Below are 56,661 nucleotides of genomic sequence, written 5' to 3'. Positions count from 1 at the left end.
GCTCGGTGGGCGAGAACACTTCGTTGACCGCTGAAGAAAAAATCGCCGTGACCGAAGTCGCGGTCGATGCCTCGCGCGGCCGTGTGCCCGTGATTTGCGGCGTGGCCGAATTCACCAGTGTGCAAGCGGCCAAGGTCGCCAACGCCGTGCGCAAGGTCGGTGTCGATGGCGTGATGCTGATGCCGGCGCTGGTCTACGGTTCCAAGCCGTTCGAAACCGCCGAGCATTACCGCTACGTGGCGAAAAACGCCGACGTGCCGTTGATGGTCTACAACAACCCGCCGATCTACAAAAACGACGTGACCCCGGACATCCTGATTGCCCTGGCCGACTGCGACAACGTGGTGTGCTTCAAGGATTCCTCTGGCGACACCCGCCGCTTCATCGACATTCGCAACGAAGTGGGTGACCGTTTTGTGCTGTTCGCCGGCCTCGACGATGTGGTGCTGGAAAGCCTCGCCGTGGGCGCTGAAGGCTGGGTGTCGGGCATGTCCAACGTGTTCCCGAAAGAAGGCGAAACCATCTTCCGCCTGGCCAAGGCCGGACGTTATGCCGAAGCCATGCCGATCTACGAATGGCTGATGCCGATCCTGCACCTCGACGCCCGTGCCGACCTGGTGCAGTGCATCAAGCTGTGCGAAGCCATCGCCGGTCGCGGCAGTGCGCTGACCCGTCCGCCACGCCTGGCCCTGCCGGAAGAAGATCGGGTCTTCGTCGAGCAGATCATGGCCAAGGCCCTGGCCAACCGTCCGCACTTGCCGGACGTCGGTCTCTGAGTGATTGCCGGGCGGGGCTTTGCGGTCCCGGCCCGGCTACCTGTTTTTGCGCCCCTACAGGAAACGCCAGCATGCCCAACGCTCAACACGCTCACCGCGCAACCACACCCTCGGGACTCAAGCGCGTCGTGGCCGCCGCCATGGCCGGCACAGTCGCCGAATGGTATGAATTCTTCCTTTATGGCACCGCGTCGGCACTGGTCTTCGGCCAGTTGTTCTTCCGCCAGACCGACAGTCCCATCGACGGCATCATCGCCGCTTTCGCCCTGTACGCGGTGGGCTTTCTCGCCCGCCCGTTGGGTGGCCTGGTGTTCGGTCACTACGGCGACAAGTACGGCCGCAAGCGCCTGCTACAACTGAGCCTGGTGGTGGTCGGCATCACCACCTTCTTGATGGGTTGCCTGCCCGGTTTCAACCAGATCGGCTATGCCGCACCGGTGTTGCTGGTGCTGCTGCGGCTGATCCAGGGTTTCGCGTTTGGCGGCGAATGGGGCGGTGCAATTCTCCTGGTGTCCGAGCATTGCCCGGACAATCGCCGAGGTTTCTGGGCCAGTTGGCCGCAAGCCGGTGTGCCCGCCGGTAACCTGGTGGCGACGGTTGCGCTGTTGCTGTTGTCGTCAAACCTGTCGGAGGAGCAATTCCTCGCCTGGGGCTGGCGCGTGGCGTTCTGGTTCTCGGCCATCGTGGTACTGATCGGCTACTGGATTCGCACCAGCGTCGATGACGCGCCGATTTTCAAGGAAGCCCAGGCCCGTCAGGCGCAGACCAAGCAACAGCAACTGGGCGTGGTCGAAGTGCTGCGTCACCACTGGCGCTCGGTGCTGGTCGGTATTGGCGCGCGGTTTGCCGAAAACATCCTCTACTACACCGTCGTGACGTTCTCGATTACTTATCTGAAACTGGTGGTGCACAAGGACACGTCCGAGATTCTGCTGCTGATGTTCGGCGCGCACCTGCTGCATTTCTTCATGATTCCGTTGATGGGTTATCTGTCTGACCTGGTGGGGCGCAAACCGGTGTACCTGACCGGCGCGATCCTCACGGCGTTCTGGGGTTTCATCGGCTTCCCGATGATGGACACCGGCAACAACTGGCTGATCATGGCGGCCATCACCCTGGGCCTGGCCATCGAGTCGATGACCTACGCGCCCTACTCGGCGCTGATGGCGGAAATGTTCCCGACCCACGTGCGCTACACCGCGTTGTCCCTGTGCTACCAGGTGGCGCCGATCTTTGCCGGCTCCCTCGCTCCTCTGATTGCGATCACCTTGCTCAACAAGTACCACAGCTCGACACCGATCGCGTTTTACCTGGTCGGCGCGTCGCTGATCTCCATCATCGCGGTCGGCCTGACCCGTGAGACGCGTGGCAAGTCGTTGCACCTGGTGGACAGCGAATCTGCCGCGCGCATCGCCGCCCTCCACGATGCCGAACCAGTGACCGCACGCCGCAGCGATTCCTTGGCCTGACACGGCCCCCTGTAGGAGCCGGCTTGCTGGCGATGGCGCCCATGAAATCGCCATCGCCAGCAAGCCGGCTCCTACAGGTCCTCTACATACCAAACGGAGCTTTTCATGCCCCAGATCATCGGCCACAACTACATCGGCGGTACGCGCAGTGCCGCTGGCAAGATCACCGTACGCAGCCACGACGCCACTACCGGTGAAGCGCTGACCTACGCGTTCATGCAGGCCACCAACGAAGAAGTCGACGCCGCCGCCCAGGCCGCCGCAGCCGCCTACCCGACCTTTCGCACGTTGTCGGCTATTCGCCGCGCGGAGTTTCTCGAAGCCATCGCCACGCAACTGGAGGCACTGGACGATGATTTCATCGCTCTGGTGACCCGCGAGACGGCGCTGCCGAACGGACGCATTCTGGGTGAGCGCACGCGCACCAGCAGCCAGATGCGCCTGTTTGCGCAAGTCCTGCGCCGTGGCGATTTTTATGCGGCACGCATCGACCGGCCCCTGCCCGAGCGTCAGCCACTACCACGAGCTGATTTGCGCCAATACCGGATCGGCGTCGGCCCGGTCGCGGTGTTCGGTGCGAGCAATTTCCCGCTGGCATTCTCAACCGCCGGCGGTGATACCGCTGCCGCCCTGGCCGCCGGTTGCCCGGTGGTGTTCAAGGCCCACAGCGGGCATATGGCGACGGCCGAACTCGTGGCCGACGCGATCATCCGTGCCGCCGAGCAGACTGACATGCCCAAGGGTGTGTTCAACATGATCTACGGTTCTGGCGTGGGCGAAACCCTGGTCAAACATCCGGCGATTCAGGCTGTCGGTTTCACGGGGTCACTCAAGGGTGGGCGCGCGTTGTGCGACATGGCCGCGGCACGAGCGCAGCCGATTCCCGTGTTCGCCGAAATGAGCAGCATCAATCCAGTGCTGGTATTGCCCGAAGCACTGCAAGTGCGGGGCGAGAAAATTGCCAACGAACTCGCCGCCTCCGTGGTGCTCGGCTGTGGCCAGTTCTGCACAAACCCGGGACTGGTGATCGGTATTCGCTCGCCAGCGTTCAGCGCCTTCACCCAATCGCTGAGCACCGTGATGGCGGGGCAACCGGGGCAGACCATGCTCAACGTCGGCACGCTCGACAGCTACGCCAACGGTGTGCAGGCGCTGCACGCGCACCCGAACATCACTCACCTGGCCGGTCGCGATCAACAGGGCACACAGGCGCAGCCGCAACTGTTCAAAGCTGACGTGAGTCTGTTGTTCGATGGCGACCCGCTGTTGCAAGAAGAAGTGTTCGGTCCGGCGACAGTGTTGGTGGAAGTGGCCGACAAAGCCGAACTGCACCGGGCAATTCAGCACTTGCACGGACAACTCACGGCCACGCTGATTGCTGAAGCCGGCGACCTGCAAAATCACCCTGAGCTGTTACCGCTGCTGGAGCAAAAAGTCGGCCGGGTGTTGTTCAACGGTTACCCGACCGGCGTCGAAGTCTGCGATGCGATGGTGCATGGCGGGCCTTATCCGGCCACCTCAGATGCGCGCGGCACCTCGGTCGGCAGCCTGGCCATCGAGCGTTTCCTGCGCCCGGTGTGCTACCAGAATTGTCCCGACGCGCTTCTGCCCGACCCGCTGAAAAATGCCAACCCGCTGGGCATCGCTCGCCTGGTCGATGGCAGCAGTCAACGCACGCCCCTGTAAAAAAAACGCCACCGGTTTACCGGTGGCGCACCCTCTCACTCATCCCAGCAGCGCTTTCAGATCGTTGTACAACGCCTCGGGAATCTCGACGCCCTCCACCAGGCTACGCGCTCGCGCCTCATAGCGCCGTTGCGAGGGCAACCGTGCGCCCTGCCCTTCAATACTCTCGAACAAGACCTCGGCACGGGCCAGATGCTGCTCGGTGGCTTCACCGAGAAAACGTCGTGGATCAAGGGCAATGATCAACTCGCCGTGGTACGGCGACGACTTGCTGCCGGCATCGTAAGCCAGTGACTCGGCGCTGGTCAGGTCGCCGATCAACGGCCCGGCGATCAGCTCCACCATGGCGGCCAGCGCCGAGCCTTTGTGCCCACCGAACGTCAACATCGCGCCCGCATCGAGCACCACGTTGGCATCGGTGCTTGGCTGGCCCTGCGCGTCCACACCCCAGCCCTCGGGAAGCGCTTTGCCGGCGCGCCGGTGCAACTCGATATCGCCACGGGCAATCGCGCTGGTGGCGAAGTCGAACACAAACGGATCCTTGCCCGAGCGTGGCCAGCCGAATGCAATGGGATTGGTGCCAAACACTGGCTGGCTGCCGCCCGCTGGCGCCACCCAGGCATGACTGGGATTGCAGGCCAATGCCACGAGGCCGGCCGCCGTCAGTTGCTCGATCTCAACCCACAGCGCAGAGAAATGCACGCAGCGATTGATTGCCAGCGCAGCGATACCGTTTGCCCGGGCTTTCTGCGCCAACAACGGCAGCCCCGCCTGGAACGCCAATTGTGAAAAACCACCCGCCGCGTCCACGCGCACGATCGAAGGCGCTTGATCAATGACCTGCGGCTCGGCATCGGCCGCCACTTTGCCTGCCCTGAGTGAGTTGACGCAGCCCAGGATCCGATACAAACCATGGGAGGCGCAGCCATCGCGCTCGCCGGCAATCACTGTGGCCGTCACCGCCTGAGCGTGGGCAAGGTTGAAACCGTTGTGCAGCAAGATCGATTCGGCCAGCTCGCGAGCTTCGGCCAGGGACAGACGGGTCATAATCACCTCCTTGAACAGACCGTCCAGCCTGACCCGTTCCAGCCATCACGGCTTGATCGCTTTAGGCCGACGCCATGACGAATTCGGCACATATGGATTATTGCGATGCGTCTTTGCATTGGTTCGCCATCGTCGGCCATCATTCGCTGCAAAACCGTAAAAAAATCAAAAAAACCGCCCCTCAACGCGTTGTTTTACCGTAGCCTCGTCCCCCATCCTGAACGCCAATCATGAACCCTGCACACGGCCACTAACTGTTTTCCCATGCGCAAACTTCTGTACCTGACTTTCTCCGTGGCATTGATTGCCGCCCTGACGACCTACGCCATGTGGGCCGCGGATCGTCCGGCGGGTCATTACCTGTCGGACTTGCGCATCGATCTCGCCATCGATCAGGGAACGCCTGCCGATCGTGGCAACCTGCTGGGTATCCAGCCCGAACTGTTTCCTACCGACTACCAAAGCACCGAACGCTTGCACCGCAAACTCGCGGCCTATTTGCAGAAAGCCCAGGAACAGGGGCTGCTGAATGAAAAAACCATCGTGGTGCTGCCCGAACATGTCGGCACCTGGCTGATGGTCAGCGGCGAGAAAGACGAGTTGTATCAAGCCACCACGCTCAAGGAAGCCATGAACTGGCTGGCGGTGAGCAACCCGCTGAAGTTCATCCGCGCGCTGATCGGCGCCGAGGGTGACAACCGCCTCGACGATGCGCATCTGCGCATGAAAGCCAAGAGCATGGCCAAGGATTACCAGGCCCTGTTTGGTGGGCTGGCGAAGGAGTTTCACGTGACGCTCGTGGCGGGCTCCATCGTGCTGCCCGAACCGAGCATCATCGACGGCACGCTGAAAATCGGTCGCGGTGCGCTGTACAACAGCAGCGTGGTGTTCGGCCGCGACGGGCTGCCGATTGGCCAGCCACAGCGCCAGATGCACCCGATCGTCGATGAAAGCGATGTGATCCAGGCCAATGGTGAACACACGCTCAACGTCGTCGACACCCCGGCCGGACGCCTGGGCGTGTTGATCGGCAGCGACAGCTGGTACCCGGACAATTACCGCCAACTCGACGATCAGGGCGCGCAGCTGGTCGCGGTCCCGGCGTTCGTCATCGGTCGCGGCGCGTGGGACAAGCCATGGCGCGGCTTCAAGGGTTTATCGACGCCCGATTCCGTCAGCCTCAACGCTGGCGAACTGAGCGAGGGTCAAGCCTGGCATCGCTTGACGCTGACCGCTCAACCGCCCGCCAGCCAGGCTATCGCCGGCATGAGCGTGTTCCTGCGCGGGCAGTTCTGGGATCAGGGCAGCGCCGGGCAAAGTTTTCTCAGCAGCAACGGACAGCATTTCGCCGGTGGAAACTTCCGTGGCGCACGCTTGCTGAACCTTTGGTTGTAAACCATGAAACCGTTGCCGATGCGTCTGGGCGATCTGTCGGTGGGCTTTGTTCACAGCCTGGCCGACGCGGTGCGCAGTCACGGCATTGATCCTCAGCCCCTGCTCGACCAGTATGGCCTGGACCCCGCCCGGCTTGGCGAAGCCTGCGCCCGGCTGTCGATCCCGCGCTACATGCGCCTGGGCCACAGCGCCATCCAACTGACCGCCGACCCGGCACTGGGTTTACGCATGGGCCAGCTCAGCCGTCTGAGCCAGGCCGGCCTCGCCGGGGTTACCGCCGCGCAGGCACCGACAGTACGCGAAGCGGCACGTTGCCTGATTCGCTTCGAAGCCTTGTACGGCTCCAACTATCGCGGTCAATCGAGTTTCCACGAAGATGCCCAAGGCGCGTGGCTGCGGTTCTATTCCATCAGCCCTTACAACGCCTATAACCGCTTCGTGGTGGATTCGATCATCGCCGGCTGGTTGCAACAATTGTCCAGCGTCAGCCCTGTTCCCCTGAGCGCTGAGCGCATCGAGATCGAGTTCGACGAGCCGGATTACCGGGACGCTTATGCGGTGCTGGGTGATTGCCCGATCCAGTTTGGCGCCGAGCAGAACCAACTGCGACTGAGTCTGGCCAGCCTCGCTCAGCGCAACCCGCTGCACTGCCCAAGTACGTGGCGACACCTGCTGCAATTGTGTGAACGGGAACTGGAACAACTGACACGCACCCGCAGCCTGCGTGAACGCATCACTCAGTTGCTGGGGCCGTTGCTCAATGGTGGCCGGGAACCCGACCTGGAAGAAGTGGCGGCACGCCTGAAGCTGCCTACCTGGACCTTGCGCCGCAAACTCACCGAGGAAGGCACGCAGTTTCGTGCAATTCTCAACGACACGCGTCGCGACCTGGCCATGACCTACATTCGTGACACCGAACTGGCGTTCGGTGAAATCGCCTACCTGCTGGGCTTTGCCTCAGCCGAAGCGTTTCAACGTGCTTTCAAACGCTGGAGCGGTCAGACACCCGGCGAGTTTCGCCGCAGTCACCGCCAGTCGGCCTGACGCTTACAGCTCGGTAGCGTCTTCGGCCGGTTCCAGCGGGTCCAGTTCAAAGGCCTGGAACTCGAGCAGCTCTTCTTGATAATCGTCCATTTTGAATCCCCCATCGCTCGTTGAAAAAACGCTTGAATAAATGACCTGCACCTTGAGCATAAAGTGCCCGCGTGAAAGAAAAATGACGCAGGCACGACGCTTCGTCGCTACTGAATAAAACGTAGCAGGTGGTCAGGAATTTATCACAGGATTTTTCGATACAGGCCATCGGAATGTGGCCTGGGTTGACGCGGATCAAACTTGAACACGATTCCGGGATCGACAGGCTGCGAGCCGATCCCGGAACGTCAGTCACCGATTATTGGCTGGTCACAGGCATGGCAGGAATCGGTTCGCTCGGAGGAGGCAAATTCGACTGCGCCGGTGGCGTGACGTTTTCCGTCGACGGTGCCGCCGATTCAGCGTTCTCGGCCGGTGCAACCGGTGCAGGCTCAGGTGGCGGTGCAACCGGTTCTGCAACAGGTACTGGCGCAGGCTCGGCTGCCGGAGCTGGAGCTGGAGCTGGAGCTGATTGGGCGGCAGAGGCCGGCTCAGGCGCTGGTGCGGCCTTGGCTTCAGGCACGCCCAGATCGGTTTTCGGCTTTTCGACGATGTGCGCGGCTTTTTTCGCTTCCGGCGGCAGGAACAATTCGACCAGGGTGAAGAAGCGCTCGTAGAATTTCGCCGACGAGACGGTTTCGCTGGCGACCTTGACCATCGAGTCGTCGGACGAGCCGATCGGCATCGATACCGAACCCAACACGCCGACACCGAGGCTCGCGGAGTTGTTGGTCTTCTTCAGCGCGTAGCGATCCTGCAAGGCGTTGGCGAACATGGTCGCGTGATGGCCTTCGCTGCCATCATCGGCACAGACCACACTGAAGCTGATCTCCATGTGGGTCTCGCCAGTCTGCTGGAAGCTCTTGTGACCACTGATCAGCTTCGGGTCGCTGCTGGTGATGATGTAACCCTGGCTGAGCAACGCGCGACGGGCGGCTTCGCAGGATTGCGCATCGGTGACCGGGTAATTGCGCGAAAAGGTTCCGGAGTCATCGAAGTTCTCATGCTCATAGATCGGGGCTTTTTTCGAAGAGCAACCGGCCGCGACGGCCAGCACCAACGCCAGCCCGACAACCCGCACGGGAAATGATTTAAACATTGAACATCCTGAGAAAAACGGTCCGGGGCGTATTGTGCAACAGATCGATGCTTAGCGTCGCATCGATTAGTGTCTTGAAACAGTTACAAGTGTAATGACTGCCATTTACAGGAAAAAGTCGCCCGGAAAAACCTCAGCCGACGGACAGCCCCTGCCCGCTTTTTCTGCGCCCACAAAAAACCCCGGCGGTTTGGCCGGGGTCTTTGTGTCGCGGGAAACTCAGTCAGGCATCAGAAACGCTTGATGTCCGCTTCGGCTTCCAGCTGCTTGCGGTAGGCCGCAAAGTCTTGCTGGCCAATGCGCGAGGCGAGGAAGCGACGGTATTGAGCCTTCTCTTCTTCGGTCGGCGCAGCGGCTTCGTTGACGCCGTTCAGACGCACGATCACCAGGCTACCATCGGCCAGGGTCACACTGCTGAAGGTCGGCTTGTCTTTGGCAGCCGGCTTCGGCATGCGGAACAACGCTTGCAGCACAGTCGGGTCAATCCCTTCCTGAGCGCGATTCGCCGCGGCGGTGACTTTCCAGCTCTGACCGTCAATCGCCTTGTCCAGCGGCGTCTTGCCTTCGCGCAGGCTGGCAATCAGCTCATCAGCCTTGGTCTTGGCGGCAGCACTGGCGTGCTCCTTGGTCAATTGCCCACGGATGGCGGCAGAGACGCTTTCCAGCGGCAGTTGCGCAGGCTTCAGGTGTTCCTTGGCACGCAACACGATCACGGTTTCCGGATCGAGTTCGATGGCGGTGCTGTTGGCACCCTCATCCAGCACTTCAGGACTGAACGCGGCAGCGATCACCGCACGGTTGGCTGCAACGCCGTCGCCACCTTCCCGGCCGAACGGCTTGGAGGTGTGAACGGTCAGTTTCAGGTCCTGTGCCGGCTGGGCCAGATCGGAAGATTCAAACGACGAGTCCTCCAGTTGCTTGGTCGCCTCGACGAAACGCTGCTCGACCTGCTGGGTTTTCAGCTCTTTGGTCAGCTTGTCTTTCAGGCTGGCCAGGGTTGGAACTTCCGGCGCCTCGACACCCAACAGCTTGATCAGGTGGAAGCCGAAATCAGTACGAACCGGGGCCGAAACCTGGTCCTTGGCCAACGCATACAGCGCGGTTTCGAACGCTGGATCGTAGACGCCAGGGCCTGCGTAACCGAGGTCACCACCGTTGTTCGCCGAACCTGGATCCTGGGAGAATTCCTTGGCCAGGGCCTCGAACTTCTCGCCTTTGGCCAGACGGGCCTGAACTTCTTCGATCTTGGCCTTGGCTTGCGCCTCGGTCACCTTGCCGTTCACTTCGATCAGAATGTGCGCCGCCCGACGTTGCTCGGACAGGTTGGCGATTTCTTTCTGATACGCCGCTTGCAGGTCTTCGTCTTTCACCGCGACCTGATCAAAGAAGGAAGACTTCTTCAACTCGAGGTAATCGATGATCACCTGATCCGGCGTCATGAATTCCTTGGCGTGTTCGTCGTAGTAGGCCTTGACCTCATCGTCGGTCAGCTTCACAGCCGCCGGGTCAGCCTTGACGTTCAGGGTAGCGAAATCGCGGGTCTGTTTTTCCAGACGGGCGAAGGCCAGCACCTGTGCGTCGGTAACGAAACCGCTGCCAGCCAGGCCTGCGCGCAGTTGGCCGATCAGCATTTCCTGAGCCAGCATCTGGCGGAATTGCATGCGGCTGTAGCCGAGCTGACGAATAACCTGATCGAAACGCTCGGAGCTGAACTTGCCGTCCACCTGGAACTCAGGGGTTTGCAGGATCACTTGGTCCAAAGCCGCTTCGGAAAAAGCGAATTTCGAGTTTTCTGCGCCTTGCAGCAGCAGTTTGCGGTCGATCAAGCCTTTGAGGGCCGATTCGCGCAGCATTTTTTCGTCGAGCAAGGAAGCATCGAAATCCTTGCCCAGCTGTTGCATGAGTTGACGGCGTTGCATATCGACCGCCTGGCTCAGCTCGTTCTGGCTGATTTCTTCGCCGTTGACCTTGGCCGCATCGTTACGATGGGTGGTGGCCTGAAAAATGGCGTCGAAACCGGTCAAAGCCATCAGTGCAACGATGACCCCGATAATGGTCTTGGCAATCCAGCCTTGTGAATTGTCCCTGATATTCTGCAGCATGCGTCCCCCAGAAACGGTTGAACTTCAAAATTAGGCAACCGTGGAGCGTGGGTAGAATCCGGATAGAAGAAAGGCGCATCCGAGGATGCGCCTTCTCGTAACTGGCGGAGCGGACCAAGGGTTCGAACTTGCGACCCTCGGTGTCTCGGACCGGCAACTTGCCGACTGGACTACCGCTCCGCTGCCAGGTCAGGCATGACCCCGACCCGGATAGGCAAAAACCTGAATCGAACTTAGTTGACAGCTTCTTTCAGTGCTTTACCGGCTTTGAAACCTGGTTTTTTGGCTGCTGCGATTTCCAGTGTCTTACCGGTCTGTGGGTTACGACCAATGCGAGCTGGACGATCAGTCACGGAGAAAGTACCGAAACCAACCAGAACAACAGAGTCGCCAGCCTTGAGAGCGCCAGTGACGGATTCGATTACAGCGTCCAGCGCACGGCCAGCAGCAGCTTTCGGGATATCAGCGGATGCAGCGATAGCATCAATCAGTTCCGACTTGTTCACTCTAAGTCCCCTTATATCTATTTGAGTATGATTCTAAGTTTTTTGGTGAAAGCAAAAACGAGTGCTGAATGGCCTACAGACACTTAAGAGCCGCTTTATAACAAGGGCTCTAAAAAGCTGTCAACAAGCCCTCCAGGCAAATGCGTACTAATGCGTGCTAATTCTTTCCTTAGAGTCAGACTCGCGTTTTTCATCCTTTGCAACTATCTCCGGAGCTACATCGGGCAAGGGCTCCGGCGCGTATTGCAGCGCAATTTGCAGGACCTCGTCAATCCATTTAACCGGTTTAATCTGCAGATCTTGCTTGATATTGTCAGGAATTTCCTTCAGATCGCGTACGTTCTCTTCAGGAATGATCACCGTCTTGATCCCGCCACGGTGGGCAGCAAGCAGTTTTTCTTTCAGACCGCCAATCGCCAGCACTTGACCGCGCAAGGTGATTTCACCCGTCATGGCCACGTCAGCGCGCACCGGGATCCCGGTCAACGCCGACACCAGGGCCGTGCACATGCCTACACCGGCGCTAGGGCCGTCCTTCGGGGTCGCCCCTTCCGGCATGTGGATGTGCGTGTCGCGCTTCTCGTGGAAGTCCAGGGGAATGCCTAGGCTCTTCGCGCGGCTGCGGACAACGGTCAAGGCAGCGGTGATCGATTCGACCATCACGTCACCCAGCGAACCGGTCTTGATCAACTGGCCTTTGCCCGGTACGACAGCGGCTTCGATGGTCAGCAATTCGCCGCCCACCTGAGTCCATGCCAGGCCGGTCACCTGACCGATCTGATCCTGCGATTCAGCCAGGCCGTAGCGGAATTTACGCACGCCCAGGAAGTGCTCCAGCATGTCGGCAGTGACCTTCACCGAGAAGCGTTTTTCCAGTGCATGCTCTTTGACCGCCTTGCGGCAAACCTTGGCAATCTGGCGCTCCAGCCCACGTACACCGGCTTCGCGGGTGTAGTAGCGGATGATGTCGCGGATCGCTTCGGCGTCGAATTCCAGCTCGCCTTTCTTCAAACCGTTGGCCGTGATCTGCTTCGGCGAAAGGTATTTGACGGCGATATTGATCTTCTCGTCTTCGGTGTAACCCGGCAGACGAATCACTTCCATCCGGTCGAGCAGCGCCGGCGGAATATTCATCGAGTTCGAGGTGCACAGGAACATCACATCGGACAGGTCGTAATCGACTTCCAGATAGTGATCGTTGAAGTTGTGGTTCTGCTCCGGATCGAGCACTTCCAGCAACGCCGACGCTGGATCGCCACGCATGTCGCTGCCCATTTTGTCGATTTCATCGAGCAGGAACAGCGGGTTGCGGACGCCCACTTTTGTCATCTTTTGAATCAATCTACCTGGCATCGAACCGATATAAGTCCGGCGATGACCACGAATTTCCGCTTCATCGCGTACACCGCCGAGGGCCATGCGCACGAATTTACGGTTGGTGGCGTGAGCAATCGACTCCGCCAGCGAAGTTTTACCCACGCCAGGAGGACCGACCAGGCACAACACCGGGCCACGAATCTTCTTCACGCGCTTTTGCACGGCGAGGTATTCGAGGATGCGTTCTTTGACCTCTTCCAGACCGTAGTGGTCGGCGTCGAGGATGTCTTCGGCACGCGCCAGGTCCAGACGCACTTTGCTCTGAGCCTTCCACGGCACCTGAACCAGCCAGTCGATGTACGAACGAACCACGGTCGCTTCCGCGGACATTGGCGACATTTGTTTCAGCTTGTTCAGTTCGCCCTGGGCCTTGGCCAAGGCGTCTTTCGGCAGGCCGGCGGCATCGATGCGCTTTTTCAGCTCTTCGATTTCGTTGTGGCCTTCATCGCTGTCGCCGAGTTCTTTCTGAATGGCCTTCATCTGCTCATTCAGGTAGTACTCGCGCTGGCTGCGCTCCATTTGTTTTTTGACGCGACCGCGAATGCGTTTTTCGACTTGCAGCAGGTCGATCTCGGCATCCAGCAACGCCAGGACGTGCTCGACCCGGGCCGACAAATCGATGATTTCGAGAATTTCCTGCTTCTGCTCGATCTTCAGGGCCATGTGCGCGGCCATGGTATCGACCAGGCGGCCTGGCTCGTCGATGCTGTTGAGCGACGACAGGACTTCAGCGGGGACTTTCTTGCCCAGCTGCACATATTGTTCGAACTGAGCCAGCAGGCTGCGGACAAACACTTCCGACTCGCGCTCAGGCGCATCGACTTCATCGATCAAGGAGACTTCGGCACGGCAATGGCCGTCCACTTCGCTGAAACGCTCCACGGCGCCGCGCTGCTCACCTTCGACCAGAACCTTGACCGTGCCGTCAGGCAGCTTGAGTAACTGCAGAACGGTAGCGATCGTACCTACGCGATAAAGTGCTTCTTCACCGGGATCGTCGTCAGCAGGGTTTCTCTGGGCCAGCAGAAGGATCTGCTTGTCGCCCGTCATCGCTGCCTCGAGGGCTTCGATGGATTTCTCGCGCCCCACGAACAGCGGGATAACCATGTGCGGATAAACCACAACATCACGCAATGGCAGGAGAGGCAATTCGATGGTTGTCTTCATGATTTCGCCTCTACGGCGGCCATAAGGCCGTAAACAGATGGAAGTAAGCTTGAAACCAAGATGGGGGCTGCCTTGAAAAAAAACAAGCGCAAAGAGGACGTTAAAAATGGTTTAAAAGAAAAGGGGCCCGAAGGCCCCTTCTTTATTCCAGCTGCGTGACGCTTAAGCGTCTGGCGCGGCCTTGGCAGCCGGCTCACTGTTTTCGTAGATATACAGTGGCTTGGACTTGCCTTCTATAACGCTTTCATCGATCACTACTTTACTCACCTCGGACTGCGAGGGGATTTCATACATAGTGTCGAGCAATACACCTTCGAGAATCGAGCGCAGTCCACGGGCACCGGTCTTGCGTTCCAGGGCACGTTTGGCGACCGACTTGAGTGCGTCGGCCCGGAATTCCAGGTCCACGCCTTCCATCTCGAACAGCTTGGCATACTGTTTGGTCAGAGCATTTTTCGGCTCGGTGAGGATCTGCATCAATGCAGCCTCATCAAGCTCGTCCAGCGTGGCAAGAACCGGCAGACGACCGACGAATTCCGGGATCAGACCGAACTTGACCAGATCGTCAGGCTCGACTTCACGCAGGGATTCACCGACTTTCTTGCCTTCTTCCTTGCTGCGAACTTCTGCGTTGAAACCGATGCCGCCCTTGGTGGAACGGTTTTGAATAACCTTTTCCAGACCAGAGAATGCGCCGCCGCAGATGAACAGGATGTTACGGGTGTCAACCTGAAGGAATTCCTGCTGCGGATGCTTGCGACCACCTTGAGGCGGAACGGAAGCGACCGTACCTTCGATCAGCTTGAGCAGGGCCTGCTGCACGCCTTCACCGGAAACGTCCCGGGTGATCGACGGGTTGTCAGACTTGCGCGAGATCTTGTCGATCTCATCGATGTAGACAATGCCCATCTGGGCTTTTTCTACGTCGTAATCGCACTTCTGCAACAGCTTCTGAATGATGTTCTCGACATCTTCACCCACATAACCCGCCTCGGTGAGGGTGGTTGCGTCGGCGATGGTGAACGGAACGTTCAACAAGCGGGCCAGTGTTTCGGCAAGCAGGGTTTTACCCGAGCCTGTCGGGCCGATCAGCAAGATGTTGCTCTTGCCAAGTTCGACATCGTCATTCTTTTTGTCACGCTGGTTCAGGCGCTTGTAGTGGTTGTACACCGCTACAGCCAGAACCTTTTTTGCACGCTCCTGACCAATCACGTACTGATCAAGGATGCCGCTGATTTCTTTAGGCGAAGGCAATTTATGCGCGCTGCTTTCCGCCTGGGCTTCCTGCACCTCCTCTCGGATGATGTCATTGCACAGGTCGACGCACTCGTCGCAGATAAAGACCGAGGGGCCGGCAATCAATTTGCGCACTTCATGCTGGCTTTTGCCACAGAAGGAGCAATAGAGCAGCTTGCCGTTGTCCTCGCCGTTGCGGGTGTCAGTCATTCGTTCGATCCAAATCCGATAGGCTTGCAACACAAGATGAAGGCTATTGCGGGCTTTTTCAAGCCCGCTGGTGATCGGACCAGCCGACCTGCCTTATTTTGAGCTGCTTATATTAAGCGGGGCGCTGGGTGATCACTTCATCGATCAACCCGTATTCACGCGCGGCTTCTGCACTCATGAAATTGTCGCGGTTGGTGTCGCGCTCGATCTCTTCAAGCGTGCGCCCGCTATGCTTGGCCATCAGCGTGTTGAGACGCTCACGAATGAAGAGGATTTCCTTGGCATGGATTTCGATATCCGAAGCCTGCCCCTGGAAACCGCCCAGTGGCTGGTGAATCATCACGCGTGAGTTCGGCAGGCAGTAACGCTTGCCAGGAGCACCGGCGGTCAGCAGGAATGCGCCCATGCTGCAAGCCTGACCGATACAGGTGGTCGACACGTTTGGCTTGATGAACTGCATGGTGTCGTAGATCGACATGCCCGCCGTCACCGAACCGCCCGGGGAGTTGATATAGAGATGGATGTCCTTGTCCGGGTTTTCCGCTTCAAGGAACAGCAGCTGCGCACAAATCAGGTTGGCCATGTAGTCCTCTACCGGACCCACCAGAAAGATCACCCGCTCCTTGAGAAGACGCGAGTAAATGTCGTAGGCGCGCTCGCCACGAGCAGACTGCTCGACAACCATCGGGACCAGGCCGCCTGCGGCCTGGATATCAGAGTTCTGCTGAATATACGAATTACGGAACATGCTCTGCAGTCACTCCCAAATAGTTATGTCTTGAATACGCATAAGCCAGCACGAAGGCTGGCTTATGGTGTGTGCTTCTTACCGCAGAAAAGATCAGTCGGCTTGTGGAGCTTCTACCGGCTTGACCGCTTCTTCGTAAGAGACCGATTTGTCGGTCACGCTAGCTTTCTGCAGAACAGTATCCACAACTTGCTCTTCCAGCACAACCGAACGGACTTCGTTCAGTTGCTGCTCGTTCTTGTAGTACCAGGACACAACCTGCTCAGGCTCTTGGTAGGCCGAAGCCATTTCCTGGATCATTTCGCGAACGCGGGCTTCGTCAGGCTTGAGGTCGAATTGCTTGACCACTTCAGCCACGATCAGACCCAGAACAACGCGACGCTTGGCTTGCTCTTCGAACAGCTCGGCCGGCAGTTGGTCAGGCTTGATGTTGCCGCCGAACTGCTGAACAGCCTGCACGCGCAGACGGTCAACTTCGTTGGACAGCAGAGCCTTTGGCACTTCGATCGGGTTGGTGGCCAGCAGACCGTCCATTACCTGATTCTTGACCTTGGATTTGATTGCCTGACGCAGTTCACGCTCCATGTTCTTGCGAACTTCGGCGCGGAAGCCTTCCAGACCGGTTTCCTTGATGCCGAATTGAGCGAAGAATTCTTCGTTCAGCTCAGGCAGTTTTGGCTCGGAAACAGTGTTCACAGTCACGGTGAACTCAGCGGTTTTGCCCGCCAGGTCCAGGTTCTGATAGTCAGCTGGGAAGGTCAGGTTCAGAACGCGCTCTTCGCCGGCTTTAGCGCCAACCAGACCGTCTTCGAAACCCGGGATCATGCGGCCGGAACCCAGAACCAGCTGAGTGCCTTTGGCGGAACCGCCAGCGAACACTTCACCGTCAACCTTGCCGACGAAATCGATGTTCAGCTGGTCGTCGTTCTGAGCGGCGCGATCGGCCACTTCGAAACGGGTGTTCTGCTTGCGCAGCACGTCCAGCATTTTGTCCAGATCGGCGTCAGCCACGTCAGCGCTCAGGCGCTCAACGGTGATGCCTTCGAAACCGGCAACGGTGAACTCTGGGAACACTTCGAAAATCGCGACGTATTCCAGGTCTTTGCCAGCTTCCAGGGATTTCGGCTCGATCGAAGGAGCGCCAGCCGGGTTCAGCTTTTGCTCAACTACGGCTTCGTAGAAAGAGGACTGGATGACGTCGCCGACAGCTTCCTGACGTGCATCAGCACCAAAACGGCGCTTGATTTCGCTCATCGGCACTTTGCCTGGACGGAAACCAGCGATCTTGGCCTTTTGGGCGGTCTGCTGCAGACGCTTGTTGACCTGAGTCTCGATGCGCTCAGCCGGCACGGTGATGCTCATGCGGCGCTCAAGAGCAGAAGTATTTTCAACAGAAACTTGCATGGATATTCCTCGTTGCACAGACGTTGGCCGGCCGTTTCCGACCCCAGAATCAAGGGCATGCATTCTAGTAGGTCAAACTCAAGAAGTCACCCTACTGAAAACGGGTAACAACGCAGCAGGCAATTTATAGGTGCGAATGCATAAATGCATCTCGCCCCGGTGGCAAATACAGCCAATCATGCCAGGGCTCTGCGCCAACCCTTCTATATATAGAAGCGATTGCCAGGCATCTCCCTGACAGCCGATCTCGCGAGCAAGACCGGCGAGCAGCACGGCATCATCGAGAAACAAAAATACGACGAAACGCCCTGCGCCCGCGACCCAGAACCTGCAGCCGCGAAACACTCAAACCACTAAAACAAAAAAGGCGCCAGACTGTTAAATCTGGCGCCTTTCGGAATATGGGGTGGACGATGGGGATCGAACCCACGACAACGGGAGTCACAATCCCGTGCTCTACCAACTGAGCTACGCCCACCATATTGCGTAACAAAGAAGCCAAACAACTTCTTCGTTGAGCCCCAGCCAAGCCAGCGGCCTGAATGAAGCTTTATTTGGTGCGGATGAAGAGACTCGAACTCTTACGCCTCGCGGCGCTGGAACCTAAATCCAGTGTGTCTACCAATTCCACCACATCCGCATGTAGCCGTTAAAGCAAAGGCGCCAGACTGTTAATCTGGCGCCTTTCGAAATATGGGGTGGACGATGGGGATCGAACCCACGACAACGGGAGTCACAATCCCGTGCTCTACCAACTGAGCTACGCCCACCATATCGCGTTACTTGTGCCAAAGCTGCCTAATGGCGCACCCGGCAGGACTCGAACCTGCGACCATCCGCTTAGAAGGCGGATGCTCTATCCAGCTGAGCTACGGGCGCCTTTTTAATCTGTACCCTTGAAGGACTACAAACTAAGTGCTTTCCAGCCTTGCAGAACCGTAATTCCACTCGACCTTCTTAACCAGTGCTAGGCTGTGCCCGACAAGTGCGACGAATAGTATAGAGCCCCCCGTAGGGCGTCAAATCCTTTTTAAAAAAAATTCATTTAATTAAAGGGGTTAGAGGAATTTGCAGACCAAGCGCCTTTGCCCTCACCTCATGACATGCGAGAATGCGTTCTCTTTTTTTCCCCTCTCGATGGTTAATCACGCGCAATGACTGCACAACTAATCGACGGCAAATCGATCGCCGCCAGCCTGCGCCAGCAGATCGCCAAACGCGTCACCGAGCGTCGCCAGCAAGGCCTGCGCACTCCCGGTCTCGCGGTGATCCTGGTCGGCAGCGATCCTGCCTCTCAGGTTTATGTCTCGCACAAGCGTAAAGACTGTGAAGAGGTCGGCTTCATTTCCCAAGCCTACGACCTGCCTTCCGAAACCACTCAAGAAGCGCTGACCGCCCTGATCGATCGCCTGAACGACGACCCGGCAATCGACGGCGTTCTGCTTCAGCTTCCGTTGCCTGAACACCTGGACGCGTCCAAATTGCTGGAACGCATTCGTCCGGACAAAGACGTCGACGGCTTCCATCCTTATAACGTCGGTCGTCTGGCCCAGCGCATTCCGCTGCTGCGCCCTTGCACGCCCAAAGGGATCATGACCCTGCTGGAAAGCACCGGGGCCGATCTTTACGGGATGGATGCAGTGGTCGTCGGCGCCTCCAACATTGTCGGGCGACCGATGGCGATGGAATTGCTGCTGGCCGGTTGCACCGTGACCGTCACCCACCGCTTCACCAAGGATCTGGCAGGCCACGTCGGTCGTGCCGATCTGGTGGTGGTCGCCGCCGGCAAGCCGGGCCTGGTCAAGGGTGAATGGATCAAGGAAGGCGCGATCGTGATCGACGTCGGCATCAACCGTCAGGAAGACGGCAAACTGGTCGGCGACGTGATCTACGAAACCGCCCTGCCCCGCGCTGGCTGGATCACTCCAGTACCGGGCGGCGTCGGCCCGATGACCCGCGCCTGCCTGCTGGAAAACACGCTGTACGCAGCGGAAACACTGCACAGCTGAGTTCACGCCTCGATCCAGGCAACGAACAAAAGAACCCCGCCAATGGCGGGGTTCTTTTTGCCCGCTGAACAGCCCCTACCACTCGCCGGAAACCTGCTGTTTTGTAGGGCTTTTCAAGGACTTTGACTTGTTGATTGAACAACCATCGACAGTTCTTCAGCCATACTCCTAAAATGCGTCGTTTTTAAAGAAACAACCCGTTACAAAACGGCTAATCCACACCTTATGAGTCTGCCAGCGTGAAAATCCGTCTTTCCATCCTGAGCCTATTTTTTGCATTTACAGGGACGTTCATCACGCCAGCGGTCAATGCTGCTGAAACCACCGCGGCACCTCGAGATACGAAACAACTCAAGCTGGCTTCCGGCAGCTCTTTGCTGCTGGATTTGCAGACCAACAAAGTCATCTATGCCAGTAACCCCGATGTGGTTGTCCCTATCGCCTCCGTCAGCAAATTGATGACCGGTCTTGTCGTGGTCGAAGCCAGGCAGAACATGGACGAGTACATCAATATCAACATCAGCGATACGCCAGAAATGAAAGGCGTGTTTTCCCGGGTGAAACTCAAAAGCGAATTGCCGCGCAGGGAAATGCTGCTGATCGCCCTGATGTCCTCGGAAAACCGCGCAGCCGCGAGCCTGGCCCACCACTATCCGGGCGGCTATGTCGCATTCATTGCCGCGATGAACGCCAAGGCCAAGGCGTTGGGCATGACCAGCACCCACTTCGTCGAACCGACCGGCCTCTCCCCTCGCAACGTCTCTACCGCACGCGACCTGAGCAAATTGCTGATCGCGGCGCACAAGTACCCGTTATTGACCGAGTTGAGCACCACCAAGGAAAAAACCGTCTCGTTTCGCAAACCCAATTACAGCTTGGGTTTTCGCAACACCGACCATCTGGTCGGCAAGCCGAACTGGGATATCAAGTTGACCAAAACCGGCTTTACCAATGAAGCCGGCCACTGCCTGGTACTGGTGACCAGCATGGGTAATCGTCCGGTGGCGCTGGTGATTCTCGATGCGTACGGCAAGTACACACACTTCGCCGATGCCAGTCGTATTCGCAACTGGGTCGAGACCGGCAAGGGCGCCAACGTTCCGTCTGAGGCCTTGCAGTACAAGTCGGAGAAGAACCTCAAGCACCGTCAGAGTGGTGTGGTTGAGGCTTCGAAGTAGTTGGGTGTATATCCGTTTCTTCGGTAACGGCGGCTGGCGGTTTCGCCCTTACGGCGAGTCACTTGGAAGAGCCCCAAGTAACCAAGGGCTCTTGCCCCTTTCGTTCGGTGGCTCGCTCCGGTCCTGCTCCGTGGGCCCGCCGCCATCGGCCATCCATGGCCGGGGGCGGCTAACCCGGCATCCATGCCGGGTTGCCCACTGCGCAGAACCTCCACTCGGCCTCTCGAGGGGGCGCTCAGATCAAAAGCTGAAGGCGAGCTAACGCTCGGCCTGATGAGTGGTGGGAATCAAAAGCGTATGGGATTCCCTGTAGGAGCCGGCTTGCCGGCGAAAAACGTCTAGGCGACGCGTTCATTCAGACAGCCCGCGTCATCGTTGACGTCCATCCAGTTAGTAAATATGTTGGATGACCCACCGCTATCGCCAGCAAGCCGGCTCCTACAGGGGGGTGGTGTACATGTCGGGAATGAGTGAACGCATCAGAGAAGGACAACGCGGACAACTAAAGAGCCAGGTCGGCTTTCAGGCCGCCTCGGCGGCTGTGGCGGTAGTCGCCCCCTCGAGAGGCCGAGTGGAGGTTCTGCGCAGTGGGCAACCCGGCATGGATGCCGGGTTAGCCGCGCACGGCCAAGGATGGCCGATCGCGGCGGGCCCACGGAGCAGGACCGGAGCGAGGGCATGCCGAGCCTTAGCGAGGGCACCGAACGAAAGGGGCAAAAGCGCTTTGGTTACTTTCGCGCTTTTCGAAAGTGACTCGCTGTAAAAGCGAAACCAATAGCCGCCGTTACCGCAATAACGGATATACCCCCAACCCACTGAACGCCAAACCAAAAACCTCAATCATTCGGCAACGGCATCAGGTCATCATCCGGAATACCATCCCCCGCACTCGGATCCCTTGTACCGCGAGGACGCTCAGTCGGCTTCACCACCGGCCTGGCCAACGGATCACGCATCGGACTGTCCGGATCCATCACTGGATCAATATCATCCTCCACAGTGGTTGGAACACTGTCCGGACGCTTGTCGTCAAAACTCGAATCAGTAGACATACGCACCTCACACAAAACGTCAGGGTTTCAAATTCGCGAGCGGGTCGTAAGGTTTGGCGGGAGCCTTGCCCGGCTCGCCCGGTTTAACATCCCTGGGCGCCCTGGCAGGTCCGATGGGGTCGACCTGAGGGTCGGCAACGTCCGGTGAATCCGGATCGAAACCCAACTCATTGCCTGATGAATGCTCGGACGAATGCGGGCCGGAGGGTGAAGTGGGATGTGTCATGGGCGCCTCCTTGGGACGGACCCGGAAACATCCGGGCCCTTATCCTTTAGAGGCCAATCGCAAGTGGCAGTGCCGGGCAGATGACGAACGGGAAGCTTACTGCGAAGTCAGCGCCTTCTTCGCACGGGCAGCGGCCTGCTCCTGGCCGGCCTGCGCCAGGTCGTTCGCCGCTTTCAACCAACGCGACTGATCAACATTGGCCGGAATCTGCTCCGGTTTCTGGATCAGCACCGCCCAACCACCCGCATCTTTGAACGACGACTCAAACGAGCTGAAGCTCATCAACTCCCGACGATTCATTCCCGAGCGCAGCAACACAGTCCGCTTCTGACGGTTGTACCCGGCAAGAATGGCGTAACGCGGTTCAGCCCAGAACGCCGAGCCTTCAGTGAAGCGCACCATCACCGGGTAACCCGCCGCAACCTGGGTCAGCAGCGCAGGCAAATGACTGTCGAGTGGGTAAACGACCATCCCGTACTCGCGGGCGAGGTTCTGCATGTTCTGCTGCAATTGCGCTTCGGCGCCCGGCAGGTGCAAAGGTTTTTCGAGCAACCCCGGGGTAATCACGATGCCCTGCTGGGCCAACAGACTGGCCAGCACCTGGGGCCCGCTTTGAAAGCTTTGCCCACGGTAGAACGTCCCACTGAGTTCCACGCGTTCCGGCAGACGCTTGACCTCCGGCGCCACACTGCCCGCGCAGCCTGCCAGACCTGCAACACAGCCAACAATCAGGGCTGCCGTTCGAATTCGCGAAAATACCCGCACCATCATCACTCTCTTGTTCAGACGCCAGGTGTCCGTGCTCCCGGCTTGGCCGCTGATCATAGGACGCCGCGCGACAGCGGTATAGCCTTAACCGGCAGTTGATTGCGTTCGATAGAGCGAACTGATTGGTCGGCACCGACCTTTGGTCAATAGCCTGCAACATGGCAGCGACTAGACTGTCACTTGCAAAGCGTGTGTGCCCGAGGCAGGGCGAAGAGGAGGCACTGATGAGCCTGACAATGACCATTGTGATGTTGATTTTCAGTTGGCTGGCTGTTGCCGCCGCCATGTTGTGGGGAGTCCTGCGAATTGCCCGCAGACACCATCACCACCCCGCCCAGCCGGCTCGGGTGACGAAAACCGGTAAACCGGTTGCACGTCACGCCACTGCGCACTGACGGGCACTTTTTACTACCCCGAATACAAACGGCCGCCTGGACTCTTGCGAGTGCAGGCGGCCGTTTTCGTTTCAGCCCAGGTTACGCTTCAGCGGCAATGCGCTTCTGCTTGGCCCGTCGCGACATCATGTTCAAGCCTTCAATCGTTGCCGAGAACGCCATGGCTGCGTAAACGTAGCCTTTCGGTACGTGGGCGCCGAAGCCTTCGGCGATCAGCGTCATGCCGATCATGATCAGGAAGCCCAGCGCCAGCATCACCACCGTCGGGTTGTCGTTGATGAACTTGGCCAATGGGTCAGCCGCCAACAACATCACCAGCACCGACACCACCACCGCGATGATCATGATCGGCAAATGCTCGGTCATGCCGACAGCAGTAATGATGCTGTCGATGGAGAACACCATGTCCAGCATCAGGATCTGACCGATCGCGGCGGCAAAGCCCAGGGTCACGGTCGAGGTCGCCGACTTCGGATCTTCCGGCGCCGGGTCCATGCTGTGATGGATCTCGGTGGTCGCCTTCCACAACAGGAACAGGCCGCCGGCGATCAGGATCATGTCCTTCCAGGAGAACGCGTGGCCGAGGATCTCGATTACCGGCTCAGTCAACTGGACGATGAACGCGATGGTGCTCAGCAATGCCAGTCGCAGGATCAGCGCCATGCCGATACCGATGCGCCGCGCCTTCTGCCGATGCTGCTCCGGCAGTTTGTTGGTCAGGATCGAGATGAAGATCAGGTTATCGATGCCGAGCACGATTTCCATCACCACTAGCGTGGCCAGGGCGACCCAGGCGGTGGGGCTTGCAGCAAGTTCTAAAAGGTATTCCATGGGTCAGTCCTGACTCGTTTTAAGACGGTTTAGATTTCCTGGGACGACGATTCGGTTTTCTCTTTATCGTCGCCCGATGATTCTTTCTTGCTGATCAGCCCGCCGGTGGCATCGCTGAGCGCTTGCTCGGCGGCCTTGTGGGTGTCGTCAATCGCTTGCTTGGCGGATTCGGCAGCCTTGCCCATCAGTTGCTGAGCGCTTTTTTCGGCCTGGTCGCAACCGGCCAGCACCAGTAAAGACGCAATCAGCAGTGCCGTGGTTTTAAGCTTCATGATGCATTCCTCGATAGAACAGAACGGGCCGAAACGATGGCCCGTTGATAGCGAGGCATTCTAGGGAGGCAAACACTTCAGGAAAATTCGTATTTTTAGCGGTTATACTTCGGTTTTCACGAACTGTAGGTCGCCATGCTCAACTATCGACAACTGCATTACTTCTGGGTCGTGGCCAAGACCGGCAGCATCGTGCGCGCCTGCGAACAGCTGAACCTGACGCCGCAGACCATCAGCGGACAGATTTCCCTGCTCGAACAAACCTACGGTATCGAGTTGTTTCGCCGGGTTGGCCGACAGCTGGAACTCACTGAAGCCGGACGCCAGACCCTGCCCTACGCCGAGCAGATGTTTCAGCTCGGCGGTGAACTGGAGCTGATGTTGCGGGCACAACCCAATGAGCAGCAGATTCTGTTTCGGGTTGGCGTGGCTGATGTGGTGCCCAAATCCATCGTCTATCGTCTGATCGCGCCGACTATGGAGCTGAGCGAACCCCTGCGCATTACCTGCCGCGAAGACAAACTCGAACGCTTGCTCGCCGACCTGGCGATTCAGCGCCTCGATCTGGTGATCTCCGACAGCCCGATGCCATCGCACCTCGACATCAAGGGCTACAGCCAGAAACTCGGGGAATGCGGAATCAGCTTCTTCGCCACCGCCGAACTGGCGGCGCAGTACGGCCAGGATTTCCCGCGCAGCCTGCACGGCGCACCGCTGCTGATTCCGGGGCCGGAAACCGTGGTGCGCAGTCGTTTGCAACGCTGGTTTGCCGAGCAGCAGATTCAGCCGCGCATCGTCGGCGAGTTCGACGACAGCGCGTTGATGCAGGCCTTCGGCCAATCCGGCAGCGGGATTTTCATCGGCCCGAGCGTGATTGCCGATGAAGTGAAGCGTCAGTGCGGCGTGGAATTGATTGGCCAGACCGACGCTGTGACCGAGTCGTTCTACGCCATTTCGGTGGAGCGCAAGGTCAAGCACCCCGGCATCGTTGCGATTACCGAAGGTGCCCGACGCGAGCTGTTCACCGCGATGTGAGGGTCAGGCGCAGACTTCGCGGGGCTTGAAGGTCATCAGCGCCATGGCCAACAGGATCGAGATCAGAATAAAACCCGCCGCCGCAAAGCCCAGTCCACCCAGGCCAACGCTGTCGATCACCCGGCCACCGACCATCGCGCCCAGACCGATACCGAGGTTGGCGCCGGCAATGTTCAGCGACGCGGCAAAGGCCGGCGCCTCGGGCGCGGCTTTCATCAAACGCACATGGCTGACCAGGAACAACGCCGCTTGTGTCACGCCCCAAATGCCCATTGCCGCCGCCAGACCCAGCGGCGAATGAATGTTCGGCACCAGCGTCACCATGCCGGCGATCATGAACGCGCAGAACGTCACGGAAGCAATCAGCGGATGACGATCCACCGCGCGACCGCCCAACGAGTTGCCTATCAGGCCCACCGCGCCGAAGCCCATCAGGCACCAACCCACCACAGTGCCGTTGAAACCGGCCAGCCGCTCAAGAATGTCCGCCAGATAGGTGTAAGCGGTGAACATGCCGCTGAACACCAGGATCGACAGCAACACGTGCCCGATCATCAACGGGCTGCGCAGGATCTTGAACTGCGAACGGAAGCTCACCTGGTGTTGATGCAGACTGGTTTTGGGCAGGTAGATAAACAGCAGCAACGCCTTGGCAAACGCGATCACCGCCAGAATGCCGAAGGCACTGCGCCAGCCGAACGCATCGGAAATCAACGTACCCACCGGAATCCCGAACACGGTCGCGCAAACGATGCCGAAACCGATCTTGGCAATGGCGCGCCCGGCGTAATCCGGCCCGACGATGTCCACCGCCGTTTCACTGGCCAGGGCCCAGAACACCGGCAACCCGAGCGCGGGGATCAACCGCGCAACGGCCATCACCCAGATGTTCGGCGCAAACGCCGCGAGGGTGTTGGCCAGGCCGAACATGATCAACACCGAAATGAACAGCTTGCGCCGTTCGAACCGGGCGAAGTAAGCGGTCAGGAACGGCCCGAACGCGGCGACAGTGAAGGCGAACAACGTCACCAGCAACCCGGCCTGGGGGATGGTCACTTCAAGATCCCGGGCGATTGCCGGCAACAGGCCGACGATGATGAATTCCGTGGTCAGCACCGTGAAACCGGCGGCGGACAACAGAAGGATGGGCAACAGCATGCAGAACTCCAGAAAACGACAACACCAGCGATAGCCCGAAGGCCCACTGGCAGACATGAAAATGAGGATGCGCAATCTTAACAGAGTGTTTCCAAAGGCGGTTGCACGAACCTGCACATCGCGTTTAACAGGCGGGTGGCAGATCGTCACAGGTCTGAGGGATGCGGACGACGCTGTGATAAAGTCCGCGCCCTGCGATTCGTACACGCTGTTCATCCGCCCTTTAATGGCCGCGATGTCGCGACACCCCGCACCTAATAAAATCAGAGATGCCGTTTTATGACCGCTTCATCCCCTTCGCTATTGCAACGCTTGAAACGCTTGAGCCTGGTTACGCAAATCATCATCGGCCTGCTCGCCGGGATTGTCCTGGCGCTGATTGCGCCGGACGTGGCGAAGTCCACTGCGTTCATTGGCAAAGTGTTCGTCTCGGCGCTGAAAGCCGTCGCGCCGATTCTGGTGTTCGTGCTGGTCATGGCGTCGATCGCCAACCACAAGCACGGCCAGGAAACCCACATTCGGCCGATTCTGTTTCTGTACTTGCTGGGCACGTTTGCGGCGGCCGTGGTCGCGGTCGTGGCCAGCATGATGTTCCCGTCGAGCCTGGTGCTGTCCACCCACGACGTCGCGGTGACGGCGCCGGGCGGTATCGGTGAAGTGCTGCAAAGTCTGCTGCTGAGTGTGGTGGATAACCCGGTCAGCGCGCTGATGAATGCCAATTTCATCGGCATTCTGGCGTGGGCCATCGGCATGGGCGTCGCCATTCGCCATGCCGGTGACACCACGCGTGAAGTGCTCGGCGACTTGTCCAACGGCGTGACTCTGATCGTGCGCCTGGTGATCCGTTTTGCGCCGCTGGGGATTTTCGGCCTGGTGGCGTCGACCCTCGCCACTTCCGGTTTCGGTGCCTTGATCGGCTACGCGCATCTGCTGGCGGTGTTGCTGGGTTGCATGCTGTTTGTGGCGCTGGTGATGAACCCGGTGATCGTGTTCTGGAAGCTGCGTCGCAACCCGTATCCGCTGGTGATCATGTGCTTGCGTGAAAGCGGCATTACGGCGTTTTTCACCCGCAGTTCGGCGGCGAATATTCCGGTCAATCTGGAACTGAGCAAGCGCCTGGGTCTGCATGAGGACACTTATTCGGTTTCGATTCCGCTGGGTGCGACGATCAACATGGCGGGTGCTGCGATCACCATTACGGTGCTGACTCTGGCGGCTGTGCATACGCTGGGTATTGCCGTGGACATTCCGACGGCCATCTTGCTGAGTGTCGTTGCGGCGATTTGTGCCTGTGGCGCTTCGGGTGTGGCGGGTGGTTCGTTGTTGTTGATTCCGCTGGCGTGCAGTCTGTTTGGCATTCCGAGTGAGATCGCGATGCAGGTGGTGGCGGTTGGTTTCATTATTGGTGTGTTGCAGGATTCGGCGGAGACTGCGCTGAATTCTTCGACTGATGTGCTGTTTACGGCGGCGGCTTGTTTGGGTGAGGACGAGAAGGCTCAGCGTTTGGCTTGATGCGCTGTTTGGTGGTTTGGTTTGGGGCATATCCGTTGCTGCGGTAACGGCCACTTATGGTTTCGCTTTTACAGCGAGTCACTTTGGAAAAGCCCCAAAGTAACCAAAAGGCTCTTGCCCCTTTCGTTCGGTGCCTCGCCTAGGCTCGGCATGCCCTCGCTCCGGTCCTGCTCCGTGGGCCCGCCGCCATCGGCCATCCATGGCCGGGGGCGGCTAACCCGGCATCCATGCCGGGTTGCCCACTGCGCAGAACCTCCACTCGGCCTCTCGAGGGGGCGCTCAGATCAAAAGCTGAAGGCGAGCTAACGCTCGGCCTGATGAGTGGTGGAAATCAAAAGCGCACATCGCCCCCTGTAGGAGCCGGCTTGCCGGCGAAAAACGTCGGGGCAACGCGTTCATTCAGACAGTACGCGTTATCGTTGACGTCCATCGCCAGCAAGCTGGCTCCTACAAGGGAAATGCATATGTATTTGGATAAATACGATCAACTGTAGGAGCCGGCTTGCTGGCGATAGCGTCCGTCCAGTCAATAAATGCGTCGACTGACCCACCGCTATCGCCAGCAAGCCGGCTCCTACAGGGGGATGTGCAAATATCCATAACTGGTGCGGCCACCACAGTGCGGAAGTGTGCGCACGACCAAAGAGCCAGGTCGGCTTTCAGGCCGCCTCGGCGGCTGTGGCGGTAGTCGCCCCCTCGAGAGGCCGAGCGCAGGTTCTGCGCAGTGGGCAACCCGGCATGGATGCCGGGTTAGCCGCGCACGGCCAAGGATGGCCGATCGCGGCGGGCCCACGGAGCAGGACCGGAGCGAGGGCATGCCGAGCCTTAGCGAGGCACCGAACGAAAGGGGCAAAAGCGCTTTGGTTACTTTCGCGCTCTTCGAAAGTGACTCGCCGTAAGGGCGAAACCAATAGCCGCCGCAACCGAAAAAACGGATATGCCCCCAGACAAAAAACCATAACCCCACTCCCACAAGAACAATAAAAAGCCCGCCAAAGCGCAAACCTTGGCGGGCTTTTTTGTATCCGGGCGGTTTAGAACGCGCCCATGTAATCGCGCTTGCCCACTTCCACACCGTTATGACGCAGCAATGCGTAAGCGGTGGTGACGTGGAAGAAGAACTGCGGCAGACCGTAGCTCAGCAAGTAAGCCTGGCCGCTGAAGCGCTTCTCTTTCGGCGTGCCCTGACGGGTGATGATCTCGATGCCTTCCTTGCCATTGATCTGCTCAGGCTTGATCTCGCCGATGTAGGCCAGAACCTTGGTCAGCAACGCTTGCAGCTCGGCGAAGGTGGTTTCAGTGTCGTCGTACTTCGGCACTTCGATCTCGGCCAGACGCGAAGAAACACCCTTGGCGAAATCAACGGCGATCTGCACCTGACGCACCAGCGGGAACATGTCCGGGTACAAACGGGCTTGCAGGAAAGCGTTCGGATCAATGTTCTTGGCGGTGGCGTGGGCTTCGGCCTTGTTCAGAACGTCGCTCAGGGCGTTGAGCATTTGTTTGAAAACAGGAACGGAAGCGTCGTACAGGGAAATGGTCATGGCAGTCTCGTGTGGTGACAGGAGTGAAACGTGGGGTCGATTATAGCGATGCACGGTCCCAGGTGAAGCGATAGATATGGGCCGGCGGACCAGGATGGCAATTGCCGTTGTCGGCGTCGGCACCGACGATCGACCATTGCGCCCGGGAGGTTTCGCCCAACTCGCGGGCAGCCTGCGGATTGAAGCACTGACCGAGCTGTTCATCCGGCACCAACGCATACGCCTGCGGATGTTCACGCAACCACTGCGCCGCCTGCTCGACCGTTGAACCGATCATGCCGAAATGCACGATCGGCTGCCTTGCGAACAACCAATGGCCCTCGCGCCAGTGGACCAACACCAGGTCTGCACCACGAGTCATGGTCGCCGCCTGCACCATCAACGCCTCGTGGGGATTGGCGCCGTCCTTGACCGGCTCGATGAACCCTCGGGCGAACCACAGCGTGAACCAGACCACCGCCACCCCCTGAAAAATCCGCCAACCCAGTTGGCGTTGGCGGAACCAGCGCCTGAGCAACCAAGGCACCAGCGGTGCAGCAACCAGCACCAATCCCGGCAGCGCCGGATAAATGTACAACTTGCGCTTGCCGCTGCTCAGACAGAAAAACAGCACCACCAGCACCACCCACCCCAGCAGCACCAACACGCGACCATCGCGCTTGCGTAATTGCCGGCGCCAGGCGGGGATCAGCCACGGCAGCGCGAGCACCAGCGGCAACCAATATTGCGGAATGACGCTGACGAAGAAGTACCAGAACGGCTCCCGGTGGTCCCAGGCGGCCGCATAACGCCCCGCTGTCTGGCGCAGCAGGATTTCCCGCACGTAGGCAATTTCCTCAGCACCGCCATTGAGAGCAATGGTCAGCGCCAAGGGCAGCAGCCAGATGCCCACGGCACCGAACAGCACCACAACACCCAGGCACCATTTGCGCGCTTCGCCCGGCATCGCCACCACGCCGGACCAACCTTTGCGCACCGCGTAGGCATACGGGATCAGCATCAACGCCGGCACAAAGCCGACCCCTTTGGTGATCACGCCGATTCCCATCGCCGCGCAGCCCACATAAAACCAGCGCCAGGCCGGCCCGAGGAGCAGGTGTCGGGCCAGACCGTACAGGCCCAGCGAGGTGAACAGAATCAGAAAACTGTCGATCTGGCCGGTGCGCAAAATGCTGTAGGTCTGATAGGTCGCCAGGTACAGCAACGCGGCCGTCCGACCGGCTCGTTGGTTCCAAAGCCTGCGACCCAAGTCGTAGAGCATCGCCGTGACCGAGGTGGCAGACAGCAGCCCCGGCACGTAAAGGGCAATGGCGGGCATCCCGGTGATCCAGGTGAAAAACGCCACGGTCCACATGAATATCGGTGGTTTATCGCCGTAAGTCTCGGCAGCGCGATGGGGAATCAACCACGAACCGTTGTGCAGCATTTCCAGCGCCACGCCGAGGAAGCGTTCCTCGTCCACATTCTGCGGCTGGCGCAACCCGAGCCCCGCGCCGACCAGCAACAAAGCAAGCAGCATCAGCCCCAGGCATTCGATGCCGGGTGAAAGGGTTCGGCGCATGGGTCAGTCCTTCAAGGTTTTGCTGCGGGCAATCAATTGCAGGTTGCGCAAATAGACGATGGAACCGAACGCCTGGCCGGCGATGAACACTGGGTCCTGTCGATAGATGGCGTACGCGAACAACAGCGCGCTGCCGATGATGCTCAGGTACCAGAAGCTCACCGGTATCACGCTGCGTTTTTTGTATTCGCTGTACAGCCACTGCAGGACAAAGCGCCCGGTGAATGCGATCTGGCCGCTGAAACCGACCACCAGCCACAGGGTTTCGCGGGACAGATTCATCCTTCGATCTCCTGCGGCCGGGTGTTCAGACGTGTGCGCCGGATCAGCCACCAGACGCCGATCAAGTCGAGAATCCCCACCAGCGCGCGGTCGATGTTGCCGTATTTGGAGACACCGGCCGTGCGCGGTCGATGATTGACCGGGTGGGTGAGCATGCGGCCGTTGTGGCGTTGGATCAGCGCGGGGATGAAGCGGTGCATATGGTCGAAATACGGCAAACGCAGGAACGCCGCGCGCTGGATCAGTTTCAACCCGCAGCCGGTGTCCGGCGTCTGATCCTTGAGCATGCGTCGGCGCAACCCGTTGGCAAACCGCGAAGCCCAGCGCTTGCTGGCGGTGTCGCGGCGGTTGACCCGATGTCCGGCGACCAACTGCAGGTCGGCGGCTGCCGGCTCACGGCGCACCAGCGCCAGCATGCCGGGGATGTCCGCAGGGTCGTTTTGCCCGTCACCATCGAGGGTTGCCAGCCATTGGCCACGGGCGGCGAGCGCGGCGTGATAGAGCGACGTGCTCTGCCCCAGCGAACGTTCATGTTGCAGAATGCGCAGCGTGTTCAGCCCGTTATGCCGGGTCTGCCGCAACGCCTGCAACGTGGTGTCAGTGCTGCCATCGTCGACGACGACGATTTCATACGCTTCATCCGCCAGCGCGACGCGGATTTCTTCCAGCAGCGCGGTGAGATTGCTCGCTTCGTTCTTTGCCGGAATCAGCACGGATACAAATAAGTCCTGGCTCATGGAGGCCCCTGTTTTCCTGAATTTTTTATGTTCGAAGATCAACGCTTCAGCGCTGATAAAAGTGGCGATACCACTTCACGAATTGCCCGACGCCGGCCTCGACCGTCACGTGCGGACGAAAGTCGACCCACTGCGCCAATGCCGACACATCCGCCCAGGTCCTGTGCACATCGCCCGCCTGCATCGGCATCAAGTTGCGCCGGGCAGGCCGGCCCAGCGCCGCCTCCAGGCATTCGACGAAATCCAGCAGCGCCACCGGCGTGCCGCGCCCGATGTTGAAAATCCGGTTGACGCCCTCCCCGGCGTTCTCCGGCAACGGCGGGCGTGGACGCAGGCGCACGATGCTTTCGACGATGTCGTCGATGTAGGTGAAATCCCGCGACATCAAGCCCTGGTTGTAGAGGTCGATGGGGCGATCGTTGAGGATCGCGTCGGTGAACTTGAACAGCGCCATGTCAGGGCGGCCCCAAGGTCCGTACACGGTAAAAAACCGCAGGCCGCTGGCCTGGAGCCCGTAGAGATGGCAGTAGCTGTGAGCCATCAGCTCATTGGCGCGCTTGCTTGCCGCATACAGCGAAACCGGGTGATCGACGGCGTCTTCGACGCTGAATGGCAACTTGCTGTTGGTGCCGTACACCGAACTGCTCGAGGCATAAATCAGATGGTCCGGGCGATGGTGTCGGCAGGCCTCCAGCACATTCAAAAACCCTGTCAGGTTCGATTGCGCGTACACGTCCGGGTTGTCCAGCGAGTAGCGAACACCCGCCTGGGCCGCCAGATGGATGACATCTGTGAAGCGGTGATCCTTGAACAACGCCATCAAGGCAGGTTTGTCGACGATATCCAGCGTCTGGAAACGAAAGCCCGACAAGGCTCGCAGCTCCTTGAGCCGAGCGTGTTTGAGCGCCACGCTGTAGTAGTCGTTGAGGTTATCAATGCCGACCACTTCAAGGCCTTGCTCACACAGGCGCTTGACCGTGTGAAAACCGATGAAACCAGCGGCGCCGGTGACCAGTACGGTCATGGCAGGTGCGCGCCGATCAGCGCATTATTGCCAGTCGATTCCAACGTCAGCGTCATGCCTTGCTCCCGGTTGCAGTCAGTAAGGCCAGTGACGTCGTCGATACGCTCTGACGCCGCGCCCCTCAGGCGCGACCGTCATCGCGCGGCCATGCATACGGTGCCCGTCGAATTGTAAAAATCGCGTTATGGATTGATGTAGCTTTTATGACCATTGCCGGAGGACGCGACGAATTCAGTTGCCATTGGCGCCCGCCGATCTAAAGTGCATGCCAGCTGAAGAAGAATATGAACCGGGTAAGGACGCAGCATCATGAGCATTGAGCAAGAAACAACCTTCGACGAGCCACGGCTCAACAGCACGGAAATCCGCATTCTGGGTTCGCTGATCGAGAAACAGGCCACCAGCCCGGAAACCTATCCGCTGACCCTCAATGCCCTGGTGATTGCCTGCAACCAGAAAACCAGCCGCGAACCGGTGATGAACCTCACCCAGGGCCAGGTCGGCCAGAGCCTGCGCGCCCTCGAAGGTCGCGGCTTCGCCAAACTGGTGATGGGCAGTCGTGCCGACCGCTGGGAGCACAAGGTCGACAAGGCACTGGAATTGGTGCCGGCGCAGGTGATCTTGACGGGACTGCTGTTTCTGCGGGGTCCGCAGACAGTCAACGAACTGCTGACCCGCAGCGGCCGCATGCATGAATTCGAAGATGCCGAGCAGGTTGTGCATCAGCTTGAACGGCTGATTGCGCGCGGTCTGGCGCTGCTGATTCCGCGCCAGGCGGGGCAGCGTGAAGACCGCTACATGCATGCGCTGGGTGATCCGGCAGACATCGAAGCGATCCTCGCGGCACGGCACAATCCGGTGGAGCGTGGTGGCAGCAGCGGCGTGTCGGTAGAACGCATCGAAGAGCTCGAAGCGCGGATTGCAGCGCTGGAAGAGCGCCTGGCACGCCTCGAGTAACCACAGGCGCCCCAGATCCACCTGTAGGAGCGAGACCGGCTTGCCGGCGATAGCGGTTTATCAGCTACATCACTGTTGACTGACACTCCACTATCGCCGGCAAGCCGGTCTCGCTCCCACAGTTTGGATAGGTGGTGTTAGTGGTTACTCGCCGTCCCAGTAATCCACGCCGTCAGCCTGTCTGGCGATGGCAACGAAGCCCGAGGCATTGCCTTCGGCATCGACCTTGAAGTCGTCCATCACCGCGTATTTGCCGGAGTCCGGGTATTCGCAGATTTCCGGCGATTGCTGGGTGCTGACCGCCAAATAGCGCAATTCAGCCTTGCTGGTGTTGATGATCTGGTGCGCCGCTTCCGGACCGCCCGGCGGGCACGCGATCACGTCACCGGCGCGGATCGGAAAACGCTCGGCACCGAGCCGAACCTCCCCTTCCCCCGCGACGACGTAGAACATCTCCTCGTTGACCCGATGACTGTGAAACGGGCTGCCGCGCATGCCCGGTTCCAGCACGTACAAACGATAACCGAGCTTTTGCGCACCCAGTTGCTGACCGACGCGAGCCATCCGCTGTTGATAACGGCCGGCGGTCTCACCGGTGGGCGCGAGGGCTTCGGGCAGCGGTTCGAGTTCGACCTGATGCAGGTTGAGGATGGGGGGATGCATGGGAAACCTCGGGCACGGTTTGATGGGGTGGCAAGTCTTTGCTTGCTGGGGAGCAGTATAGGAAATTTGCTGCGACTGACTGGATACCGAGTCGCAGCCATCGCGAGCGGGCTCGCTCCCACATTTGATCGCATTTCTACTGGAAGAACTCGGTCGAATGTGGGAGCGAGCCCGCTCGCGATGAGGCCAGTATTGCCAACAAATAGCGGAAGGCCTCAACTGCGGGCGAACTCCACCGCCTTCTGAAACTGCTCCTGCGTCGGACGCACGCCGGTGTACAACACGAACTGCTCCAGCGCCTGGATCGCGATCACTTCCAGTCCGGTGATCACCCGCTTGCCTTCGGCACGTCCCCGCACGATCAGCGGTGTTTCTGAGGGGATCGCCACCACATCAAAGATGGTCTCCGCTGCTGCGATGGTTTGCGCATCGAACGCCAGGTGATCGGCCTCAGGCCCGCCGGTCATGCCGATCGGTGTCACGTTGATCAACATTTGCGGACGCCGGCTGCCCAGTTCGGCTTGCCATTCATAGCCCAGCGATTCAGCCAGGGCACGTCCGGCGTGCTCGTTGCGGGCCACAATCAGGCCGTTCTGGTAGCCACCATCGCGCAATGCGCTGGCCACAGCCTTGGCCATGCCGCCGCTGCCGCGCAGGGCAAAAGTCGACGCCTTGGGCACCTGGTGGGTTTCCAGCAACTGGGCGATGGCGATGTAATCGGTGTTGTAAGCCTTGAGGTGGCCGTCCGTATTGACGATGGTGTTGATCGATTGAATCGCGGCAGCCGATGCGTCCAGTTCATCGACCAGCGCAATGCTGGCTTCCTTGAATGGCATCGACACGCCGCAGCCGCGAATCCCCAGGGCGCGGATGCCTGCGACGGCACCGGTCAGGTCCTGGCTGCGGAACGCCTTGTAGTAGAAATTCAGGCCAAGTTGTTCGTACAGATGATTGTGAAATCGCAGGCCAAAGTTCCCGGGGCGGCCCGACAGGGACATGCACAGCTGGGTGTCTTTGTTGGGGTTCATCTGCATGAAAAATCTCCTTCAATTGCACTTTCAGATGGACGGGATTAGCCATGCCATCGCGTTCTGATCGATCATATCCGCGTACCTGCTCGTGGCAGCGAAGTTGGTAAGGAAGCCGGTACAGACCTTACACAAAATTTACCCAACGGCTGTGCTGATTTTCAGAAATACGCTGTCTTAGAAGTATCCCCGCGACAATCCTTGGGTCTATTGCAGACGCAAGCGCCGGGTCGATGAACCGAGGAACTATCATGATCCGTAAAATCCCCACAGTTGCCTTGCTGATCGGTGCTCTTGCTATCGCAGGGCAGGCAGAAGCGCATGGCGGTGGCGGGTGGCAAGGTCCAGCGGTATTTGGTGCGATCGTTGGCTCGGCCATCGTCGGTTCGGCCATCATCAATAGCGGCCGGCCGGTCTATGTGCAGCAACCGGTTTACGTGCAGCCACAGCCGGTTTATGTGCAGCAGCCGCCACCGGTTTATTACCAGCCGGCATCGGTTTATGTGCAACAACCGGGTTATTACGGCCCGCCGCCGGTCTACTACGGTCCTCCCCGTGGTTATTACGGCCCGCCGCGTGGCTATTACGGGCCTCCGCATGGTTATGGCCGCTGGTAACAGGCTCGGGCGCTAACCGCAGGTTTTGACTGCGTGTATATCCATTATTTGGTGATGGCGGCTGGCGGTTTCGCCCTTACGGCGAGTCACTTGGAGAAGCGCCAAGTAACCAAGCGCTTTTGCCCCTTTCGTTCGGTGCCTCGCCTAGGCTCGGCATGCCCTCGCTCCGGTCCTGCTCCGTGGGCCCGCCGCCATCGGCCATCCATGGCCGGGGGCGGCTAACCCGGCATCCATGCCGGGTTGCCCACTACGCAGAACCTCCACTCGGCCTCTCGAGGGGGCGCTCAGATCAAAAGCTGAAGGCGAGCTAACGCTCGGCCTGATGAGTGGTGGGAAGCAAAAGCGTATGGGATTCCCTGTAGGAGCCGGCTTGCTGGCGATAGCGGTGGGTCAGTCGACGTTTGTATTGGCTGGACGGACGCCATCGCCAGCAAGCCGGCTCCTACAGGGGATAGGTGTACATATCCGGAATGAGGGGACCCGTGCACCAAAGAGCCAGGTCGGCTTTCAGGCCGCCTCGGCGGCTGTGGCGGTAGTCGCCCCCTCGAGAGGCCGAGCGCAGGTTCTGCGCAGTGGGCAACCCGGCATGGATGCCGGGTTAGCCGCCCCCGGCCATGGATGGCCGATGGCGGCGGGCCCACGGAGCAGGACCGGAGCGAGGGCATGCCGAGCCTTAGCGAGGCACCGAACGAAAGGGGCAAAAGCGCTTTGGTTACTTTCGCGCTTTTCGAAAGTGACTCGCCGTAAGGGCGAAACCAATAGCCGCCGTTACCGCAGAAACGGATATGCCCCCCAACCAATCCCAATCCCAAAAACCTCCTCAACATCACACTCGAACAGCAGCTTTATGGCCCCACCCGTCGGCAAAAGTCTGGATAAATCGCATCAAGGTCGCTATCGGGACAGTGCTGACGATTTAAGTTGGCAAGATTGACTCACCCACCCTCACCCTCGCCTTGGGGGAACACGGTCATATTTATGTCATGTCAGGTCCGCAAGCTCGGACCTGTCCGCCAACAACAGGTTGATAACAACAAGGACGACCACATGCCCACACAAAACCCGCACCGCAACCTCGGTTTGTGCACCTCCAGCAAGGTCTACAACGCCCTGACCGAACTCAAGCACCTGGAAGGTCATCGCAGCGCCAAATTTCTTTCGCTGCTGGCCGAAAACCTTGTGCGAAAAGGCCTGCTAAACGAACAGGAAGTGGTCCACATGCTGGACCTTGTGGTCGACTGACCGACAGACGGTCGTTTGCACCCGCTGCCGTCAATGTCGACTATCGAAAGCGATGATTGTTCGTTCGCACGGCAGACCCGTAAGGTAGCTCCATAGATTGATGGAGGTACTTATGTCCCAGGTTCAAATCATGTCCGTTATTGGCAGCGCCGTTCCCGCCTCGCTCAGAGAGCTAGGATTGCTCGCCTGTTGGTATCTGGTCCAGGACGGTGAACAAATCAGCGGTCCGCTGCCATCGCTGACCGCCGCCAAGGCACTGTCACAGAGCTTCGACGCCGGCCGACTCAGCGCTTAAGGCAACTGCACTCGCGGTTTGGTTTCGATGAAAATCGCCCAGCTCGACATAAACAGCGCGGCGATCAACGGTCCGATGACAAAGCCATTGAGCCCGAAAATCGCCAGGCCGCCGAGGGTCGAGATGAGGATCAGATAGTCCGGCATCTTCGTGTCCTTGCCCACCAGGATCGGGCGCAGCACGTTGTCCACCAGGCCAATCACGAACACCCCGAACAGCCCCAGCACCACGCCCTGCCAGATCGCACCGCTGAACAGGAAAAACGCGGCCACCGGCGCCCAGACAATCCCTGCGCCGACCGCCGGCAACAGCGACAGAAACGCCATCAACACCGCCCAGAGCAACGAGCTCGGGATGTCCAGAAACCAGAAAATAAAACCGCCCAATGCGCCTTGAGTGATCGCCACAAAAAGGTTGCCCTTCACCGTGGCGCGCACCACGCGGTTGAATTTGAGCTGCAAACGGCGTTTCTGGTGTTCTTCCAGCGGCACCGCGGCGCGCACTTTGCGCGCCAGTTCTGCACCGTCGCGCAAAAAGAAGAACAACAGGTACAGCATGATGAAAAAACCCACCACGAAATCAAACGTACCCTGACCGAAACTGAAGGCTTTGTTGGCAATGAACTCATTGCCCGTCACCGCGCTCTTGATGATTTTCTCCCGCAGCCCCTCCAGCTCACCGATCCCGGCGCGATCGAGCAAGTGCTGGAAGTACGGAGGCAGGCTGTGTTTGAAATGCGTGATGTACCCCGCGATGTCCAGCTCGCCACTTTCGATGCTCTTGTAAAGCGCCGCCCCTTCCTGGACCAGCAGAATACTGAGGATGATCACCGGCAGGATCGCAATGACCATGCAAATGCTCAACGTCAGCATTGACGTCAGGTTGCGCTCCCAGCCGAACCTCAGTTGCAGTCGCCGCTGCAATGGCGCGAAGAGAATGCCGAGGATCACCGCCCAGAACACCGCGCCGTAGAATGGCAGCAAAATCCAGATAAACGCGGCGGTCACCACCCCCAGCAAAATCACCAGTGATTTGTCTTGTACCTTCTCTTCGTTCATGTCCGATCCATGTCAGTCCGCAGGGCATAGGCCCTTGTAGCAAGAGCCGTCCTGATGCTTAGTCCGCCACGGTTCGCGCGAGTGCCATCCGTTTGTTCATCAAGCATAGATCCAGATCAATGAATGCCGCGGGTATGCCGACTATCCTCGCCGGCTTTTGCGATCGACCCGCCCATGACCCTTTTCACACCTGAGCTGCTCGCCCCCGCCGGCACCCTGAAAAACATGCGTTATGCCTTCGCCTATGGCGCCGACGCGGTGTACGCCGGTCAGCCTCGCTACAGCCTGCGGGTGCGCAACAACGAGTTCGATCACGCCAACCTGGCGCTCGGCATTCGCGAGGCCCAGGCACAGGGCAAGCGCTTCTACGTGGTGGTGAACATCGCCCCGCACAACGCCAAACTCAAAACCTTCCTCAAGGATCTGGAGCCGGTGATTGCCATGGCGCCGGACGCGCTGATCATGTCCGACCCGGGCCTGATCATGCTGGTGCGCCGGCACTTTCCGCAGATGCCGATCCACCTGTCGGTGCAAGCCAACACGGTCAACTGGGCGAGTGTCGAGTTCTGGCAACAACAAGGCTTGAGCCGGATCATCCTGTCACGGGAACTGTCCCTGGAAGAAATCGCCGAAATCCGCCAGCAAGTGCCCGCCATGGAACTGGAAGTGTTCGTCCACGGCGCGTTGTGCATGGCCTATTCCGGCCGCTGCCTGCTGTCGGGCTACATGAACAAACGCGATGCCAATCAGGGCAGTTGCACCAATGCCTGTCGCTGGAAGTACTCGGCGCAAGAAGCCACGGAAAATCTGCTCGGCGACATCGTACAGACCTTCCAGCCCGAACCGACGCTGGGAATTGGCGCGCCCACCGATCAAGTGTTCCTGTTGCAGGAAGCCAACCACCCCGACGAACTGATGCCGGCCTTCGAAGACGAACACGGCACCTATATCATGAACGCCAAGGACCTGCGCGCCGTGCAGCACGTCGAGCGCCTGACGCAGATGGGCGTGCATTCGCTGAAAATCGAAGGCCGAACCAAATCGCACTTTTACTGTGCGCGCACCACTCAGGTTTACCGCCGGGCGATCGACGATGCGGTGGCCGGTCGCGACTTCGACCGGGGCCTGATGACCGATCTGGAATCCCTCGCCCAGCGCGGTTACACCGAAGGTTTTCTGCGTCGTCATGTGCATGACGAATATCAGAATTATCAGAACGGCAGCTCGGTGTCGGAGCGGCAGCAATTTGTCGGTGAATTGACCGGCGAGCGGCGTGACCGGCTGGCGGAAGTCAAAGTGAAGAACCGCTTTGGCCTGGGCGATCACATGGAACTGATGACGCCCAAGGGCAACTTCCACTTCGATTTACATCAGTTGCAGAACATCAAAGGCCAGCCCATCGATGTGGCGCCGGGGGATGGGCACACCGTGTACCTGCCGATTCCGGATGCGGTGGATTTGCGCTTCGGGTTGTTGATGCGGGATGTGCGCGAGATGTGATCTTCGATCAACATCGCTATCCCCAAAACACCGCAACCTCTGTAGGAGCCGGCTTGCTGGCGATCCAGGCGACGCGGTCTATCAAATGAACCGCGTCGCACGCATCGCCAGCAAGCCGGCTCCTACAGAGGTTGCTGTGTTCTTACGTGAACTCCTCGCGCAACATCGCCACAAACGCTTCTCGCGCCGGGTGAACCCCGGCGTTTTCATGCCAGTAAAACAGGTTGTCGATGGCGGTCAGTTCAGGGAACTCATACCCCGCGCACCCCGCGCCTTTGGCGTACTGATCGAACACCCCTTTAGGCACCAGCGCGACCCCCGCCCCCGCACTGACGCACCCGACAATCGCGCCGTAACTCGCCAGGCTGACAATCGGCAGCGCCTGCCCCTGGCGTAACAACCAATGTTCCAGCGCCGCACGGTAAGGGCACCCCTGGGGCCACATGAACACGGTCTTGTCCTGCAAATCGGCGATCTCGCGCACCGGCCCCAGCGACGTCGAAGCGATCAACAGCAGCTCCTCGCGGTACATCGGCGTGCGCTTGAGTTGAGAGCGCTCGACATCCACCGCGACGATTGCGCCGTCGAGCCGGTGGTTGGCGGTGTCATCGAGCAATTGGCCCCAGGTGCCGGTGGTCAGCTCCAGCGCCACCGCCGGATAGCGCTTGTGGAACTTGGCGAGCAAACGCGGCAAGCGACCGGTGGCCGACGATTCGATGGCGCCGATGCGCAACGGGCCGGACGGCTCGGCGGCGGGGTCGACCGCCCGTTTGGCCTCAGCCGTCATGGCGAGAATCTTCGAGGCGTAGGCCAGAAAAGTCTGCCCCGACGGACTGATGCGCAACCCTCTGCCTTCGCGGATAAACAACGCGACGCCCAACTCCGCTTCCAGCGACTTGATCCGTGCCGTGATGTTCGACGGCACGCAATGCAACAGCTCGGCCGCCCGGGCGATGCTGCCGACGTCGGCCACGGTCTTGAACATGCGAATCTGTGCCAGCTCCATACATCACCCAAAGTGAACGGTCAGCGCAGTATAAGTCAGTTGTGGCGAACGGTCCGCGTTCTGATACTCGAAGCATCTGCCCACAGGTGTCCGACCATGCAAGCGCTCTCAACCACCACCCCTCCCCTCAAAATCATCCTGGCCATGGCCTTCGTCGTCGCGTGCTGGGGCTATTCCCCGACCGGTATTCACATCGGCTTGCAAGCCTATGATCCCGGGCATCTGGCATTGCTGCGGTTTCTGCTGGCGTCGGTGTTCATGGCGCTGGTCGCGGTGTTCAAAGGCATCAGCCTGCCGACCCTTCGCGATTTGCCAATGCTGTTCGGCCTCGGCTTTTTTGCGGTGAGCCTGCACCACGTGGCGATCAATTTTGGTCAGCAAGGGGTCAGCGCCGGTGCGTCCAGCGTGTTGGCGCAATCGACGCCCTTGTTCAGCACGCTGCTGGCGCGCTTCGTGTTCAAAGACCAGGTGAGCGCGTGGCGTTGGGGCTGTGTTTTTCTGGGATTGATCGGTGTGGTGATTGTGGTGGCGGGCGATCGCGGACTGGGCAGCATCGACGCCCATGGCCTGTTGATTCTGCTGGCGGCGGTGTCCTGGAGTTTCTACTTCGCGTTACAGAAACATCACTCCGGGCGTTACGACGGGCTGACACTGGTCTGCTACACGGTGTGGTCGGGGACCGCGTTGTTACTGGTTTATCTGCCGGGATTGGCGGCGCAAGTGGTCAACGCGCCGATGCATGTGCAACTGGCGGTGCTGGCGCTGGGCATTTTTCCGAGCGCGCTCGCCTACCTGGCCTGGGCATTTGTGTTGACTCACGTTGATTTGAGCCGGGCGACGATGACGCTGTATCTGGTGCCGCCGACGGCCATGGCGATTGCCTCGTTTGGCTTGGGGGAACGGCCGACGGTGATGATCGTTGTCGGGGGGACGGTGGTGTTGGTCAGTGTGTTGGCGTTGAATCTGGAGCGGCGGTTGGTGGCGATTCGGGTGGCGGGTGTTTGATTGGAGTTTTGTGGTGATGGGGCTGGCGCCTTCGCCGGCAAGCCGGCTCCTACAGGGGATCGCGGTTCGGATCGGTGCCAGCCAGATTCCGCGAAGGCGGTTAATCGCGATCCGCCAGAAACCGGTCCCGGCTGTTGGTCAGGTGCAGCCACATTGCCGCCCGCGCAGCGTCCGCATCCTGACGCTTGATCGCGTTGAGAATCGCCTCGTGTTCCAGATTGGCCAACTGCCCCAGCTTGCTCAAATCCGCCGCGCCACGTTCAGCCGCGTTGACGCGGGTGCGGGGAATCATCGCGCTGCCCAGGTGCTGCATGATTTCCGTGAAGCAGACATTGCCGGTGGCCTCGGCGATCAGCAGATGGAAACGCCTGTCGGCTTCGACGCAGCTGTCGTTGTTGGCGAGCAGGCTTTGGTAATCGTCCAGCGCTTCGCGCATCTGTGCCAATTGCGGGTCCGTCCGCCGAATCGCCGCCAACGCAGCGGCCTGGGTTTCGAGGCCCAGGCGCAACTCCAGAATGCTGCGCACGCCCAGCGCGGTATCGACATTCAGTCGTAGCCCCTGCTCCGGTGCGCGCTCGATGACGAACGTGCCGATGCCGTGCCGGGTTTCCACCAGCCCCGACGCCTGCAACTTCGAGATCGCCTCACGCACCACGGTGCGACTGACCCCGTGATCCTGAACGATGCTGTTCTCCGACGGCAGCTTGTCCCCCGGCAGCATCTGGCCGAGCAGGATGCTCTGGGTCAGTTTCGCGACCAGGTCATGGGCCAGGTTGTGAGTGCGCTTGCGGGCAGGCGCGTCGAGGTCATCTTGCATGGCAATCATCCGAAAGCAGGGCTAAGCGGATCGTAGCACTGCGGTCGAACGGTTTCTCAAGAAAACCGCCTCCAACTTGTATGACAACACTCAACAAAACAGATATCCAAGACAAAAACAAAGCGTACAAACGCCCCTTAACCGAATAAAAAATGACCTTAACCATACTATTTTGTTGATCATTGCCACTTGCAGGATAAAAAAATGTAGTTGTATGATGTCTAGCAACAACGCCACACCTACAACACCCCGCATAAAAATAATCAGTGGGAGAAAACCAAGTGAATACATCCGTATCCGGGATGCACGACGGTGCCGATTCGGTCCTGAAGTCCGCCATCTCGAAAGTGAAACGCCACGTTCTGCCGCTGTTCGTCATCATGTTCATCGTCAACTACATCGACCGCGTGAACATCGGCTTCGTCCGCGCCCACATGGAACATGACCTGGGCATTGGCGCTGCCGCCTACGGCCTCGGTGCCGGCCTGTTCTTCATCGGCTACGCGCTGTTCGAAGTCCCCTCCAACATCCTTCTGCAAAAAGTCGGCGCACGAATCTGGCTGACCCGCATCATGCTGACCTGGGGCCTGGTGGCCGCCTGCATGGCGTTCATCCAGAACGAAACCCACTTCTACATCCTGCGATTCCTGCTGGGCGTGGCTGAAGCCGGGTTCTTCCCCGGGGTGATTTATTACTTCACGCGCTGGTTGCCCGGGGTAGAACGCGGCAAGGCCATCGCGATCTTCCTCAGCGGCTCAGCCATTGCCTCTCTGATCTCCGGCCCGTTGTCCGGGTTGCTCCTGCAAATCAGCGGGTTCGGCATGCACGGCTGGCAATGGATGTATTTCATTGAAGGCATGTTCTCGGTCGGGCTGTGCGTATTCGTCTGGTTCTGGCTCGACTCCAAACCCCACGACGCCAAATGGCTGAGCCGCGATGAGCAAGACGCGCTGGTCAAAGCCATCGATGACGAACAACTGGCCCGCGAAGCCGCGACACCGATCAAACCGTCGCTGGGCACGCTGCTCAAGGATCGCCAGATCATCCTGTTCTGCCTGATCTACTTCTTCATCCAGCTGACCATTTATGCCGCGACCTTCTGGCTGCCGAGCATCATCAAGAAGATGGGCGACCTCAGCGACATTCAGGTCGGACTGTTCAACTCGATCCCGTGGTTGCTGTCGATTGTCGGCATGTACGCCTTCGCGTCGCTCTCGACGAAATGGAAACACCAGCAAGCCTGGGTCGCCGCTGCCCTGCTGATCGCTGCGGCGGGGATGTTCATGTCCACCACCGGCGGGCCGGTCTTCGCTTTCGTGGCGATCTGCTTCGCGGCGCTGGGGTTCAAATCGGCTTCTTCGCTGTTCTGGCCGATCCCTCAGGCGTACCTGGATGCACGGATCGCCGCTGGCGTGATCGCGCTGATCAACTCGGTGGGCAACCTCGGCGGCTTCGTCGCGCCGACCACTTTCGGCCTGCTGGAACAACACACCGGCTCGATTCAAGGCGGCCTTTACGGGTTGGCCGCGACCTCGATCATCGCCGCGATCATCGTCTTCGCTGCACGCAACACACCGAAAACCGCACCGGCCGTTGCGCTGGGCAAACCAACGCCCAACCACGCCTGATCGCTGCTATTTAAGGACAAGAACATGAACCAACAAGACACTGCAAAAGCCCCGATCATCACCAGCATGCAAGTGGTTCCGGTGGCCGGTCACGATGGCATGCTGCTCAACCTGAGCGGCGCCCATGGCCCGTTTTTCACCCGCAACATCGTGATCCTCAAGGACAACGCCGGGCACACCGGCGTCGGTGAAGTGCCGGGGGGCGAGCGCATTCGCCAGACTCTGGAAGATGCGCGCAGCCTGGTGGTCGGCAGCCCGATCGGCACCTATCAGAGGATTCTCAACCAGGTGCGCCAGACCTTCGCCGACCGCGATGCCGGGGGTCGCGGCTTGCAGACGTTCGACCTGCGCATCACCATTCACGCGGTGACTGGCCTGGAAGCGGCGCTGCTCGATTTGCTCGGCCAGCATCTGGACGTGCCCGTCGCGGCGCTGCTCGGCGAAGGCCAGCAACGCGACGAAGTGAAGATGCTCGGTTATCTGTTTTATGTCGGTGATCGCAACGCCACCGATCTGGCTTACCGCAGCGAACCGGACGCCGACAACGACTGGTTCCGCGTACGCCACGAGAAAGCCATGACCGCCGACGCCGTGGTGCGCCTGGCAGAAGCCGCCCACGCCCGTTACGGGTTCAAGGACTTCAAGCTCAAGGGCGGCGTGCTCAGTGGCGACGAAGAAATCGAAGCGGTCACCGCGCTGGCCGAACGCTTTCCCGACGCGCGCATCACCCTTGATCCGAATGGCGCCTGGTCGCTGAAAGAAGCGATCCGCCTGTGCCGCGATCAGCATCACGTCCTCGCTTACGCCGAAGACCCGTGCGGCGCGGAAAACGGTTATTCAGGCCGGGAAGTCATGGCCGAATTCCGCCGTGCTACGGGCCTGAAAACCGCGACCAACATGATCGCCACCGACTGGCGGGAAATGGGCCACGCGATCCAGTTGCAATCGGTGGACATCCCGCTGGCCGACCCGCATTTCTGGACGATGCAGGGTTCGGTTCGCGTGGCGCAGATGTGCCACGAATGGGGCCTGACCTGGGGCTCGCACTCCAACAACCACTTCGATATTTCCCTGGCGATGTTCACCCACGTCGCAGCCGCGGCACCGGGTGAAATCACCGCCATCGACACCCACTGGATCTGGCAGGACGGCCAGCGCCTGACCAAAGCGCCGCTGCAAATCGTCGACGGTTGCGTGCAAGTGCCGAAGAAACCGGGGCTCGGGGTTGAACTGGACATGGACCAACTGGCCAAGGCCCATGAGCTGTACAAAGGCATGGGGCTGGGCGCGCGGGATGACAGCGTGGCGATGCAGTTTCTGATTCCGGGGTGGAAATTCGATAACAAGCGGCCGAGCCTGGTGCGCTAGTCGTCGGTACACCGCACACCTGTAGGAGCCGGCTTGCTGGCGATAGCGGTGGTTCAGTCGACACATTTATCGTCTGATAGGACGCCATCGCCAGCAAGCCGGCTCCTACAGGGTGAGCGGTGTTTGTGCGGCTTGCAAAAGCCACCCCTTGAACGCCGCCATCGCCGACGTTTCGGGCCGTGACTGCAAGCGGGTCAGCCAGTAGCTGCCGGTGGTGATGCCGATGGCGAACGGTTGCTCGATGACTCCCGCCGCCAGTTGCCGGGCGAACATCAACGGCGGCGCCAAGGCCACACCCGCACCTTGCAACGCCGCCTCCATCATCGCCAGCGAGGAATCAAAGACGATGCTGCGAGGCGGCGCGACATGGGCAGGCAGGCCGGTGGCCTGAAACCATTCGGGCCACTCATCCGTGCGATAGGAACGCAACAGCGTTTGCTGCAACAGATCGTCCGGCGTGTGCAGTTGCCGGGCAATCTCGGGCACGCACAACACCGACAACGGCGCCTCGATCAACCTGACCGCTTCAATCCCGTGCCACGCTCCCGCGCCAAAGCGAATCGCGTAATCCAGCCCTTCAGCCGCCACGTCCACTCTATTGTTGTGGGTCGACAGGCGCAAATCTATGAACGGATGTTTCGCCTGAAAGTCCGCCAGTCGCGGCAACAGCCAACCGACCGCAAACGTCCCCACTGCGCCCACCGTCAACACCTCACGAAAATGCCCGCCCTCGAAACGCTCCAGGGTTTCGGCGATTCGATCGAAGGACTCGCGCAGCACCGGCAACAAGGTCTCCCCCTCACTGGTCAGCATCAGCCCGCGTGACAGGCGTTTGAACAGGGTGACGTTGAGTTGGGCCTCCAGGCTTTTGACCTGATGGCTCACCGCGGCTTGCGTGACGCACAACTCCACCGCCGCCCGTGTAAAACTCAGATGACGCGCAGAGGCCTCGAAGGCGCGCAGTGCGTTGAGCGGTAATTGCGGGCGGATCATGCCAACTCCCAAATTTTTCTAATGGCTAAGCCGAGATATTGTCGTTTGTCGAAGCACGGCATACTGAATAGATTTGGCACGCCCAGCGACGGCCCGATTCATAAACCGCTCGGAGTGTAGCGGGTTTAATCATCAAATCTCATGGACAGCAGCTCAATCATGCACAACTCAACATTCGGCAAGGTCTTATCCTGCAGCGCTTTCGGACTGCTCCTCAGTGCAGGTTACTGCGTTGCCGGGAATCAGACTGACGCGCAGATCGAAGCCGCGGTGAATGCCGCGGTTGCCCCGGTCATGCAGCAACAGAACATTCCCGGCATGGCCGTCGCGATCACCGTGAATGGCAAGCAGCATTACTTTAACTACGGCGTGGCCTCGAAGGAAACCGGCACGCCTGTCACCGAAAGCACCCTGTTCGAGATCGGTTCGGTGAGCAAAACCTTCACCGCTACCCTCGCCGCCTACGCCCAGGCCAGCGGCAAACTGTCCCTGTCGGACAAGGCCAGCCATGTCCTGCCGGCATTGCGCGGCAGCGCGTTCGATCACGTCAGCGTGCTGCAACTGGGCACTTACACCGCCGGCGGCCTGCCGCTGCAATTCCCCGACAATGCCGATGCAGCCGACAAGATGCTCGGCTATTTCAAACAGTGGAAACCGGCCTACACCGCCGGCAGCCATCGGCTGTATTCGAACCCGAGCCTGGGGTTGTTTGGATATCTGGCGGCCAACAGCATGGGCCAGCCGTTTGATGAGTTGATGGAAAAGACCGTGCTGCCCAAACTCGGCTTGCAGCACACCTACCTCAAGGTGCCGCAGGATCAGATGGCGCTTTACGCTCAGGGTTACAACAAGGAAGACAAACCGGTGCGGGTCGAGCCGGGCGCGCTGGACTCAGAAGCGTATGGCGTAAAAACCAGCGCCTCGGACCTGCTTCGCTACGTCGAGGCGAACATCAAACCGTCTGGCCTTGAAGCGCCGATGCAGCAAGCCATCGCCACGACGCATGCCGGTTACTACACGGTCGGCGACATGACCCAAGGGCTGGGTTGGGAGTTTTACCACTACCCCATCACCCTCGATAAATTGCTCGCCGGCAACTCGTCGCAAATGGCGATGGAGGCGCACAAAGTCCAGTGGCTGAACCCACCGCAAGCTCAACCGGACAACGTGCTGATCAACAAGACCGGCTCCACCGGTGGCTTCGGTGCGTATGTGGCGTACGTGCCCTCGAAAGACATCGGCATCGTGATCCTGGCCAACAAAAACTACCCGAACCCCGAGCGAGTCAAAATCGCCCATGCAGTGCTGAGCACATTGACTCAATAACCTACGAACCAACCCCCTGTAGGAGCGAGCCTGCTCGCGATTGCGGCGTGTCAGGCGAAAGGGATTTCGAATGTTACGGCCTCATCGCGAGCAGGCTCACTCCTACAAGGATTGGCGCAGGCAAAAAAATGGGCGACCTGTTGAGGTCGCCCATTTTTGTTAGCGCATAGCCATCTACGCCTTCAATCGTCAGGCATTTCCGGTGGCTTGGCAGGCTTCGCCGGTTTACCCGGTTTCGCCCCCTTGGTGCCGTTAGGCGGTGCGGTTTCTGTGACGGGCGGCGGGGTTGGCACCGTGACTTCTTTCTCGGCCGACGGCAACTGGTCGACCGTACTGAAAATCGTCTTCAGATCAACCGCATCCGATTGCTCGAGTTTCTTTTCGCCGTCCTTGCCGACCAGAATCACCTTGGTCTTGGCCCCCGCCCCCAACTTGAGCGAACGGATCAAGGCTGCCGTGTCTTGTGGCCCGAGGTCTTTGCCTTCGCGCTGGCCCATCAGGTTGAGCACGGTGTACAGGACCATGTTCCGGTCGGTGAATTCCTTGCGATTGGCCGGCTCATCCAGTGACTTTTTCAGGCTGACCCACGCCGGGTCGACCGTGCTCGGCGCGATGACAATCAGCGGCCGGGACCTGCCCTTGTCCATGTCCAGCGGTGAGTCGCCATCGGCGGCGAGCAAGGGGCCGGCGAAAGCCAGCAGGGTTGTCAGGGTCAATGACCTGATGAGCATGCGCATCTCCTTTTGATATCCACGCTCTAATGATTGCGCATCGCGGCGTTCGTTCCGGGGTCGCACCGCAATTGTGTTTCGCCTTGACCCAAGCTTAGGTCAGGGCGGTCATTGCGCAACAGGCTGAGCTAATCTCAAGACTCGATATACACCTGAACCGCCGTGAGGATCCCGCCATGAGCGCTCAGCTGAATCACACCATCGTCTGGTGCCGAAACAAACAGATATCCGCGTCGTTTCTGGTCGAGATTCTCGGCTTGCCCGCCCCCGCCCCCTTCGGGCCGATGTTGATCGTGAAACTCGAAAACGGCGTGTCGCTGGACTATTACGACAATGACCCGCCGATTGCCTCTCAGCACTATGCGTTTCTGGTCAGCGACGACGATTTCGATGCGGCGTTCGCTCGCCTGCAAGCCAGGCAGCAAGCGTGGTGGGCTGATCCCTGCAAACAGCGGCCGCAACAGATCAACGATTATGGGGGTGGCAGGCGCGTGTATTTCGATGACCCGGACGGGCATCTGCTGGAGATTTTCACCCGAGAATGACAAACGATGCTGCCGGGCATCTTAAGGATCTTCTTGCACCACAAAGGACGTTAGCCGCCTTATCAGCGGTGTCGCAAGCAACACGAATGGCACAATGGTCATCCAGGCAACCAGCCAGGCTTTTAATCCATACGACAGTAACTGGCTGGCCGAAAGGCTTGAAGGACTGGCTATGGCCGTAGCAATAGCGCAGGTGATTGCGGACTGGATCACCGCAGAAGTTCGCTGGCGAAATCGCCGATGGAGCTTGGGCATTTCCGGTACTCCCAGACGGCTGCGTCGCAAGTGGCGAGCAGCCGGCTTGCATGGACCTTACTTGGCTTGGAGCAATTCAACAGTCTGCGCAGTCGTCAACAGAGCGTTGGCGATGTAACGGAAGTTGATCAGCGCGGCCAGGTAACCGTCCCCTTCCGGGGTGGTCGGGCCGGCGGTAGCGTCTCGCACCACCGCCACCTCGAAACCTTGCTCGAGTAATTCACGCAGGTGCGACTCGACGCAAAGGTTGGCCGCCATACCCGCCAGAATAATTTGCGACACACCGTGCTTGCGCAGTTGCAGCGCCAAGTCATTGGTTTCCGGGCCGTAGACCTTGTGTGGCGAAGCGATGATGGTTTTGCCGTCGAGAATGTACGGCTTGAACTCGGGCATGAAGTCCGCACCGGAGTTCTCGAAACCGTCGAGAGTCAACGGGCCTTTGCGATCGAACATGCAGATGGTGTGCATGACCTTTTCCAGCGGCCCGCCGAATTTCCACTCGTGGTCGCACGGATAGTAGTAGTGCGGGGAGACAGCGACCGTGATGCCCGCACCTTTGGCGGCTGCGAACAACTGACCGAGGTGATTGACCACATCGTGTTCGACGATGCTCTTGCCAAACACATCCCAACTCACACCCTCAGGGCTGAGGAAATCTATTTGGGGGTCAATGACGACCAGAGCAGTGCGGGAAAGGTCAATTTTCATACCTGGATCTGGCAGCGCAGGGCTGGCTGGATCTGCGTAATGTGCGAGGAGTGTTGTGTCGTTGCTCATGCCAATAGACTCCGATCGTGGGTAACAAAGTTGCTCTATGCCATGGCGCCCCTGCGGGCCGTTGCTTACCATCGGCGAGAACTTCATCCTATCCACACCTTCTGATCCGACTTTGTCAGCACGTACAGAGTCTTTATCTGGTCGTCGCTATCATGGATATCCTGTCCGAATTCTTCGAACGCACGAACCTTCAGGGCAGGCTTTTCTTCTCTGGTCGGGTCGACGGCACTCTCGTCCTCGACAAGCCGCCAGGCATGGCGTTCATCCATGTCATCAGTCAGGGCGGTATCGACATGGTTCAGCCTGGGTTACCAAAGATTTCCATTGCCGAGCCCAGCGTGCTGTTCTGTCCGAGCAGTTGTCGATATCAACTGCGCTCCAATACGATTGAGGGAGCAGAACTGATTTGCGCCTCATTTCAATTTGGGCGAAACACACAACACCCCTTCCCTCTCGGGCTCAAAGAAACCCTGATCTTCCCATTCAGAGAGCTGGAGAATCTCGACCCGGTCATTGGCGCGTTACTCGCCGAGTTTCGGGATCAGGAGGCTGGAAGGACCAAAGCGCTGAATCTGCTGCTGGAATACATATTTGTCCTGATCGTGCGACGCGCCGTTGCAGACGGGCTGATATCCAGTGGATTGCTCTATGCCCTGCAGGATGGGCGCCTCGGTGCGGTGTTCAACAGCATCCATTCAGTGCCGGATGAGCTTTGGACCGTCGAGAAACTGGCGAGCCTGGCGAACATGTCCAGGTCGAAATTTTCTGCCTGTTTCACTCAGATAATGGGGCAGTCGCCTATGGGGTACGTCACCGCATGGAGGATGAAGGTGGCTCAGGACATGCTTCGTGATGGCGTTCAGATCAAGGTGATCGCCGAGTCGGTCGGTTACAGCTCGCAGGCGTCTTTTTCGAAAAGCTTTCTGAACGTCATTGGTTGTCCTCCAGCCGAGTGGCTGAAACGCGATGCCAGTGCAGAAGCACCCTTGGTGACCGCACACGTGCAGCCTGCACAGGATTTTCTGGTTTCACAGGCGTAACAGACCAAGGATCGCCGAACCAAAATAAAGTCTTTATGACTACTTATCGCGTCATATTGACTCTTCCCAGACGTTGTATATATGACAACACATAATCCTATCTTGCTGATATATAACAACAAATAAAATGGCACGATTCATGAAATGGTTTTGGAAATGCCTCCAAAGCAGGAAATCATCATGTCTCGATCCATGCCCCTCAGCTTTACGCTTTGCCTGTTGCTCTCACCCGTGTGCATGGCCGATCAAGTCGTCCGTGAGGTGCCTGATACCACCGCCGGCAAGGGTGCCGGTGCCGTGACCGGATTGATGGTCGGCGCCGTGGGTGGCCCGATTGGAGCGCTGATCGGTGCCGGCGTCGGATTCTTTGCCGGCAGCGCAGTTCAGGAAGCGGCCGGTCTCACGGAGACCGCTTATGAAGTAAAGGACGCCCAGGGCGAAATCAGCACTGTTCGCTCGCCCAATGCCCGCTTCGAACCAGGTCAGCAAGTGATGCGCAAAGGTCCGCGCCTGGTGCGTCAGGACAGTTGATCCAGCCATCACCACGAACTTCTTCTTGGGATCCGGCCATGGGTCGGATCCTCTTTTTTTTCTCGTTTTCGAGGGTGGACGAGCCGCATCTCGTCTGCCCTTTTTTCTTACACCGCGCTTTATCCTTAAAGGCTGCGGAACACCGTAAACAGCTTCTTGATGATAATCATCGCAATGAATACTCATCGATCTAACGATAGGTATCAGCCGCAAAAGTCGCTTCATCCAAGGCAATGCAAAAAAACAGCAACTTCATAGCCGACTGTCAGACAAACATAGATAAGCATCTAACACACAAGCACTTTTATTTGCTTTCCTGACCATTCGGCCAACAAAGACAGCAAAAATTATCCTCGTCGTCACGTTTTAAGCATTTCAATTCAACACTACTTTCTTATAAAATTCCCCGCCTTAATAGCCCCTGGCCAGCAACCTCAGAAAAAGCGGCTCTCTCTCCCTTGAAAAGAAAAGCCCGGCGACACCTTGTTGCGACTTTTCCTGACATCATCCGGTACAGCTCCGAACACTGAATTCCTTTCGTACAATCATGAACTGCCAGCCAGGCACTTTCTGCCTGGATGCTCCCTTTACTAACGTTTCCCTATCTGTCCGAGACAGAGGAGGATTATTTGCTTCGCAAGCTTGCACTGCCTTATGGTTTGAGGACGATCCTGACGACTGCGCTGGTATTCCAGTGTGCAACTTTAGTCCTCAGCTTATGGTTAGTGAGCAGCAACCAATCGAGCATTGGAACCCTATCAAGTGTCGCTGTCGATCAAGTCGACGCAGTGGCGGAAACAGTTCAACACTTGATGGAGGCACGCCTCTCCCTGTCGCGAGCCAACACCCGTATCGTACTGTTTAATAAAATTCCGCATGAAATGGTGCAACACGCCCGCGCGGAACTGACACTGGCGAATAAATCGTTTGACCGCTTCCTCACACACACAAAGGTTGATGAAGAAAACCACATCCGAGTCCAGGCTTTAAAAGACGTATATTCACGTTATGTGGAGGTGCTCAATCAATTGGTCAAGTACACGGGCGCTGGCGACGTCCAATGGGCACTCGCTCAGCCGGTACAGGACATTCAAGAGCAACTCCTTCTGGAACAAAAAAACTTCATCAAATACGGAAACAGCATCAGCCAGACTTCACTTCAGTCTATGGGTGATCGATTTAGAATATACATCGCCGCTGCTGCAATGATACTTCTCATGGTATTAGCAACAACATTCTTCCTGTTGTACATCATAAAAAAAGTTGAGAAGAGTCGACTTCTGAAAATTGCCGTCAATCGAACTGACAGTGCAATTATCGTCACCAATCCGGACAGCATAATTACTTATGTAAATGAGGGTTTTGTGCGCATGCTGGGTTATGAAATATCAGACCTGGTGGGAAAAAAACCGGACGAGGTATTTTATGGCCGCCATACGGATCAGGAAGCAGTCCTTTCTTTCAGAAACAGTATCCAGAAAGGACAAAGCCACACCACTGAATTACTGGTCTACAACAAATCAAAGACTCCATTATGGGTACGCGTGGTCGCCAATCCGGTGCTCGACCCACAGGGTGTTCAGCAGGACGTCGTGGCTATTGTGACGGACATCACCGAGGCCAAGATGAACGACGAGTTGCAGTTCAAGGTCCTCAGTGCCATGGCCCGCGAAGAGCCACTCCCCGACATCATGAAGTTGATTTGCCTGGAGATAGGTCGTATCGCTCCTGAAATCGGCGTTTCAATAAGACAATTTGATGAGCAGGGCTGCCTTCCACTGGTGGCGGAATTCAACCTGCCGGCCGGGTTGATTCAGTCACTGGAAAGCCTTGCCGAAAGGTCCATCCTGAAAAAAATGGACGTGAAAGAAAGCATCATGCTGAATTTCACTGATCCTGCATCGGACCAGGGCGATTGCATCGATCACAAGCTCTCGCAATCGTTCGGTTTCACGGCCGGCTGGGTTAACACCATTCGCTCCAACAACGGACGTTGTTTAGGCACATTTACCCTTTACTACCGTGAAAATCACCTCCCTGCGGTCCAACATCACAGGCTGCTTGAAACCAGCCTGAAGCTGTGCGCTCTCGCCCTCGAGAGGGACAGTTTTATCAACGATATTGAACGACTGGCCTACTATGACAGCCTGACGATGTTGCCCAATCGGCGACTGTTGATGATGAAAGCAAACTCAATGATTGCCAATGCTCAGCGCTCGCAATCATCAATGGCCGTGTTGTTCATCGACATTAATAAGTTCAAGCAAATCAATGACTCACTTGGGCATGCCGCCGGGGATTTGCTTCTGTCTGAAATAGCCAGGAGGCTTCAGGGTTCTGTGAGGGGCAACGACTTTGTCAGCCGGCTTTCAGGAGATGAATTCGTCATTATTCTGTCCCCCTCCAGCGCTGAACAGGCGATTGCCTTTTCAGAAAGAATGCTCAGCAAACTATCGGAACCCATGATGTTGGCCGATGTAAAAATTGCGCCCTCGGCCAGCATTGGTATTGGTATTTATCCAGACCACGGTAACGACATTCACTCATTGCTTTTGCATGCCGATCAGGCGATGTACAAAGCCAAGTCCGCAGGCCGCCAGGCAATTGAAGTGTTCGACCAGGTGATCAACGATTCAACCAATGACGAACTGACACTGAGCCTGGCCCTCGAGAATGCCCTGGAGTCCAATCAGCTGACGCTGCATTACCAGCCCCAGATAGCGCTCGACGACAACCAACTTTTTGGTGTCGAGGCACTTGCCCGCTGGTGTCATCCAGAGCTTGGAAATATCCCTCCAAATCGATTCATCCCTTTGGTGCGCGAGGCAGGATTGATGCCCAAGCTCAATCAATGGGTACTCACCGAAGCCTGCCGGCAGATGGCTCAATGGCGCGACTCGGGACTTGTTGTGCCTCGCATGTCGGTCAACATCTTCCCCGTCGCCTTTCGCGACAGAGCCATTATTGATCTCATCCAATCTCTGCTGACAAAGCATGGGCTCTTACCCTCCTGCTTGACGCTGGAGGTCACGGAAGACTTCATACTGGACGCCACCGACAATGTCATATCGGTCATTACCGAGGTCCGTCAACTAGGCGTCAGCTTATCCATTGACGATTTTGGCACCGGTTACTCCAGCCTGAGCTACTTGCTGCGACTGCCCGTGGACACCATCAAGCTGGACAAGAGTTTTATCGACGATATCGAAAAAAGTGAAAGCGCCCGAACACTGGCGCAGTCGATTGCCGGGATCTGCAAGAGCTTGCAATTGAACATTGTCGCCGAGGGTGTTGAAACCGATGCGCAACTTGAAATCCTTCGAGGCCAGGGATACCAGATAGCGCAAGGTTATTGTTTCTCGCGCCCTTTGGCCCCACAGGATTTGGCTCAATGGATCCGTGAGAGATTCCTTTCCAGCGATGATAGCGAACGCTACCGAATCTCGGCTCCCAAGAGCCTGCTGTGAGTTTTCAAGGGATGTCGTACAGAACCTAGAACGCCAGTTTGTAGCCGATCAGCACCAGCATCGTCGCCAGGCACGGGCGCAACACCTCATCCGAGATGCGGCCGGTCAGGTGGCTGCCCAGGTAAATCCCCGGCAGCGAACCGACCAGCAAGTAGCCCAGCACATGCCAATCCATGTTGCCCATGCTCGCATGGCCGAGACCGGCGACCAGGGTCAGCGGTACGGCGTGGGCGATTTCCGTGCCGACGAGGCGGCGGGTAGGCAACAGCGGATACAGGATAAACAGCGCCACGGTGCCCAGGGCGCCCGCACCGATGGAGGTCAGGGCGACCATGGTGCCGAGGATCAGGCCGGTGATCACCGTCAGCCCATTCAAGCGTTTGCCGCTTGGGTTGTAGGTGCCGCCGGCGCGTTTGTGGGCGAAGTCGAGCAGGCGTTTCTTGAAGAAAATCGCCAGTGCCGTGGCAAACAGGACAAAGCCCAGCGCCTGTTTGATGATGGCGTTCATCGCGTCGGGGGACGTTTGCAAACTGCTCAGGAACCACAACGTCAGCGCCACGGCCGGCACGCTGCCGAGCGTCAGCCAACCGGTAATGGCCCAGTCGATGTTCTTGTTCTTGCGATGTACCAGCACACCACTGGATTTGGTAATCGCGGCGTACAGCAGGTCCGTACCCACCGCAGTCGCCGGATTGATGCCGAACCAAAGCAGGATCGGCGTCATCAGCGAGCCGCCGCCCACGCCGGTCATACCGACAATGAACCCCACCACCAAACCTGCCACAACCAAACCGAAGTTAACGAAATCCATTAACACGCCCACAAAAACGCATGAAAAAACTGGCCCGCAGCATAGCGATTTTTCTTATAAC

The 56,661-nt window shown here is 58.7% G+C and carries 53 protein-coding genes and 5 tRNA genes (1 of these 58 only partly in view); 23 read left to right on the top strand and 35 right to left on the bottom strand.

The window, feature by feature from the left end:
- The 3 genes from IB254_RS24515 to IB254_RS24505 all read left to right on the top strand — a co-directional run.
- On the top strand, positions 1-776 hold the 3' portion of the coding sequence (locus tag IB254_RS24515) for a dihydrodipicolinate synthase family protein (RefSeq protein WP_008024642.1). It extends 142 nt beyond the left edge of the window; 776 of the gene's 918 nt are visible here — the last part of the coding sequence; its start codon lies off the left edge, out of view; it ends in the stop codon at positions 774-776.
- Between the two features lie 71 nt (positions 777-847).
- On the top strand, positions 848-2,245 hold the full coding sequence (gene abaF, locus IB254_RS24510; protein WP_192419916.1) for a fosfomycin efflux MFS transporter AbaF: 1,398 nt from the start codon (positions 848-850) through the stop codon (positions 2,243-2,245).
- A gap of 105 nt (positions 2,246-2,350) precedes the next feature.
- Positions 2,351-3,931 (top strand): aldehyde dehydrogenase (NADP(+)), encoded by a 1,581-nt coding sequence (locus IB254_RS24505; RefSeq protein ID WP_192419915.1) that lies wholly within the window; start codon positions 2,351-2,353, stop codon positions 3,929-3,931.
- 39 nt (positions 3,932-3,970) lie between these two features.
- Here IB254_RS24505 and IB254_RS24500 read toward each other — a convergent pair whose 3' ends face one another.
- The gene (locus IB254_RS24500; RefSeq protein ID WP_192419914.1) at positions 3,971-4,978 is read right to left on the bottom strand and encodes an Ldh family oxidoreductase; all 1,008 of its coding nucleotides are present in this window, start codon (positions 4,976-4,978) and stop codon (positions 3,971-3,973) included.
- A 264-nt stretch (positions 4,979-5,242) separates the two neighbouring features.
- Here IB254_RS24500 and IB254_RS24495 point away from each other — a divergent pair, with 264 nt between their 5' ends.
- Together IB254_RS24495 and IB254_RS24490 are read left to right on the top strand one after the other, a co-directional pair.
- Positions 5,243-6,373, top strand: a complete 1,131-nt coding sequence (locus IB254_RS24495) for a carbon-nitrogen hydrolase family protein (protein WP_192419913.1) — start codon at positions 5,243-5,245, stop codon at positions 6,371-6,373.
- Positions 6,374-6,376: 3 nt separating this feature from the next.
- A complete protein-coding gene (locus tag IB254_RS24490) occupies positions 6,377-7,417 on the top strand; it encodes an AraC family transcriptional regulator (protein ID WP_192419912.1) in 1,041 nt (346 codons plus the stop codon).
- A 3-nt stretch (positions 7,418-7,420) separates the two neighbouring features.
- On the opposite strand, the gene IB254_RS24485 is transcribed toward IB254_RS24490, so the two are convergent.
- The 13 genes from IB254_RS24485 to IB254_RS24425 form a co-directional block, all read right to left on the bottom strand.
- Positions 7,421-7,567 (bottom strand): hypothetical protein, encoded by a 147-nt coding sequence (locus IB254_RS24485; RefSeq protein WP_192419911.1) that lies wholly within the window; start codon positions 7,565-7,567, stop codon positions 7,421-7,423.
- A 199-nt stretch (positions 7,568-7,766) separates the two neighbouring features.
- The gene (locus IB254_RS24480; RefSeq protein ID WP_192419909.1) at positions 7,767-8,606 is read right to left on the bottom strand and encodes a DUF2242 domain-containing protein; all 840 of its coding nucleotides are present in this window, start codon (positions 8,604-8,606) and stop codon (positions 7,767-7,769) included.
- Between the two features lie 230 nt (positions 8,607-8,836).
- Positions 8,837-10,708, bottom strand: a complete 1,872-nt coding sequence (locus IB254_RS24475; protein WP_192419907.1) for a SurA N-terminal domain-containing protein — start codon at positions 10,706-10,708, stop codon at positions 8,837-8,839.
- A 102-nt stretch (positions 10,709-10,810) separates the two neighbouring features.
- Positions 10,811-10,888, bottom strand: a tRNA-Leu gene (locus tag IB254_RS24470).
- A 53-nt stretch (positions 10,889-10,941) separates the two neighbouring features.
- Positions 10,942-11,214 carry an HU family DNA-binding protein gene (locus IB254_RS24465; protein WP_002552737.1) on the bottom strand — a complete coding sequence of 91 codons (273 nt, stop codon included), beginning with the start codon at positions 11,212-11,214 and terminating at the stop codon, positions 10,942-10,944.
- Positions 11,215-11,361: 147 nt separating this feature from the next.
- Positions 11,362-13,758, bottom strand: a complete 2,397-nt coding sequence (lon, locus tag IB254_RS24460) for an endopeptidase La (RefSeq protein ID WP_192419905.1) — start codon at positions 13,756-13,758, stop codon at positions 11,362-11,364.
- Positions 13,759-13,920: 162 nt separating this feature from the next.
- Entirely contained in the window at positions 13,921-15,204 is a 1,284-nt protein-coding gene (gene clpX / locus IB254_RS24455; protein WP_007946893.1) for an ATP-dependent Clp protease ATP-binding subunit ClpX, read from the bottom strand.
- 112 nt (positions 15,205-15,316) lie between these two features.
- Positions 15,317-15,952 carry an ATP-dependent Clp endopeptidase proteolytic subunit ClpP gene (clpP, locus tag IB254_RS24450; RefSeq protein ID WP_008034105.1) on the bottom strand — a complete coding sequence of 212 codons (636 nt, stop codon included), beginning with the start codon at positions 15,950-15,952 and terminating at the stop codon, positions 15,317-15,319.
- Positions 15,953-16,045: 93 nt separating this feature from the next.
- Complete coding sequence (gene tig, locus IB254_RS24445) at positions 16,046-17,356, bottom strand: trigger factor (protein ID WP_032832734.1); 1,311 nt, start codon at positions 17,354-17,356, stop codon at positions 16,046-16,048.
- A gap of 402 nt (positions 17,357-17,758) precedes the next feature.
- Positions 17,759-17,834: transfer RNA gene (locus IB254_RS24440), tRNA-His, on the bottom strand.
- 77 nt (positions 17,835-17,911) lie between these two features.
- Positions 17,912-17,996: transfer RNA gene (locus IB254_RS24435), tRNA-Leu, on the bottom strand.
- Positions 17,997-18,050: 54 nt separating this feature from the next.
- Positions 18,051-18,126 (bottom strand) — tRNA-His (locus tag IB254_RS24430).
- Positions 18,127-18,158: 32 nt separating this feature from the next.
- Positions 18,159-18,235, bottom strand: a tRNA-Arg gene (locus tag IB254_RS24425).
- A gap of 275 nt (positions 18,236-18,510) precedes the next feature.
- Between IB254_RS24425 and folD the strand changes: the two genes are divergently transcribed.
- Both folD and pbpG read left to right on the top strand, forming a co-directional pair.
- On the top strand, positions 18,511-19,365 hold the full coding sequence (gene folD, locus IB254_RS24420; RefSeq protein ID WP_008034109.1) for a bifunctional methylenetetrahydrofolate dehydrogenase/methenyltetrahydrofolate cyclohydrolase FolD: 855 nt from the start codon (positions 18,511-18,513) through the stop codon (positions 19,363-19,365).
- A 239-nt stretch (positions 19,366-19,604) separates the two neighbouring features.
- Complete coding sequence (gene pbpG / locus IB254_RS24415) at positions 19,605-20,543, top strand: D-alanyl-D-alanine endopeptidase (RefSeq protein ID WP_192419903.1); 939 nt, start codon at positions 19,605-19,607, stop codon at positions 20,541-20,543.
- 836 nt (positions 20,544-21,379) lie between these two features.
- Here pbpG and IB254_RS24410 read toward each other — a convergent pair.
- The 3 genes from IB254_RS24410 to IB254_RS24400 all read right to left on the bottom strand — a co-directional run bounded on the left by IB254_RS24410 (position 21,380) and on the right by IB254_RS24400 (position 22,646).
- Positions 21,380-21,595, bottom strand: a complete 216-nt coding sequence (locus tag IB254_RS24410) for a hypothetical protein (protein WP_192419901.1) — start codon at positions 21,593-21,595, stop codon at positions 21,380-21,382.
- A 19-nt stretch (positions 21,596-21,614) separates the two neighbouring features.
- Complete coding sequence (locus tag IB254_RS24405) at positions 21,615-21,821, bottom strand: DUF6021 family protein (protein ID WP_192419899.1); 207 nt, start codon at positions 21,819-21,821, stop codon at positions 21,615-21,617.
- A gap of 96 nt (positions 21,822-21,917) precedes the next feature.
- Complete coding sequence (locus tag IB254_RS24400) at positions 21,918-22,646, bottom strand: peptidase C39 family protein (protein WP_192419897.1); 729 nt, start codon at positions 22,644-22,646, stop codon at positions 21,918-21,920.
- A gap of 167 nt (positions 22,647-22,813) precedes the next feature.
- On the opposite strand from IB254_RS24400, the gene IB254_RS24395 reads away from it, so the two are divergent.
- A complete protein-coding gene (locus IB254_RS24395; RefSeq protein WP_192419895.1) occupies positions 22,814-22,984 on the top strand; it encodes a hypothetical protein in 171 nt (56 codons plus the stop codon).
- An 81-nt stretch (positions 22,985-23,065) separates the two neighbouring features.
- Here the strand turns inward: IB254_RS24395 and IB254_RS24390 are convergent, their stop codons facing one another.
- Positions 23,066-23,815, bottom strand: coding sequence for a TerC family protein (locus IB254_RS24390; protein ID WP_008044163.1), 750 nt, complete (start codon positions 23,813-23,815; stop codon positions 23,066-23,068).
- A 29-nt stretch (positions 23,816-23,844) separates the two neighbouring features.
- On the bottom strand, positions 23,845-24,087 hold the full coding sequence (locus IB254_RS24385; RefSeq protein ID WP_192419893.1) for a hypothetical protein: 243 nt from the start codon (positions 24,085-24,087) through the stop codon (positions 23,845-23,847).
- 135 nt (positions 24,088-24,222) lie between these two features.
- Here IB254_RS24385 and nhaR point away from each other — a divergent pair, with 135 nt between their 5' ends.
- A complete protein-coding gene (nhaR, locus tag IB254_RS24380) occupies positions 24,223-25,122 on the top strand; it encodes a transcriptional activator NhaR (protein WP_192229174.1) in 900 nt (299 codons plus the stop codon).
- Positions 25,123-25,125: 3 nt separating this feature from the next.
- Here nhaR and IB254_RS24375 read toward each other — a convergent pair whose 3' ends face one another.
- Complete coding sequence (locus IB254_RS24375; protein ID WP_008033699.1) at positions 25,126-26,280, bottom strand: MFS transporter; 1,155 nt, start codon at positions 26,278-26,280, stop codon at positions 25,126-25,128.
- A 279-nt stretch (positions 26,281-26,559) separates the two neighbouring features.
- On the opposite strand from IB254_RS24375, the gene sstT reads away from it, so the two are divergent.
- Positions 26,560-27,792, top strand: coding sequence for a serine/threonine transporter SstT (sstT, locus tag IB254_RS24370; RefSeq protein WP_192419891.1), 1,233 nt, complete (start codon positions 26,560-26,562; stop codon positions 27,790-27,792).
- Between the two features lie 1,034 nt (positions 27,793-28,826).
- Here sstT and IB254_RS24365 read toward each other — a convergent pair.
- The 5 genes from IB254_RS24365 to IB254_RS24345 are packed head-to-tail and all read right to left on the bottom strand — an operon-like array spanning position 28,827 to position 32,940.
- On the bottom strand, positions 28,827-29,336 hold the full coding sequence (locus IB254_RS24365; protein WP_008030762.1) for a DUF1993 family protein: 510 nt from the start codon (positions 29,334-29,336) through the stop codon (positions 28,827-28,829).
- A 40-nt stretch (positions 29,337-29,376) separates the two neighbouring features.
- Positions 29,377-30,897: an ArnT family glycosyltransferase gene (locus IB254_RS24360; RefSeq protein ID WP_192419889.1), complete on the bottom strand. Its 1,521-nt coding sequence runs from the start codon at positions 30,895-30,897 to the stop codon at positions 29,377-29,379.
- A 3-nt stretch (positions 30,898-30,900) separates the two neighbouring features.
- Positions 30,901-31,179, bottom strand: coding sequence for a lipid-A-disaccharide synthase N-terminal domain-containing protein (locus IB254_RS24355; RefSeq protein WP_192419887.1), 279 nt, complete (start codon positions 31,177-31,179; stop codon positions 30,901-30,903).
- Entirely contained in the window at positions 31,176-31,916 is a 741-nt protein-coding gene (locus IB254_RS24350; RefSeq protein ID WP_192419885.1) for a glycosyltransferase family 2 protein, read from the bottom strand. The genes IB254_RS24355 and IB254_RS24350 overlap by 4 nt, the downstream gene beginning before the upstream one ends.
- A gap of 46 nt (positions 31,917-31,962) precedes the next feature.
- Positions 31,963-32,940 carry an NAD-dependent epimerase gene (locus tag IB254_RS24345; RefSeq protein WP_192419883.1) on the bottom strand — a complete coding sequence of 326 codons (978 nt, stop codon included), beginning with the start codon at positions 32,938-32,940 and terminating at the stop codon, positions 31,963-31,965.
- 309 nt (positions 32,941-33,249) lie between these two features.
- Between IB254_RS24345 and IB254_RS24340 the strand changes: the two genes are divergently transcribed.
- Entirely contained in the window at positions 33,250-33,897 is a 648-nt protein-coding gene (locus IB254_RS24340; protein ID WP_192419881.1) for a YceH family protein, read from the top strand.
- A gap of 144 nt (positions 33,898-34,041) precedes the next feature.
- Here the strand turns inward: IB254_RS24340 and IB254_RS24335 are convergent, their stop codons facing one another.
- On the bottom strand, positions 34,042-34,560 hold the full coding sequence (locus IB254_RS24335) for a cupin domain-containing protein (RefSeq protein ID WP_192419879.1): 519 nt from the start codon (positions 34,558-34,560) through the stop codon (positions 34,042-34,044).
- A gap of 215 nt (positions 34,561-34,775) precedes the next feature.
- Positions 34,776-35,594, bottom strand: a complete 819-nt coding sequence (locus IB254_RS24330; protein ID WP_192419877.1) for a shikimate 5-dehydrogenase — start codon at positions 35,592-35,594, stop codon at positions 34,776-34,778.
- A 245-nt stretch (positions 35,595-35,839) separates the two neighbouring features.
- Here IB254_RS24330 and IB254_RS24325 point away from each other — a divergent pair, with 245 nt between their 5' ends.
- The 3 genes from IB254_RS24325 (at position 35,840) to IB254_RS24315 (ending at position 37,742) form a co-directional block, all read left to right on the top strand.
- Positions 35,840-36,205 (top strand): hypothetical protein, encoded by a 366-nt coding sequence (locus IB254_RS24325; protein WP_192419875.1) that lies wholly within the window; start codon positions 35,840-35,842, stop codon positions 36,203-36,205.
- Between the two features lie 1,047 nt (positions 36,206-37,252).
- Entirely contained in the window at positions 37,253-37,447 is a 195-nt protein-coding gene (locus tag IB254_RS24320) for a hypothetical protein (protein WP_008033677.1), read from the top strand.
- 112 nt (positions 37,448-37,559) lie between these two features.
- Positions 37,560-37,742, top strand: coding sequence for a hypothetical protein (locus IB254_RS24315; RefSeq protein WP_008033676.1), 183 nt, complete (start codon positions 37,560-37,562; stop codon positions 37,740-37,742).
- On the opposite strand, the gene IB254_RS24310 is transcribed toward IB254_RS24315, so the two are convergent.
- Complete coding sequence (locus tag IB254_RS24310; RefSeq protein WP_192419873.1) at positions 37,739-38,800, bottom strand: AI-2E family transporter; 1,062 nt, start codon at positions 38,798-38,800, stop codon at positions 37,739-37,741. The two genes, IB254_RS24315 and IB254_RS24310, sit on opposite strands and share 4 nt — an antisense overlap.
- A gap of 174 nt (positions 38,801-38,974) precedes the next feature.
- Between IB254_RS24310 and yegQ the strand changes: the two genes are divergently transcribed.
- Entirely contained in the window at positions 38,975-40,300 is a 1,326-nt protein-coding gene (gene yegQ, locus IB254_RS24305; protein ID WP_192419871.1) for a tRNA 5-hydroxyuridine modification protein YegQ, read from the top strand.
- 142 nt (positions 40,301-40,442) lie between these two features.
- On the opposite strand, the gene IB254_RS24300 is transcribed toward yegQ, so the two are convergent.
- Positions 40,443-41,306, bottom strand: coding sequence for a LysR substrate-binding domain-containing protein (locus IB254_RS24300; RefSeq protein WP_008033671.1), 864 nt, complete (start codon positions 41,304-41,306; stop codon positions 40,443-40,445).
- A gap of 96 nt (positions 41,307-41,402) precedes the next feature.
- On the opposite strand from IB254_RS24300, the gene IB254_RS24295 reads away from it, so the two are divergent.
- Entirely contained in the window at positions 41,403-42,311 is a 909-nt protein-coding gene (locus IB254_RS24295) for a DMT family transporter (RefSeq protein ID WP_192419868.1), read from the top strand.
- A gap of 100 nt (positions 42,312-42,411) precedes the next feature.
- Here IB254_RS24295 and IB254_RS24290 read toward each other — a convergent pair whose 3' ends face one another.
- Positions 42,412-43,128, bottom strand: a complete 717-nt coding sequence (locus IB254_RS24290) for a FadR/GntR family transcriptional regulator (protein ID WP_192419866.1) — start codon at positions 43,126-43,128, stop codon at positions 42,412-42,414.
- A gap of 281 nt (positions 43,129-43,409) precedes the next feature.
- Here IB254_RS24290 and IB254_RS24285 point away from each other — a divergent pair, with 281 nt between their 5' ends.
- Both IB254_RS24285 and gudD read left to right on the top strand, forming a co-directional pair.
- The gene (locus IB254_RS24285; RefSeq protein ID WP_008033661.1) at positions 43,410-44,756 is read left to right on the top strand and encodes an MFS transporter; all 1,347 of its coding nucleotides are present in this window, start codon (positions 43,410-43,412) and stop codon (positions 44,754-44,756) included.
- 24 nt (positions 44,757-44,780) lie between these two features.
- On the top strand, positions 44,781-46,124 hold the full coding sequence (gudD, locus tag IB254_RS24280; RefSeq protein WP_008044644.1) for a glucarate dehydratase: 1,344 nt from the start codon (positions 44,781-44,783) through the stop codon (positions 46,122-46,124).
- Positions 46,125-46,229: 105 nt separating this feature from the next.
- Here the strand turns inward: gudD and IB254_RS24275 are convergent, their stop codons facing one another.
- On the bottom strand, positions 46,230-47,117 hold the full coding sequence (locus tag IB254_RS24275; RefSeq protein ID WP_192419864.1) for a LysR family transcriptional regulator: 888 nt from the start codon (positions 47,115-47,117) through the stop codon (positions 46,230-46,232).
- A gap of 159 nt (positions 47,118-47,276) precedes the next feature.
- Here IB254_RS24275 and ampC point away from each other — a divergent pair, with 159 nt between their 5' ends.
- A complete protein-coding gene (gene ampC, locus IB254_RS24270; protein WP_225602486.1) occupies positions 47,277-48,443 on the top strand; it encodes a class C beta-lactamase in 1,167 nt (388 codons plus the stop codon).
- Positions 48,444-48,625: 182 nt separating this feature from the next.
- Here the strand turns inward: ampC and IB254_RS24265 are convergent, their stop codons facing one another.
- Positions 48,626-49,174 carry a DUF4174 domain-containing protein gene (locus tag IB254_RS24265; RefSeq protein ID WP_192419860.1) on the bottom strand — a complete coding sequence of 183 codons (549 nt, stop codon included), beginning with the start codon at positions 49,172-49,174 and terminating at the stop codon, positions 48,626-48,628.
- Between the two features lie 176 nt (positions 49,175-49,350).
- On the opposite strand from IB254_RS24265, the gene IB254_RS24260 reads away from it, so the two are divergent.
- Positions 49,351-49,719, top strand: a complete 369-nt coding sequence (locus tag IB254_RS24260) for a VOC family protein (protein ID WP_192419858.1) — start codon at positions 49,351-49,353, stop codon at positions 49,717-49,719.
- A 21-nt stretch (positions 49,720-49,740) separates the two neighbouring features.
- Here the strand turns inward: IB254_RS24260 and IB254_RS30005 are convergent, their stop codons facing one another.
- Both IB254_RS30005 and IB254_RS24250 read right to left on the bottom strand, forming a co-directional pair.
- A complete protein-coding gene (locus IB254_RS30005) occupies positions 49,741-49,974 on the bottom strand; it encodes a DUF2798 domain-containing protein (RefSeq protein ID WP_081500232.1) in 234 nt (77 codons plus the stop codon).
- Between the two features lie 57 nt (positions 49,975-50,031).
- Complete coding sequence (locus IB254_RS24250) at positions 50,032-50,751, bottom strand: cysteine hydrolase (RefSeq protein ID WP_192419856.1); 720 nt, start codon at positions 50,749-50,751, stop codon at positions 50,032-50,034.
- A 152-nt stretch (positions 50,752-50,903) separates the two neighbouring features.
- Here IB254_RS24250 and IB254_RS24245 point away from each other — a divergent pair, with 152 nt between their 5' ends.
- From IB254_RS24245 to IB254_RS24235, 3 genes are all read left to right on the top strand, one after another.
- Entirely contained in the window at positions 50,904-51,791 is an 888-nt protein-coding gene (locus IB254_RS24245) for a helix-turn-helix transcriptional regulator (RefSeq protein ID WP_192419854.1), read from the top strand.
- A gap of 180 nt (positions 51,792-51,971) precedes the next feature.
- A complete protein-coding gene (locus tag IB254_RS24240; RefSeq protein ID WP_192419852.1) occupies positions 51,972-52,322 on the top strand; it encodes a hypothetical protein in 351 nt (116 codons plus the stop codon).
- Positions 52,323-52,951: 629 nt separating this feature from the next.
- Positions 52,952-55,789 carry an EAL domain-containing protein gene (locus IB254_RS24235; protein WP_225602485.1) on the top strand — a complete coding sequence of 946 codons (2,838 nt, stop codon included), beginning with the start codon at positions 52,952-52,954 and terminating at the stop codon, positions 55,787-55,789.
- 25 nt (positions 55,790-55,814) lie between these two features.
- On the opposite strand, the gene IB254_RS24230 is transcribed toward IB254_RS24235, so the two are convergent.
- Positions 55,815-56,600 (bottom strand): sulfite exporter TauE/SafE family protein, encoded by a 786-nt coding sequence (locus IB254_RS24230; RefSeq protein WP_008033636.1) that lies wholly within the window; start codon positions 56,598-56,600, stop codon positions 55,815-55,817.
- Positions 56,601-56,661: the final 61 nt, after the last annotated feature.

Origin of the sequence: Pseudomonas sp. PDM03, assembly GCF_014852385.1 — a bacterium.
GTDB classification, from domain to species: Bacteria; Pseudomonadota; Gammaproteobacteria; order Pseudomonadales; family Pseudomonadaceae; genus Aquipseudomonas; species Aquipseudomonas migulae.
The sequence above is the reverse complement of the archived record's forward strand: the minus strand, read 5'-3'. Positions and strand labels throughout refer to the sequence as shown.

Excerpts from the sequence above, each read along its gene's own strand:
- abaF (WP_192419916.1), top strand. The coding sequence starts at position 848 with ATGCCCAACGCTCAACACGCTCACCGCGCAACCACACCCTCGGGACTC.
- IB254_RS24505 (WP_192419915.1), top strand. The coding sequence starts at position 2,351 with ATGCCCCAGATCATCGGCCACAACTACATCGGCGGTACGCGCAGTGCC.
- IB254_RS24500 (WP_192419914.1), bottom strand. The coding sequence starts at position 4,978 with ATGACCCGTCTGTCCCTGGCCGAAGCTCGCGAGCTGGCCGAATCGATC.
- IB254_RS24495 (WP_192419913.1), top strand. The coding sequence starts at position 5,243 with ATGCGCAAACTTCTGTACCTGACTTTCTCCGTGGCATTGATTGCCGCC.
- IB254_RS24490 (WP_192419912.1), top strand. The coding sequence starts at position 6,377 with ATGAAACCGTTGCCGATGCGTCTGGGCGATCTGTCGGTGGGCTTTGTT.
- IB254_RS24485 (WP_192419911.1), bottom strand. The coding sequence starts at position 7,567 with ATGCTCAAGGTGCAGGTCATTTATTCAAGCGTTTTTTCAACGAGCGAT.
- IB254_RS24480 (WP_192419909.1), bottom strand. The coding sequence starts at position 8,606 with ATGTTTAAATCATTTCCCGTGCGGGTTGTCGGGCTGGCGTTGGTGCTG.
- IB254_RS24475 (WP_192419907.1), bottom strand. The coding sequence starts at position 10,708 with ATGCTGCAGAATATCAGGGACAATTCACAAGGCTGGATTGCCAAGACC.
- lon (WP_192419905.1), bottom strand. The coding sequence starts at position 13,758 with ATGAAGACAACCATCGAATTGCCTCTCCTGCCATTGCGTGATGTTGTG.
- clpX (WP_007946893.1), bottom strand. The coding sequence starts at position 15,204 with ATGACTGACACCCGCAACGGCGAGGACAACGGCAAGCTGCTCTATTGC.
- clpP (WP_008034105.1), bottom strand. The coding sequence starts at position 15,952 with ATGTTCCGTAATTCGTATATTCAGCAGAACTCTGATATCCAGGCCGCA.
- tig (WP_032832734.1), bottom strand. The coding sequence starts at position 17,356 with ATGCAAGTTTCTGTTGAAAATACTTCTGCTCTTGAGCGCCGCATGAGC.
- folD (WP_008034109.1), top strand. The coding sequence starts at position 18,511 with ATGACTGCACAACTAATCGACGGCAAATCGATCGCCGCCAGCCTGCGC.
- IB254_RS24410 (WP_192419901.1), bottom strand. The coding sequence starts at position 21,595 with ATGTCTACTGATTCGAGTTTTGACGACAAGCGTCCGGACAGTGTTCCA.
- IB254_RS24405 (WP_192419899.1), bottom strand. The coding sequence starts at position 21,821 with ATGACACATCCCACTTCACCCTCCGGCCCGCATTCGTCCGAGCATTCA.
- IB254_RS24400 (WP_192419897.1), bottom strand. The coding sequence starts at position 22,646 with ATGATCAGCGGCCAAGCCGGGAGCACGGACACCTGGCGTCTGAACAAG.
- IB254_RS24395 (WP_192419895.1), top strand. The coding sequence starts at position 22,814 with ATGAGCCTGACAATGACCATTGTGATGTTGATTTTCAGTTGGCTGGCT.
- IB254_RS24390 (WP_008044163.1), bottom strand. The coding sequence starts at position 23,815 with ATGGAATACCTTTTAGAACTTGCTGCAAGCCCCACCGCCTGGGTCGCC.
- IB254_RS24385 (WP_192419893.1), bottom strand. The coding sequence starts at position 24,087 with ATGAAGCTTAAAACCACGGCACTGCTGATTGCGTCTTTACTGGTGCTG.
- nhaR (WP_192229174.1), top strand. The coding sequence starts at position 24,223 with ATGCTCAACTATCGACAACTGCATTACTTCTGGGTCGTGGCCAAGACC.
- IB254_RS24375 (WP_008033699.1), bottom strand. The coding sequence starts at position 26,280 with ATGCTGTTGCCCATCCTTCTGTTGTCCGCCGCCGGTTTCACGGTGCTG.
- sstT (WP_192419891.1), top strand. The coding sequence starts at position 26,560 with ATGACCGCTTCATCCCCTTCGCTATTGCAACGCTTGAAACGCTTGAGC.
- IB254_RS24365 (WP_008030762.1), bottom strand. The coding sequence starts at position 29,336 with ATGACCATTTCCCTGTACGACGCTTCCGTTCCTGTTTTCAAACAAATG.
- IB254_RS24360 (WP_192419889.1), bottom strand. The coding sequence starts at position 30,897 with ATGCGCCGAACCCTTTCACCCGGCATCGAATGCCTGGGGCTGATGCTG.
- IB254_RS24355 (WP_192419887.1), bottom strand. The coding sequence starts at position 31,179 with ATGAATCTGTCCCGCGAAACCCTGTGGCTGGTGGTCGGTTTCAGCGGC.
- IB254_RS24350 (WP_192419885.1), bottom strand. The coding sequence starts at position 31,916 with ATGAGCCAGGACTTATTTGTATCCGTGCTGATTCCGGCAAAGAACGAA.
- IB254_RS24345 (WP_192419883.1), bottom strand. The coding sequence starts at position 32,940 with ATGACCGTACTGGTCACCGGCGCCGCTGGTTTCATCGGTTTTCACACG.
- IB254_RS24340 (WP_192419881.1), top strand. The coding sequence starts at position 33,250 with ATGAGCATTGAGCAAGAAACAACCTTCGACGAGCCACGGCTCAACAGC.
- IB254_RS24335 (WP_192419879.1), bottom strand. The coding sequence starts at position 34,560 with ATGCATCCCCCCATCCTCAACCTGCATCAGGTCGAACTCGAACCGCTG.
- IB254_RS24330 (WP_192419877.1), bottom strand. The coding sequence starts at position 35,594 with ATGCAGATGAACCCCAACAAAGACACCCAGCTGTGCATGTCCCTGTCG.
- IB254_RS24325 (WP_192419875.1), top strand. The coding sequence starts at position 35,840 with ATGATCCGTAAAATCCCCACAGTTGCCTTGCTGATCGGTGCTCTTGCT.
- IB254_RS24320 (WP_008033677.1), top strand. The coding sequence starts at position 37,253 with ATGCCCACACAAAACCCGCACCGCAACCTCGGTTTGTGCACCTCCAGC.
- IB254_RS24315 (WP_008033676.1), top strand. The coding sequence starts at position 37,560 with ATGTCCCAGGTTCAAATCATGTCCGTTATTGGCAGCGCCGTTCCCGCC.
- IB254_RS24310 (WP_192419873.1), bottom strand. The coding sequence starts at position 38,800 with ATGAACGAAGAGAAGGTACAAGACAAATCACTGGTGATTTTGCTGGGG.
- yegQ (WP_192419871.1), top strand. The coding sequence starts at position 38,975 with ATGACCCTTTTCACACCTGAGCTGCTCGCCCCCGCCGGCACCCTGAAA.
- IB254_RS24300 (WP_008033671.1), bottom strand. The coding sequence starts at position 41,306 with ATGGAGCTGGCACAGATTCGCATGTTCAAGACCGTGGCCGACGTCGGC.
- IB254_RS24295 (WP_192419868.1), top strand. The coding sequence starts at position 41,403 with ATGCAAGCGCTCTCAACCACCACCCCTCCCCTCAAAATCATCCTGGCC.
- IB254_RS24290 (WP_192419866.1), bottom strand. The coding sequence starts at position 43,128 with ATGCAAGATGACCTCGACGCGCCTGCCCGCAAGCGCACTCACAACCTG.
- gudD (WP_008044644.1), top strand. The coding sequence starts at position 44,781 with ATGAACCAACAAGACACTGCAAAAGCCCCGATCATCACCAGCATGCAA.
- IB254_RS24275 (WP_192419864.1), bottom strand. The coding sequence starts at position 47,117 with ATGATCCGCCCGCAATTACCGCTCAACGCACTGCGCGCCTTCGAGGCC.
- ampC (WP_225602486.1), top strand. The coding sequence starts at position 47,277 with ATGCACAACTCAACATTCGGCAAGGTCTTATCCTGCAGCGCTTTCGGA.
- IB254_RS24265 (WP_192419860.1), bottom strand. The coding sequence starts at position 49,174 with ATGCTCATCAGGTCATTGACCCTGACAACCCTGCTGGCTTTCGCCGGC.
- IB254_RS24260 (WP_192419858.1), top strand. The coding sequence starts at position 49,351 with ATGAGCGCTCAGCTGAATCACACCATCGTCTGGTGCCGAAACAAACAG.
- IB254_RS30005 (WP_081500232.1), bottom strand. The coding sequence starts at position 49,974 with ATGCCCAAGCTCCATCGGCGATTTCGCCAGCGAACTTCTGCGGTGATC.
- IB254_RS24250 (WP_192419856.1), bottom strand. The coding sequence starts at position 50,751 with ATGAGCAACGACACAACACTCCTCGCACATTACGCAGATCCAGCCAGC.
- IB254_RS24245 (WP_192419854.1), top strand. The coding sequence starts at position 50,904 with ATGGATATCCTGTCCGAATTCTTCGAACGCACGAACCTTCAGGGCAGG.
- IB254_RS24240 (WP_192419852.1), top strand. The coding sequence starts at position 51,972 with ATGTCTCGATCCATGCCCCTCAGCTTTACGCTTTGCCTGTTGCTCTCA.
- IB254_RS24230 (WP_008033636.1), bottom strand. The coding sequence starts at position 56,600 with ATGGATTTCGTTAACTTCGGTTTGGTTGTGGCAGGTTTGGTGGTGGGG.